Origin of the sequence: Paenibacillus durus (assembly GCF_000756615.1) — a bacterium.
GTDB lineage: Bacteria > Bacillota > Bacilli > Paenibacillales > Paenibacillaceae > Paenibacillus_AQ > Paenibacillus_AQ durus.
Genome location: NZ_CP009288.1, coordinates 4205859 through 4263529, shown reverse-complemented (window position 1 = coordinate 4263529; position 57671 = coordinate 4205859). Strand labels below are relative to the sequence as shown.

At 46.0% G+C, this 57671-nt stretch carries 50 protein-coding genes (1 of these 50 only partly in view); 30 read left to right on the top strand and 20 right to left on the bottom strand.

Annotated features, from left to right (window positions below; translation table 11 throughout):
• On the bottom strand, positions 1 to 219 hold the start of the coding sequence (mobP3, locus tag PDUR_RS18450) for a MobP3 family relaxase (RefSeq protein ID WP_042207598.1). 1017 nt of this gene lie to the left of the window's left edge; 219 of the gene's 1236 nt are visible here — the first part of the coding sequence; its start codon is at positions 217 to 219; its stop codon lies beyond the left edge, outside the window.
• Positions 200 to 682 carry a hypothetical protein gene (locus tag PDUR_RS18445; protein WP_052410295.1) on the bottom strand — a complete coding sequence of 161 codons (483 nt, stop codon included), beginning with the start codon at positions 680 to 682 and terminating at the stop codon, positions 200 to 202. Before PDUR_RS18445 ends, mobP3 begins: the two co-directional genes overlap by 20 nt.
• A 416-nt stretch (positions 683 to 1098) precedes the next feature.
• Between PDUR_RS18445 and PDUR_RS18440 the strand changes: the two genes are divergently transcribed.
• The 5 genes from PDUR_RS18440 (at position 1099) to PDUR_RS27435 (ending at position 8402) form a co-directional block, all read left to right on the top strand.
• Positions 1099 to 2151: a nucleoid-associated protein gene (locus PDUR_RS18440; protein WP_042207596.1), complete on the top strand. Its 1053-nt coding sequence runs from the start codon at positions 1099 to 1101 to the stop codon at positions 2149 to 2151.
• Between the two features lie 11 nt (positions 2152 to 2162).
• Entirely contained in the window at positions 2163 to 3083 is a 921-nt protein-coding gene (gapS4a, locus tag PDUR_RS18435; RefSeq protein WP_042207594.1) for a GapS4a family protein, read from the top strand.
• Positions 3084 to 3086: 3 nt separating this feature from the next.
• Entirely contained in the window at positions 3087 to 4235 is a 1149-nt protein-coding gene (gapS4b, locus tag PDUR_RS18430) for a GapS4b family protein (protein WP_042207593.1), read from the top strand.
• A 160-nt stretch (positions 4236 to 4395) separates the two neighbouring features.
• Complete coding sequence (locus tag PDUR_RS18425; protein ID WP_169744921.1) at positions 4396 to 6465, top strand: ATP-dependent nuclease; 2070 nt, start codon at positions 4396 to 4398, stop codon at positions 6463 to 6465.
• The gene (locus tag PDUR_RS27435; RefSeq protein WP_052410294.1) at positions 6450 to 8402 is read left to right on the top strand and encodes an ATP-dependent helicase; all 1953 of its coding nucleotides are present in this window, start codon (positions 6450 to 6452) and stop codon (positions 8400 to 8402) included. Before PDUR_RS18425 ends, PDUR_RS27435 begins: the two co-directional genes overlap by 16 nt.
• Positions 8403 to 8479: 77 nt before the next feature.
• Here the strand turns inward: PDUR_RS27435 and PDUR_RS18415 are convergent, their stop codons facing one another.
• The 7 genes from PDUR_RS18415 to PDUR_RS18385 all read right to left on the bottom strand — a co-directional run bounded on the left by PDUR_RS18415 (position 8480) and on the right by PDUR_RS18385 (position 22341).
• On the bottom strand, positions 8480 to 11620 hold the full coding sequence (locus tag PDUR_RS18415) for an Eco57I restriction-modification methylase domain-containing protein (protein WP_042207591.1): 3141 nt from the start codon (positions 11618 to 11620) through the stop codon (positions 8480 to 8482).
• The gene (locus PDUR_RS27430) at positions 11620 to 12447 is read right to left on the bottom strand and encodes a DNA adenine methylase (protein ID WP_052410293.1); all 828 of its coding nucleotides are present in this window, start codon (positions 12445 to 12447) and stop codon (positions 11620 to 11622) included. Before PDUR_RS27430 ends, PDUR_RS18415 begins: the two co-directional genes overlap by 1 nt.
• Positions 12448 to 13072: 625 nt before the next feature.
• A complete protein-coding gene (locus tag PDUR_RS18405) occupies positions 13073 to 13408 on the bottom strand; it encodes a hypothetical protein (protein ID WP_042207590.1) in 336 nt (111 codons plus the stop codon).
• A gap of 3 nt (positions 13409 to 13411) precedes the next feature.
• Complete coding sequence (locus tag PDUR_RS30400; protein ID WP_042207589.1) at positions 13412 to 20002, bottom strand: SNF2-related protein; 6591 nt, start codon at positions 20000 to 20002, stop codon at positions 13412 to 13414.
• A 48-nt stretch (positions 20003 to 20050) separates the two neighbouring features.
• Complete coding sequence (locus tag PDUR_RS18395) at positions 20051 to 20503, bottom strand: DUF6075 family protein (protein WP_042207588.1); 453 nt, start codon at positions 20501 to 20503, stop codon at positions 20051 to 20053.
• Positions 20487 to 21560 carry a ParB N-terminal domain-containing protein gene (locus PDUR_RS18390; RefSeq protein ID WP_042207587.1) on the bottom strand — a complete coding sequence of 358 codons (1074 nt, stop codon included), beginning with the start codon at positions 21558 to 21560 and terminating at the stop codon, positions 20487 to 20489. The genes PDUR_RS18395 and PDUR_RS18390 overlap by 17 nt, the downstream gene beginning before the upstream one ends.
• Entirely contained in the window at positions 21547 to 22341 is a 795-nt protein-coding gene (locus tag PDUR_RS18385) for a ParA family protein (protein WP_042207586.1), read from the bottom strand. Before PDUR_RS18385 ends, PDUR_RS18390 begins: the two co-directional genes overlap by 14 nt.
• A gap of 875 nt (positions 22342 to 23216) precedes the next feature.
• On the opposite strand from PDUR_RS18385, the gene PDUR_RS18380 reads away from it, so the two are divergent.
• The 16 genes from PDUR_RS18380 to PDUR_RS28850 all read left to right on the top strand — a co-directional run bounded on the left by PDUR_RS18380 (position 23217) and on the right by PDUR_RS28850 (position 44954).
• Positions 23217 to 23855, top strand: a complete 639-nt coding sequence (locus PDUR_RS18380; RefSeq protein WP_042209496.1) for a hypothetical protein — start codon at positions 23217 to 23219, stop codon at positions 23853 to 23855.
• The gene (locus PDUR_RS18375; protein ID WP_042207585.1) at positions 23855 to 25345 is read left to right on the top strand and encodes a contractile injection system protein, VgrG/Pvc8 family; all 1491 of its coding nucleotides are present in this window, start codon (positions 23855 to 23857) and stop codon (positions 25343 to 25345) included. The genes PDUR_RS18380 and PDUR_RS18375 overlap by 1 nt, the downstream gene beginning before the upstream one ends.
• Before the next feature lie 14 nt (positions 25346 to 25359).
• Positions 25360 to 26490: a pentapeptide repeat-containing protein gene (locus PDUR_RS18370; RefSeq protein WP_042207584.1), complete on the top strand. Its 1131-nt coding sequence runs from the start codon at positions 25360 to 25362 to the stop codon at positions 26488 to 26490.
• A 28-nt stretch (positions 26491 to 26518) separates the two neighbouring features.
• Entirely contained in the window at positions 26519 to 27010 is a 492-nt protein-coding gene (locus PDUR_RS18365) for an imm11 family protein (protein WP_042207582.1), read from the top strand.
• Between the two features lie 69 nt (positions 27011 to 27079).
• Positions 27080 to 27481: a DUF4280 domain-containing protein gene (locus tag PDUR_RS18360; protein ID WP_052410290.1), complete on the top strand. Its 402-nt coding sequence runs from the start codon at positions 27080 to 27082 to the stop codon at positions 27479 to 27481.
• 29 nt (positions 27482 to 27510) lie between these two features.
• A complete protein-coding gene (locus PDUR_RS27420; protein WP_052410289.1) occupies positions 27511 to 33159 on the top strand; it encodes a DUF6531 domain-containing protein in 5649 nt (1882 codons plus the stop codon).
• Between the two features lie 4 nt (positions 33160 to 33163).
• Positions 33164 to 33697, top strand: a complete 534-nt coding sequence (locus PDUR_RS18345) for an SMI1/KNR4 family protein (RefSeq protein WP_042207581.1) — start codon at positions 33164 to 33166, stop codon at positions 33695 to 33697.
• A 200-nt stretch (positions 33698 to 33897) separates the two neighbouring features.
• Positions 33898 to 34452, top strand: a complete 555-nt coding sequence (locus tag PDUR_RS29530; protein WP_042207580.1) for an RHS repeat domain-containing protein — start codon at positions 33898 to 33900, stop codon at positions 34450 to 34452.
• A 105-nt stretch (positions 34453 to 34557) separates the two neighbouring features.
• Complete coding sequence (locus PDUR_RS18335) at positions 34558 to 35094, top strand: DUF6431 domain-containing protein (protein ID WP_052410173.1); 537 nt, start codon at positions 34558 to 34560, stop codon at positions 35092 to 35094.
• 40 nt (positions 35095 to 35134) lie between these two features.
• Positions 35135 to 36487 (top strand): DDE-type integrase/transposase/recombinase, encoded by a 1353-nt coding sequence (locus PDUR_RS18330; RefSeq protein WP_042205201.1) that lies wholly within the window; start codon positions 35135 to 35137, stop codon positions 36485 to 36487.
• Entirely contained in the window at positions 36480 to 37280 is an 801-nt protein-coding gene (locus PDUR_RS18325) for an ExeA family protein (RefSeq protein ID WP_042205200.1), read from the top strand. The genes PDUR_RS18330 and PDUR_RS18325 overlap by 8 nt, the downstream gene beginning before the upstream one ends.
• Positions 37281 to 37493: 213 nt before the next feature.
• Positions 37494 to 38153 carry an Imm43 family immunity protein gene (locus PDUR_RS18320; protein ID WP_042207579.1) on the top strand — a complete coding sequence of 220 codons (660 nt, stop codon included), beginning with the start codon at positions 37494 to 37496 and terminating at the stop codon, positions 38151 to 38153.
• 227 nt (positions 38154 to 38380) lie between these two features.
• Positions 38381 to 39829, top strand: coding sequence for a hypothetical protein (locus PDUR_RS29885; RefSeq protein WP_052410288.1), 1449 nt, complete (start codon positions 38381 to 38383; stop codon positions 39827 to 39829).
• The gene (locus tag PDUR_RS18315) at positions 39789 to 43283 is read left to right on the top strand and encodes a DUF6531 domain-containing protein (protein WP_330217267.1); all 3495 of its coding nucleotides are present in this window, start codon (positions 39789 to 39791) and stop codon (positions 43281 to 43283) included. The genes PDUR_RS29885 and PDUR_RS18315 overlap by 41 nt, the downstream gene beginning before the upstream one ends.
• 223 nt (positions 43284 to 43506) lie before the next feature.
• Positions 43507 to 44400, top strand: a complete 894-nt coding sequence (locus PDUR_RS18310) for a hypothetical protein (protein ID WP_042207578.1) — start codon at positions 43507 to 43509, stop codon at positions 44398 to 44400.
• 170 nt (positions 44401 to 44570) lie between these two features.
• Positions 44571 to 44954 carry a hypothetical protein gene (locus PDUR_RS28850; protein WP_156130500.1) on the top strand — a complete coding sequence of 128 codons (384 nt, stop codon included), beginning with the start codon at positions 44571 to 44573 and terminating at the stop codon, positions 44952 to 44954.
• 132 nt (positions 44955 to 45086) lie between these two features.
• Here PDUR_RS28850 and PDUR_RS18305 read toward each other — a convergent pair whose 3' ends face one another.
• On the bottom strand, positions 45087 to 45881 hold the full coding sequence (locus PDUR_RS18305; protein WP_042207576.1) for an SDR family NAD(P)-dependent oxidoreductase: 795 nt from the start codon (positions 45879 to 45881) through the stop codon (positions 45087 to 45089).
• Positions 45882 to 46104: 223 nt separating this feature from the next.
• Here PDUR_RS18305 and PDUR_RS18300 point away from each other — a divergent pair, with 223 nt between their 5' ends.
• The 5 genes from PDUR_RS18300 (at position 46105) to PDUR_RS18285 (ending at position 50038) form a co-directional block, all read left to right on the top strand.
• Complete coding sequence (locus PDUR_RS18300) at positions 46105 to 46965, top strand: helix-turn-helix transcriptional regulator (RefSeq protein WP_042207574.1); 861 nt, start codon at positions 46105 to 46107, stop codon at positions 46963 to 46965.
• A 138-nt stretch (positions 46966 to 47103) separates the two neighbouring features.
• Positions 47104 to 47232 carry a hypothetical protein gene (locus PDUR_RS30115; RefSeq protein ID WP_269079190.1) on the top strand — a complete coding sequence of 43 codons (129 nt, stop codon included), beginning with the start codon at positions 47104 to 47106 and terminating at the stop codon, positions 47230 to 47232.
• Positions 47223 to 47858: a hypothetical protein gene (locus PDUR_RS18295; protein WP_042207573.1), complete on the top strand. Its 636-nt coding sequence runs from the start codon at positions 47223 to 47225 to the stop codon at positions 47856 to 47858. The genes PDUR_RS30115 and PDUR_RS18295 overlap by 10 nt, the downstream gene beginning before the upstream one ends.
• 197 nt (positions 47859 to 48055) lie before the next feature.
• Positions 48056 to 49651, top strand: a complete 1596-nt coding sequence (locus PDUR_RS18290) for an IS1634 family transposase (protein ID WP_042207572.1) — start codon at positions 48056 to 48058, stop codon at positions 49649 to 49651.
• 123 nt (positions 49652 to 49774) lie between these two features.
• Positions 49775 to 50038, top strand: a complete 264-nt coding sequence (locus PDUR_RS18285; RefSeq protein WP_042207571.1) for a hypothetical protein — start codon at positions 49775 to 49777, stop codon at positions 50036 to 50038.
• On the opposite strand, the gene PDUR_RS18280 is transcribed toward PDUR_RS18285, so the two are convergent.
• Positions 50023 to 50592, bottom strand: a complete 570-nt coding sequence (locus PDUR_RS18280) for a cupin domain-containing protein (RefSeq protein WP_042209491.1) — start codon at positions 50590 to 50592, stop codon at positions 50023 to 50025. The genes PDUR_RS18285 and PDUR_RS18280 overlap by 16 nt on opposite strands.
• Positions 50593 to 51021: 429 nt before the next feature.
• On the opposite strand from PDUR_RS18280, the gene PDUR_RS18275 reads away from it, so the two are divergent.
• From PDUR_RS18275 to PDUR_RS18265, 3 genes are all read left to right on the top strand, one after another.
• Positions 51022 to 52014, top strand: coding sequence for a cell wall-binding repeat-containing protein (locus PDUR_RS18275; RefSeq protein ID WP_081949581.1), 993 nt, complete (start codon positions 51022 to 51024; stop codon positions 52012 to 52014).
• A 94-nt stretch (positions 52015 to 52108) separates the two neighbouring features.
• The gene (locus tag PDUR_RS18270; RefSeq protein ID WP_052410286.1) at positions 52109 to 52384 is read left to right on the top strand and encodes a hypothetical protein; all 276 of its coding nucleotides are present in this window, start codon (positions 52109 to 52111) and stop codon (positions 52382 to 52384) included.
• A gap of 222 nt (positions 52385 to 52606) precedes the next feature.
• Entirely contained in the window at positions 52607 to 53668 is a 1062-nt protein-coding gene (locus PDUR_RS18265; protein WP_233277393.1) for a sulfite oxidase, read from the top strand.
• Positions 53669 to 53726: 58 nt separating this feature from the next.
• On the opposite strand, the gene PDUR_RS18260 is transcribed toward PDUR_RS18265, so the two are convergent.
• From PDUR_RS18260 to PDUR_RS30350, 9 genes are all read right to left on the bottom strand, one after another.
• On the bottom strand, positions 53727 to 53930 hold the full coding sequence (locus PDUR_RS18260) for a DUF1657 domain-containing protein (protein WP_042207567.1): 204 nt from the start codon (positions 53928 to 53930) through the stop codon (positions 53727 to 53729).
• A 12-nt stretch (positions 53931 to 53942) separates the two neighbouring features.
• Positions 53943 to 54143, bottom strand: coding sequence for a hypothetical protein (locus PDUR_RS18255; protein WP_042207566.1), 201 nt, complete (start codon positions 54141 to 54143; stop codon positions 53943 to 53945).
• A gap of 32 nt (positions 54144 to 54175) precedes the next feature.
• Positions 54176 to 54355 carry a hypothetical protein gene (locus PDUR_RS18250; protein WP_042207565.1) on the bottom strand — a complete coding sequence of 60 codons (180 nt, stop codon included), beginning with the start codon at positions 54353 to 54355 and terminating at the stop codon, positions 54176 to 54178.
• A 50-nt stretch (positions 54356 to 54405) separates the two neighbouring features.
• Positions 54406 to 54606 carry a ferritin family protein gene (locus tag PDUR_RS18245; RefSeq protein ID WP_042207564.1) on the bottom strand — a complete coding sequence of 67 codons (201 nt, stop codon included), beginning with the start codon at positions 54604 to 54606 and terminating at the stop codon, positions 54406 to 54408.
• Positions 54607 to 54621: 15 nt separating this feature from the next.
• Positions 54622 to 54822, bottom strand: coding sequence for a hypothetical protein (locus PDUR_RS18240; RefSeq protein WP_042207563.1), 201 nt, complete (start codon positions 54820 to 54822; stop codon positions 54622 to 54624).
• 30 nt (positions 54823 to 54852) lie between these two features.
• A complete protein-coding gene (locus PDUR_RS18235) occupies positions 54853 to 55563 on the bottom strand; it encodes a DUF421 domain-containing protein (RefSeq protein WP_042207562.1) in 711 nt (236 codons plus the stop codon).
• An 11-nt stretch (positions 55564 to 55574) separates the two neighbouring features.
• On the bottom strand, positions 55575 to 56081 hold the full coding sequence (locus tag PDUR_RS18230; RefSeq protein WP_042207561.1) for a DUF4149 domain-containing protein: 507 nt from the start codon (positions 56079 to 56081) through the stop codon (positions 55575 to 55577).
• 18 nt (positions 56082 to 56099) lie between these two features.
• Complete coding sequence (locus PDUR_RS18225) at positions 56100 to 56819, bottom strand: YetF domain-containing protein (RefSeq protein WP_042207560.1); 720 nt, start codon at positions 56817 to 56819, stop codon at positions 56100 to 56102.
• 225 nt (positions 56820 to 57044) lie between these two features.
• Positions 57045 to 57224, bottom strand: a complete 180-nt coding sequence (locus PDUR_RS30350; protein WP_407944238.1) for a four-helix bundle copper-binding protein — start codon at positions 57222 to 57224, stop codon at positions 57045 to 57047.
• 119 nt (positions 57225 to 57343) lie between these two features.
• On the opposite strand from PDUR_RS30350, the gene PDUR_RS18220 reads away from it, so the two are divergent.
• On the top strand, positions 57344 to 57586 hold the full coding sequence (locus tag PDUR_RS18220; protein WP_233277392.1) for an SHOCT domain-containing protein: 243 nt from the start codon (positions 57344 to 57346) through the stop codon (positions 57584 to 57586).
• Positions 57587 to 57671: the final 85 nt, after the last annotated feature.

Below are 57671 nucleotides of genomic sequence, written 5' to 3'. Positions count from 1 at the left end.
TTGCTGCGAGATTTGACGGGCTATGCGGGCGACTTCTTGCCAGGAATCGAAAGCCTGTAATTCGCCGGGCTGTAGCTTACCAAATAGGCCATGGGATAGGTTCTCATGCCGAACCGCACCGGGGCGGGTAGCGATATACCCGATATGCACATAATTGCTGACGGCCGTTTTAGGGCGGTTGGGATGGAAGAAGCGCTGCTTATAGATCAGGGCCGACATCGGCATCGCCTCCGCGCAAGCGTTCCAGATTTTGCTCGAAAGCATCGCCAGAGAGGAACAGCTTCTCCGCATCAGTGAGCTTCATCTTGGTGTACTCAACGGCCAACAGCCGGGCTTTCTTTTCAATCTCCCGAAAGGTTGTATAGCGGTTCGTGTCGATCAAGTCGGCAATGATGGCAATAGTGGAGTAATACGCCGCGGCGGACATGATGAGGTCTTTGCTGGCGAGCCCGGCCAGTCGATTGCTTAGACCGTTAATGGCGATGGTGATCTCCTGCCGGATAATGGCGGTTATGAAGTCGATTTCCTCAGTATAGGCTTCGACAGACATTCCTTTCTGAATATAGGCTCGTACAATATCCGCCATGCTAAGATGCTTGGAAGCAGCGTATTTTTTCAGGGCTTCATATTGCTTCTTGGGCAGTTTGACGGTAATCTGCACCGTCTTTTCGGCTTGGGCCAATGGCATCGCCTCACTAATGGGGGCGTTTCGCCCGCGACATTCGATTGCCGGGGGAATCCTCCAAAAAATGTCGGTGGAAGCTCTGCTTCCACGCGGTTTCTTTTGCAAAATGACATTTTGCTATTCCTGCCTTTAGATCACTCCCAAGAGGCCAAAGGCGGGCCTCTTGGAGAGTGGAAAAGAAAAGGAAGGATCTGATTAGAAAAAGAGGGGGATTCCATTATTTAGTCCTTTCTTGGTAGGTTGGATTTTTTATGGCTAAAAATGTTTCAAACTGGATTGAATTGTAGAAAGATAGAGGATTTCCCGTAAAAGTGTCGAATGAATTATTTACCATAAAAAATGAGATTATTGAACTATCAAATTGGTTCTTTATACTTGTGATCTAAACTGACTAGGATAGAAGGTGGGTTACTGTGATTGATTTTGAAGAACTAGATTTAGAACAATTAGTTGTCCATAAAATTGGAAATAAAATGAGGGACGAAGGAATCGAAGTATCTGAACAGTCTCATGATTTAATCGAGCCTGGAATGAAAGAAGTTTTGCTTAAATTCTTTTTGAGACCATTTAGAGAAGATAATTATTACCAATTCACGCATGAAGGCGAATTAGATCTAAATGAGGTTTACTTCTATACTAAAAAAGTATTCTCCGATAATCGAGAGTTCTACAATGAATCGATTCGTATTCTGAAACATTTATATGAAAAATCCAATCATCCAAATATTAAATCTGGCGAGTTTTATATGGCTTATTTTAGAGATCACTCGTTGAGTGGAAAGAAGAGGGATGTGATTGGGGTTTTCAAAACCGAGAATAGAGATACTTATCTTAAAGTAAATCGTTCTGATGCCAACTTTATTATCCAGCAAGAAAAGGGAATTAATATTGATAAACTGGATAAAGGCTGTTTAATAATTAATGACGAGATTCAAGATGGTTTTAAGGTTCTAATCGTAGATGCATCCGCAAAATCTCAAAACAAAGAAGCTCATTATTGGAAAAATAGCTTTCTTAATCTAAAGGAAATTGTAGATGAACAATATACAACGAATGCTTTCCTTAAGATTTGTAATTCGTTTTCAGCAAGTTTAAAAGCTAATCAGCCACAAGATGCTGAAATTAACGAAACAATAAGATTCAATCACTCAACACTTGAGTATTTCGAACAAAATGATAGTTGCTCGGTGAATGATTTTCTTGATCGAGTTTTTGATAACGAGGAAATGAAAGATAATTTCGTGGATTACAAAGCAAGGTATGAAGAAAAAAATCACATCTTACCAATAGAGAATTTTAATATAGAACCAGCGACTGTGGTTAAATTAAAGAAAAAATTTATGAATACGATAAAATTGGATACTGGTTTTGAACTGAAAGTTACCGACAATAGGTATCTTGAAAAAGGCTACGATAGCGAAAAAGGGATGTCATTCTATAAGATTTTCTTTCACGAGGAAAGCTAGGAGGTTACGATATGTCAGGAGAAGACTCAAAAAGTTCAGGAGAATTTGGTGAAAAAATTGTTCTAAATTTGCTTAAATTAATTGGGTGGGGAAATGCTGACCGTAACCCTTCTATTGTTTGTTTGAATGAAGAACATGAAAGAAAAAGTGAGAAGCATGGGCTTGATTATGTTTTCTCATTCGAAAGCCCGTTATTTAATCACCGTCAAGAGGATGTTCTTATATCGAGTAAACATAACAAAGAGAATTACCCTGAGTATCCGACATCAATTTTTAAAAAGTATTTATACGAACTGGCTGAAGCTATGGATTGTTTTCCTGGTGACCCGAAGTATTCTGAGTCAAGGATAAGCAGGACTATTAAAGAACGGAAAACAAGTGGAGTGATTTTTTGGATTTCCAGTAAAGAAGATTCAGAAAGAGATCTTCTAAATGAAATAAAAACATTCAGAAATACTGACAAGAAGGTAGAGTATGGGCCGATTTATTTAGTGGATAACATCAGGGCTAATTTTCTATTTAGAGCAATATCCTATGCTAAAAACCTGTACGGCGAGTACAATTTTTTCTACCCCCCAACGGGATACAATAATACTGATCCATACGTCAAAAGTGATTATGGAAATAAATTACCAGTTCAATGGATTAATACAAATATCCTCCCTATTCGTGTTGAAATAAATAAATCTGGACCAGCGCTTTTGCTATTTGTTAACGAGCAATTTAGCGAGAATTCATTAAGAAGAATTATGGGATTTACTCAAAGGCTAACTCACAGTTGGGTTAAGGTCATAATACTATACTACGATTATTTAGAGCTTGAGCATAGAAATGCAGTCCAGACAACTAAACGATTGTTTGAAGAAAAATTTATTGATACTGTCGATGTTCGATCATTTAGAGACACCATTTCAATTTTAGGGGAGGAATAACATATGGATAATTCTTCTAAACTTAATGTTGATACTATCCTTCCTTTTGGAGACAATTTGCGACCATTGGTAGCTTCGACACAAATATTGTCTGATAATGATTTAAAGAGTTTTCTTTCATCAAAAGGGATTTACACTAGCCATAGCGATAGAGATGAAACTGTCCCGCTGATAACCATGTCACTGTTAAGTCCTCTTGAGTTTGAAAATCTTTTGGAAAAGCAGAAAGAAAAAGAATCCCATGCAAAGAGAAGAAATCGGTATTTAGAGTGGACTTCAGATAAAACATTATTTGAAGTACTAAAAGGTATCAATATTTCGCTGAATGATTTTATACCACAATATTCAAGCAACTTTGATCTAATTGGACAAAGTGCTTTGACACCTGTAAATGGCGATCTTAATCATCTAGTATTGAATTACGAAATTGAACGAACTGATCATTCTAAAGACATGTACTTACAACATAGTTCACATAATGGATCTATTGAATTAAAGCTTTCTGATGATAAGAAGACACTTAATATTGCTATGGAGCATACGGCTGATGAGACACATGATTTAAATGAAAAATGTACAAATTTCATTAGAGACTTTCTTTATACTAGGAATTCTGTGGCTAACAATAAGACACAGAAAATAGTATTTGCTGACTTTGATAATGCAACTAGAGTAAAGTTTTTCCTTAATCTTTTAAATACTCCTCTCGATAAATCTGGTACATTTGAATTCCTCAAACTCACAAATATAGAGATTTCAGTGGATGCTGAAGCCTCCCTTCCTGACAATATAAAGTGGATGGAACGTAAGATCGAAAATATGAAATTTAAAGGAAGGGCTATTCATGAAACGGAATTGCTGCAAGACCCTCAGTACCATAGTTCATTAATCTTATCAGCAGTTAGGGCTAGCTACAATTTCGAAAGCTTGTACTCAAAAGGAGATTGTATCTTTGAATTTGGTTTTCCAGGAAGAGGAACGATTCCTCCATCGGATTCAGAGTTCGTATACAAATTAATAAATTTCAATTTTAAGTCAAAGACTAAAGCGAGAAATAAAGTTCAAGGCTTTCTTTATGGGAAGTTTGATGAATTCAAAACAATTGCATATAACGTTACTAAAGGAAATAAGGAATATATTAACAAATCTTAGCTTCTGTGGAGAAAGGTGCTTCATTGCCTTTCTCTATTGTCATATGGAACAATTAATTTTAGAGCATGTACAGTTTTCTGCAATTTATTGAGAGTGTCAAAGGGATACTTTCATTCTTGGGAGTGTAATAAAATAAAGTAATGAGGTGAACGCTTTGTACTTGAAAAAGTTGCACATTAAACGATTTCGAAATTTCGATGATACGGAGATAGCATTTCAAGATGGGATAAATATAATTATCGGTCCCAATAATTCAGGTAAATCAAATTTGTTGAAGGTTATTAATTTGCTTGATAATATATCTGAAAATGAAGGGTCTGTCCATGACTTCAATAAAAATGACCTTCATAAAGATTTACAAAAGTATAAAACAGAGCCTCCTTCTGTGGAGATTTACTATTACATTCAACATTCGCTTGATTTAAATGGATTTGATGATGGAATTCTGCGATTTAAAAATTTTATTGTCTATAATGAGGATGGAAATGTGTTAACTGATGATGGAAATTATTTAATCAGTGCGATAGTTTTGCTTAAATACGAGCTTGATCCAAAGTTTCTAAATGACTATAGAGAAGAAATGAAAAACAAGGATAACCTAAAAGATTTTCTTCTCTCACTAGAGAAACTTATCTCGAAATTCTCCTGGAACTACTATAATACAACTTCTCATCAAAGCATTAAGAAAAATGAGGTTCAAAGCATATTTAATATCGACTACATACCTGCTGATAGAAATACTGACGGGCTACTTCCTCATACCCAAAAATATGTTAAGAAGCGCTTAGATAAATATGAGGGAAAGATCGATTTAAGATCTAATATAACTCAATTATTGGGAGTAAACTTTGCGGAGATTACTGATGAAATGAAAACATTAATAGAAATTGATCAAGGCAGAGTGGGAATTAAAAATGGGAATAACTCTTTGACTCCAAGCTTCGTATATGACTCATCATTTGAACGATACTTTCAATACATTTTTCAAGATACCACGTTAGGATATGAAATGCCGATGAAAAATAATGGACTTGGTTATAACAACCTTGTTCAAATTTATAATATTATTGCCTTCAAAATTAATAACGATTACAATTTGTTGTTAATAGAGGAGCCGGAAGCACATTTACATCCAGCTATGCAGTATAAACTCTTCAGGTATTTAAGTGATTTAAAGCAGGCCGATGAAATATCAAAGCAACAAGAGAGTGGTGAAAAGCAAGATAGCACAAATATTGATAATGGAAGAGTCATTAAAAATCAAATTTTTGTAACTACTCATTCACCTAATATAACTGCGGCTGCCAATATTGACGACATGATATCATTGAAATATTATCGTAATTTTAAAGTCAATGAACACAAGGTTGTTTCAGATAATTTAAAAAATAAATATGCTAAAGAGAAATACGTTAATAGTAAAGCGCATCTAGCAAAATTTTTAGATGTTACAAGATCTGACATGCTGTTTGCGTACAAGGTAATCTTGGTGGAAGGACTGGCAGAGAAAATGCTGATGTCCGCATTTGCAAGCAAATGTGGAATTGATTATGAAATTGAGGCAAATCACATCTCAGTAGTAGAAGTTGGTGGCATTAATTTCAAACACTTTCTCCCATTGTTCTTGGAAACAAATATTCGAGTGTTATGTTTTAGAGATTGTGATTTTAAGTATTTTAATGATGAAGATAAATTTAATGAATTATCGATGTATCAGAAACATTTAATTTCAATGAAACCGGTGGCAGAAGAGTTCTTGAACAGTGAGAATATATTAGTTAAAACTCAGAAGCATCTGGGTTCAACATTTGAAAACGAATTATTTTTGGATAATTTTACAAACTTTGATGTTGTAAAAACCTTGCTTAAGTATGTTACTCCAGAAAGTCTACATCCATTTATCCAAGCACTTGAAATGTCGATAGAAGAGTGGAATGAGAATCTGGATCAAATCTCTAATGCAAAGACTAGGAAGAAAATTAGTAGTTTTATTGAGCCATACATTAATCACTATAATAGTACAGATGATGAAGAGACAAAAGTAAATATAGAAAAGCTCTTTTTTGCTAATCTATTTCTAAGTTATGCGGAAAATAAAAAGGGCGATCTTGCATTAAATATTCTTTCTAAGAATACCTTGGAGGACTCAGATGCAGATCCACACTATATCATTGACGATTTAATCGTTCCTGAGTATATAAGGGAGGGATTAGAATGGCTCAAGAAATAAGTTCATCAGAAGATCTAAAAATCTATAATAATAACAGACACTTAAAAATATATGCCGGACCAGGGGCTGGGAAAACTCATTTACTGGTTGAAAATATTAAACAGTTAGTTCAGCACAGCAGCAAATTAAAAAGTAGCTTCAGGAAAATTCTTTGTATTACATATACAAATGTTGCCGTCGAACAAATACAAAACAGATTAGGTTCATTTAACACAAATGTAGTTGTCTCTACTATACATTCATTTATTAATGAATACGTTATAAAGCCTAATCAAATACAACTCAAGAGAATTATTAAAGAAGAATTTGGCTTATTGATTAATGCTAATAAAGTAATCTCTTCGGTACAGGAAGGATTTTCTGTGTTGAGTGGTCATAAAAAAGAGGACATTTATGATTATCTAGGAAAAAGATATCCACTAATACCGTCCAGTTTATACACTCAATTATCCCGAACCAAGATGGCAGATGTTCAGGTTGATATTACTAAATTAAATTCTAGAAATGATATTGGAAATTCGAAAAGTGATTTAAAATATGCTGAAAGTATGACCCCAGAAGTAGCTTTAGCTGTGAAAAGCTATATTTGGGGTGAAGCAGGAAGACTGTCGTTTGACGAAATACTATATTTCGGTTATAGAATCCTAACTCAATACAAACTTGCTACACATCTTATTAGATGTGAGTTTCCTTATATTTTGATTGATGAATATCAGGATACGAATCCTATTCAAAATAAGATTGTTAAAGTTCTTTCAGAGAAAGAGTGCATTGTGGCTGTTATAGGAGATGTGGCACAATCAATATACTCTTTTCAAGGAGCTGATTATAAAGAATTTCATAATTTTACTTTAGATTCAACTCTGCCTGTCCAGGATTTTGTGATTAAAGGAAACAGAAGAAGTACACAAAATATTATTGATTTAATTAACTATTTGCGTCAGGAAGATGAAGCATTAAATGAACAGACTTGTGAATTGAATTTTGAAAATAAGCATAAAGTTACGTTTTTGATGCAAGAGAACAAAACTACTTTTTCCAAGCCTTTAAACGAAATTCTTGAAAAGGACTCAGTAATTTTATGCAGAAAATGGTCTGAGGTATTAAAATATATCAGTAATGTTACAGAGGAACAAAGGAAATTAATCACCGACATTATAAATGCTTACTCCTTTCAACTTCGAAGAAATTTAGAAAATGAGCTCCAGGCTAAGAGAGAAGCATGGATAGAGTCGATGATTGCAATTAATGAGCTTGAAGATGCTTTTAATAGAAAATGTATCCCAAGTGCATTCAAAATTTTCGAAAAATACTTCGACATAGAGCCTTCGCTTCGCAGCTTTAACAAAAAGAATGAGCAGTTACTGAAGAAGGTGTTTATTTTTTGGGAGAAGGTAACTGGTTATATTGATGAAACAATATTGTTAAAAGATTTGATAATTAAGATAAATAACTTAATTAATGAATTAGACATTCCTACAAAAGGTCTTTCTTTTAGATATCCTGTAGTAGGGGATGACGATTACTTTGAGGGTATTTATAGACATATTGATAAATTACAATACTCAACATCCAAAAAGATTACAAACGAAATTTTTTCTTCAAATAGTAACTTCATGACAATACACAAAGCTAAAGGAGCAGAGTTTGATAACGTACTCATTAATATTGAACCTGCTGCTAGGTTAGATTCTAAAGAATGTACACCCTTGAACATTCTATGCAACCCTTTGATATTTGGAAAATCTTCCGATGAATCTAAAAATTCATATGAAGAGTTTACTAGAATTGTTTATGTTGCTGCGAGCAGAGCTAAAAATAAATTATATATTCATTTGAACGGTGACGAACAAACTGCTAGTGTTATTGATCAAGCTCTCGGGGAATACTGTAAAACGAAAGGGAAAGAAAAGTTCTTCGATTTTGTGTATTGTTAATTTTTAGGGGAAACGATTGAGGAAAGTTTATAAAGTAGCTGGACGAGTTTATCCAGCTACTTTATAAAGAATCAATTTTAATTTAGTATCTGAGGTAATAGAGTAGCAATCTTTTCTCGTGTGATTTGCACAAGATTATTATTGTGATGAGCATTTAAAGATAATTCAGCTAATTTTTGATGAAAGTTATTTGACTCATCGAAATCTGGTAACTTAAGATATTCTGTAACGTGCGTTCCAATTTGTGTAGTTTCAGCGTATCCTAAAACAAAACCTTCCACTTGAGGGGCATTTAATAAGGCGCAAAGATAATGGGCTTCTATTTCAGAAAAAAGAGGTACAAAATATAATTTGTGATCCGGTATTACAATTCTCTGATGATCCCAGTAAGAACTTTTGATACTAGATAATACACATGCTCTAAAGCTTCCCGATATTTCGGACCAAGCTACTTTATACGGTGCAAACGTATACTCCCCAACGTTCCAGGATGAGTAAAATGGCGCATTACGCATTGCTTGGTAGCGTCGAAAGCTGCCACGTGTTGTTAAATGATGGACATTGTTATTTTCAAATTCTCTAAAGAAACGTAATGTTTTATTATATTTTAATCTCATAATATCTTCTGGAAAGCCATCCATTTTCTCTTGAGGAACTACTCCGTAAATATTCCCAAACTCCCAAGAAAATGCCGATACTTCTCTTCCTCTAGCAATAGGGTACACTAAATCCTTTTCCAAAACTGAACGTATAATGGGAATACCAGCAGTTCTGCCAAGTGAAGGATTATTCTCGAATACTACGTCATGTTGCCCTCTCTTTTCAAGAACAGTTCCATAATAAATACCATTTCTATCTGTACAAATTCCTTTTCTAGCCGGATAATTATGTTCCCCCTCACTATTAATCAATTGTACACATTGATTAATATGCTCAGGAGTTACTGTTAGCCATGGACCACCATCTGCATATATAGGGTATGCGGACATTTCAGTTCTACGTGTAGCTTCAAGGGCCATTTGGAGTGAATAATCATCTGTGATGCGATTTTTATTTTTTTTGTTCCAAACAATCCAGGGAAGGGGATACTTTGTATAACTATTTCCTTTTTCAAGCAGAATCAATGTTGGTTTGTTAGTTGCTCCTTCGAAAGGTTTTATACTTGTAAAATCCTCTACTTTTATAACCTTGAACTTTGTTTTACGATCAGAAGGAATCTCGAATTTACGGAATCCTTCTGATGATTCTGTTTTGAAGACAGTCCTTGTTATTAAAAAAGCTAATTTCCCATTTTGTTTTAGCCATTTCTCTGCAGTAGCATATAAAATAACTGTTGAGATATCGGTCTCAATACCACCAACAAATCTATCTTTAGAAAAAAGACCAAAATTTACACAAAATTCCTTAATAGAGTTTCTATATATCTCAGGTAGATTGGTCCAGCGTAACCAAGGAGGGTTCCCTACAATAACATCGAAATTGTTTAAGGTGGCGGAACTAAAGTGATTTTTAATTATTCTACACCAAATTCTATTCCAATTCTTTTTTTCCAGTTCCATAATATCATCATATAATTTTACAATGTCAGATATGCTCTCGGATAGTCCAAGCCCTATTAAAACTTCTCGAAGATGCTTTCTAGCTTGTGCTTGTGTGCAAAACTGCTCAGCTGTTTGAATAATTAGCTCTTCTATTTGAATAAGTATTGTTCCTAAGAAGCCATTTGAAACAACTTGATCTGGGATAGCCAATTCAATTGGTCCCATAGAAGTTTCAATTCGGTAGGTATACCCTTTATCTTGTCTTTGGGGTGAAAGAATTGCGTCACTAAGATAGACCGGAATTTCAATATCGCCATTTGCATATTCTAATAAGTCTCCCAGCGCAAGTAAGTAATTAGTTCTGCTTGCGATTACAGCTAGTGGATTTAAGTCAAATCCGTAAACATGGGATAAAATATGATTTAAAAGATCCTCTGGGGTCATTGAATTTTGCAATTGATTTATTTTTTCTTTAATGCAAAGAACTAAAAAAGTTCCCGAACCACATGTGGGATCAAGTATTTTATCAGAAGATTGAAATCCTGAAGAATTGATAGTGTATTGTGCGAGCCAATCTGGGGTGTAAAACTCCCCTAAGTCATGCCGAATTTGTTTTGGTAACAACCGTTCATACAATGTTTTTAATAAATCGCGCACAGATTCAGGCATAAGAGATGGAGTAGACGGTTCATAGTCACAGAGGCATTCTTGCATCTCTAATATTGCCGCGGCAGAGCTTTCATCCCATTCATTAAGATACCATGCAAAAAAATCTCCCTCTAAGAAATTTGTAATTCCCAATCTTCTAAAAATAGTTCCGTCTTCCATCGATTTAATCATAGATCTTTTATCCTCTAGCGATGAGGTTTTAAATAAATTATATATCCCGTTTTTTTCTTTAACGTTCTCCATAATAAAGACAGCAATTAATTTAATTAATATAGAGTAGTAAGTATGGAGTACAAAGATGAACTCAGCGGGTTTATTTTTAATATCTATCCCTAGTTGCTTGGCAATAGTATTAACCTCTTGTTCGGGGCCAGCAGAATGACCGAAACCTGATACTTGTCCAAATAATCTGCGCCACTCAGTGAAGTACATAGAGGTACGTGTATCCTGATGTGCCTGAAAACGCGCCCATAAAGCATTTATAACTTTACTGGTTATTTTGCTTTGAGGTCCAAAATCAGTTAACACATTAGGTGTTGTTAAAGCCTTATAGTTGAGAGATCGTAAATATTTTAGTAGTAAACGAACTGATTCAAAGTTAATAGGTAGCATAGGGGATATAACTTTATTGTTTAACTCATTGAATCTTACGAAACCAATATTTCTTCCATCTAATAATACTGCAATATATTTAAATGCTGGTTCCAAGTTTTCTATAGCAAGATTCTCAATATATTGTAAAGCCTGCTCTACTGCTCGATCATATCCATTTCTCGTTGCTAGTTTTCCTGGCTCCTTGTATTCAGTGATTAAATGATGAAACATTGCATCTATGCGGCCATTGCTTACTGTAACTTCATATCTGGCATCGTAGTGGATTCCTATATAAGGTAAGCGATTTTTAAGAATACTTTCACACCCAAGCCGAACATCTTCTTCAGTTTTGGCTGTTCTTCCTACTTCTTTGATTTCTTGCTCAATAAGATCAATTAAATTGGATAAATCCATTAGTTTTCTCTCCCCATGCCAAAGTCACATACGATCTGCTCAGGAATTCTAAAGTTAGAAATAAATAACTCTTTACCAACTTCTCTAGCTTTTTTATTAGAACTACTATAGAACCAAGATGCAGGATATAAATAAGCCCATTCTTCGTAAAGGTCCCTAATCTCCGGACAATCATCATATGTTATAAAAAAATTATGCTCTGTATCCCGTAGTAAATTGGATAGTCTCACATGATCGTCTGGTGTCATTACCTGACGATATAGTAAATTCCCTTTATGATAATACGGAGGGTCAAGATAGAGTAGGACATCTTCACCAGGTTCTTGAATGATATCGGAAAAGTCCAAGGCGGTTATTTTAACCCCCTGTAGCATTTCACTACATAAATGAATTTGTTTACATAGTGAAGTTGGGTTCCAACGACAGTCAATGGTGTAAATACTTTTTTGCTCTATCCCGCCAATAGGATTTCCTTTCAGGATTCCACTAAACGAGGTTCGATTCAAAAACAAAGTTCTAAATCCTTTTTCAAGAACTGTTGTAATTTCCTCTTCCTTTATTTGTCTCCATAATTCTACTGTTGGTTTTGTAGACATAACTAAGTTACACAGCTCGTTGGGATAGTCTCTCATCGATATGAAAAAGGCTGCAATTTCTTCATCATAGTCATTTAACCAGTTATTTTGGCAACTTGGTTTCCCAAAAAAGGTAGACCCTCCTCCAACGAAAACATCTCTATATTGTATATGTGGAATTTCCCAAAATTGAGTAAACCGATTCAAAACTTTTTTCTTAGCACCAGGATATCGAAGTGGAGACTTAATCATATTGCAATCATCACCTTTAAGCTCATTAATTCCGCTAATATTGAAGCGAACATTCGTTTGCATGTAAATACTATAACAAAAAATATAGGGAATATGAAGTTTAATCGTAGTCACATAATTATAACTATAGCATACAATTTTAGACTTCGACATTTCCTTATTTATTTCACTTCTTTAAGAGGACGTTCTATTATATAGAACCAACTGCGTTGCCTATATTAAATGCATAGACACCGAAAACACTTTCTATTCTTACAGTTGATCTAACTCCAGTTTTTGAGATGAAGTAGTCTAATTAGATCAGGTTGACTTGGTTGGATTTTACAATTTGAGGGGATTGAATCTCAGCATCATCATAGTAACAGTAGAGGACTATATTTCAGCTTCCAAGTCCTTTTCCGGCTCTCGCCCTATTGCCTTTGCTTGTTGCTCCATTAAAATCTCCTGTCCTTGCAGTTCATTAAACTCCAACGCCGAATTAAATTCAGACTGTGTTGTGACCAGTTGTTGTAACTTTTGCTCCTCCTCAAATGGCTTACCTAATTCTTTTTTGCGGCTACAATCTGCTCCTGTATGTCTTCCCGATCTTGTATTATTGCTTGAAGCAGTGAAGGAGGCCTCTCGATTAGATTTTCAAGCCGAGAGATAATTCATAACGCCGAGCAACCGCGCTCTGCGGTGTACGAGTCCGCTCCCCAAGTTTCATTATAGACTGAATCAAAGGAAGAACGGCAGGAGAGCTGCGAAACTGGCCGATAGTTTTGGTGGTTTGCTCCATCTCAGTCACTTTGGTCAATAAGAGCAGCACTTCCCCAGCCTGCGCTCGTTCCTTATAGCGGACCCCACCCAGTTGGATTGAGAAATTTGTCTGCCGATTCATGATCCGGTAGTCGGCCTGAAGCTTTTCCAGTTTTTCTGCGCATAAAGCTAGCATTATCGGAGCGATTTTTCTTTTTGTCATGGGCTATTGTTCTATTCCTTTTTGTTCTCTTAAACCAACATTCTGTTCTTCATCCTCTGATTCATCCATTACGGCTTGCTCCTGCAACTCCTTAAACTCCAGCGCCGAGTTAATCTCAGACTGCCTCACTACAAATTGACTCAGCCGATCTTCAAATTCAAAAGGCTTCCCAACCTCTTTCTTCGCTGTTTCGATTTGGTGGAGGGTATCTTGCTGCTGCTGTTTGGTTCCCTCGATCCTGATGGGTATTTTCTCCAACAGATTCTCCAACCTGCTAATATTGCCCAAAGCTGAATCCCCAAGCTCGACCGTGTAAGTCGCCGTTCCTCGCAGATGAAGATTTACATGTTCAAAGCCGGAGCGGGATAGCAGAATATCGAATCCTTTGAATTGCCCCACCTTTACAGCCTGATGTTCCAGTTCAGTGACTTTGGATAAAAGCAGCAGCACTTCTCCTGCTTGGGGACGCTCGGCATAAACCGTACCATCCAAGGTGATGGAGAACTCCTGAAGCCGGTGCTGTTCAGCAAGCTTCCAATCTGCCTGATACTGCTCCAGCTTTTCCGCACAGGAAGTCAACACTTGCGGGTAATGCTGACTTAGCTGCCGTTCCAGCATGACTTGCTCGTTATGCCAGTTTGTTTTGAGCAGCTTGAGACGGATAACTTCATTGTCCACTTCCATCTTCTCCGCCAGCATCGGATTGCCTACCGCAACAGCCTTCACCTCAGCCGCAGATAGTACCGTTTCGTCGGCATCCTGACAAGAGCGGGAAATGCTTCTTCCCGTCATAACTTGCGAAATGTAGCGCAGCTTTTGCTCCTGGATTTGCCACAAATACGAGTCAAAGGTTCCTTTGGTCACATAGCGGAAAATCCTCACCGTTTCATTTTGATTGCCTTGCCGTAGAATGCGGCCATCCCGTTGAATGATATCGGAAGGGCGCCATGGGCAGTCGATATGATGGGCAGCGATGAGCTTTGTCTGAATATTCGTCCCGGTTCCCATTTTTTGTGTGGAGCCTAACAGGATGCGGACTTCGCCGCGGCGAACCTGCTCAAACAATGCTTCACGCGCAGCGTCCGTATTTACATCATGAATAAAGGCGATTTCCTGCTCCGGGATACCGCGAAGAACCAATTGGGATTTCATTTCATCATAGACATTGAACTGCCCTGGTTTTGGTGTGCCGCTGTCGCTGAAAATAACTTGGGCACGCCGATTCACCTGCGTCTCCTGCCAAATATCAAATACGTTGTTAATGCAAAGATTCAGCTTGGACATCGGATCAATGGGGGCATCCTCATGCACCAGGCGCGGGTCAATGGACATGAGCTTGGCTTCATGAGTCAGCTTAAGCATGTTGTCTTCTTTGGCATCAACCTCATTGTTCCGAATTTTTTCGGCCCGTTCGACAAACTCATCCATCATCTGCTCTTGATAGGGAGAGCACTCACTGACGACGACGCTGGCTTTATCGCCTTCCAACCGTGGAACAGGGAGCTTGAGCATATCGGCGGTTTGAATATCGGCAACGAGACGAAACATGCTCATCAACTCCGGCAAATTATGAAACTTGGCAAAACGGGATTTCATGCGGTAGCCGCTGCCTTCGGGTGTAATCTCCAAGGAAGAAACGACCTCGCCAAACGTAGCTGCCCAATTATCGAAAAAGTTCAATCCCAGCTTTTGAAGCAAATGAGGTTGTAGAAAACGTTGCATGACATACATCTCGGACATGCTGTTGCTAATCGGTGTTCCGGTAGCAAATACGACCCCGCGCCCTTGGTTCATCTCCTGCAAGTATTGGCATTTGAGCAACATATCGGTAGCCCGTTGACTGCTGGATTTACCGATCCCAGCTACATTGCGCATTTTGGTGAAAGTGAAGCAGTTTTTGTAGGCATGGGCTTCATCGACAAATAGCATATCCACGCCAAGCTGTTCAAAGGTGAGCAGATCGTCCTTTTTACTTTCATTCATCAGGCGTTCCAGGCGGGATTTCAGGTTGTTTTCAAACACCACCATTTGCTTGATGCTCCAGTTGTCGCCTCTTTCTTTTTTCATCTGGTTAATCATGCGGGAGACGTTGCGGATTTCATCTTGAAGGAGCTGCTCCTGCCGTTCACGGGAGATGGGGATTTTCTCAAACTGCGAATGACCGATGATGACGGCATCATAATTGCCCATGGCAATTTTGGAAACGAAGCGTTGACGGTTAGCCAAGCTAAAATCCTTTTTCGTGGTTACTAACACATTGGCAGAAGGGAAAAAGCGCAAAAATTCGTTGGCCCACTGTTCGGTCAAGTGATTGGGGACGCAGTATAAAGGCTTGTGAACTGCGCCAATCCGCTTTAAATACATGCCTGCAGCGATCATCGCCGCCGTTTTGCCAGCTCCGACTTCATGAGCCATAAGCGCTGTACCGGAGTAAATAATACGAGCTGCTACATCACGTTGGTGCTTGCGCAGGCTCATTTCCTGATTCATGCCCTGAAACACCAGATGATCGCCGTCATAGGTGCGGGGACGAATCGTGTTGAATTTATCATTGTAAATGGAGAGCAGCGCATCAGCCCGTTCCTTGTCCCGAAAGAGCCAGGAGGCAAATGCTTCTTTCATCTGCTGCTGCTTGGCACGGGCAATCATCGTTTCTTTGGCATTGACCACATACTTGATTTGCTCATTGCCGTTCGCATCCAGATACGTGACCGGATCACGCACGGTAATGCTTTGCAGGTTGAGGCTGCTTTCAAAAATCTCATAAGCGTTGGCTCGCCCTGTACCGAAGGTTTGGTTAACTTTTATCGAGCCTCTTTCCAAGGATTTGCCGGATACGCGCCATGTGTTGGTGTATTCAAGATAGTCTACATCAATGGTCTGCGAATCCTGCATGATTCGAGCTGTGCCAAACGTTTCATACATAAAGGCCCGATATACCTTAACCGGAATCCAGGGACTGCCTATACGGAAGTCAATATCTCCTGGCAGCAGCGGAGCAGGTTGGACGCGAGTGAGCGCGGCGACATTGCGCTGGAATACATCCGGGTACTCCTGCGCTTTGAGCGTGGCATAGGCCAGTTTGTCTTTGACATTGCCGGACAAGTATTCTTCGTCCAACTCCCAGCCTTCATCTGTATCTCCTTTATAGTCTTGCGGATTTTGAAAAATGTGTTCGCCTAGCGCTTCTCGTACTTCATCGGTTGTTTTGCCACAGAGATGGGCGATATACGGCAGGTCGATACGTAATCGGTGATTCAGGCAAATTTGCAATGCTTCCAGCGGATCATCTGTATGCTCCGGCAAGGAGTTGACTCGGATGGTCGGACGACTAAAAATAGCGGCTTTTGTCCAGGTTTTATCTGCTGTGAGATCTTCAATGGAGCGCAAAAGCGGCAGTTGGTCATCGTCGGCAAAAGCAGAAGTATTGGCCCGTTCGTTAATGGCTCCATGCTGATGAACAAAACGGTCATAGATGTGATTCAGCCTGGATTGAGCTTGCTCCAGTTCGTCTGTTTCATAGCCGTATTCACGGGATTGAATTTCGATTACATCCAAGAGCGCCGCGCGAACGGCACATAAGCCTTTGATGCGTTCTGCCTTCTTGCCTTTGATGTCTTGGGGGAGAAGATTGCCGTTTTCACAGTAATAGATGCATTCCTGATCGACGATAAACGTAAAGTTTTTCGTGCCAGGCGGCGCTTTTCGGATGGGCTCCTCTTCCTCATCCGGCACGAGGGGAGAGCGGTTGTTTTTTGTTTGTGCTACTTCATCCGGCAAGTGAGGAAAACGAGCTTCCAATGTGCCGAGTGCTTTCTCTAGGGCAGGTAGCAGAGGCTGTCCTTCGCGTGGAATACAGGCACTGGTTTTCTCCGCACCGTACATGCCCCGATCCCATTGCATTTGGCCGAGCAGCATTTCCGAGTGCGACAGGTAATAGCGATTGACAGGAACACCTTCTGGCGTTTCGCCAATTTCAATCCATTCCGGCATGTCTGCTTGGGTGAGAGGGAGTGGGGACTCCCGCTTTTGCAGAAATACAATATCTGTAGTGACTGTAGCTCCAGCGAGTGATTGAAAGGTAGTGTTCGGCAGGCGAGCCATCCCGATTAATTCGGCTTTCTGCGCCAGGATCTGCCGCAACCTGGAGTCCTGTTTGTCCATTGTGCCTTTGCTGACGATAAAGGCGAGAATTCCTCCAGGCTTGAGCAAGTCCAGCGAACGGATAAAAAAGTAATCATGAATGTAGTGGCTGCTGCTGTAGCGGCGATCATGGATGCGAATGTTATGAAAGGGAATGTTGGAGAACATTGCGTCAAAGCGCTGTTCGCGCCAGTTAATGGTTTCAAATCCTTGGATGTGGATGTTCGCTTTGGGATAGAGTTGTCGAGAAATTCGTCCCGTCAACGAATCTAGTTCCACGCCGTGAAGCTCAGCATTTTCCCACTCCGGCGGCAAAACAGAAAAGAAGTTTCCACTGCCCATAGAAGGCTCCAGCAAGCGGCGTCCAGCACCAGAGGTTAAGCCAAAACGCTGCAATGTTGCATGGATGGTCTGAATTAAGGACTGCTCTGTATAGAAGGCAGTAATGGTGGAGTTACGGGCTGCCGCATATTCGTCTTCATCCAGGAGTTGCTTTAACTCGGCATATTCGGTTTCCCAGCCATTCGCGTTAGGGTGGAACGCATTCGCTAATCCGCCCCAGCCCACATAACCGGCTAAAATATGTTGTTCCTCTGCAGTCGCTTGCCGCTGCTCTGATTCCAATTGCTTGAGCAGGCGAATGGCCTCTACGTTCCGTTTATATTTGTTCTTTGCACCGGTTACATAAGGCGATTGCTCAGCTTGAAAACGATAGTTCACCGCAGCAGGGAGCTTGGGTTGAGCATCCGGACAAAGATTACTGTTTTCCTCGATGTTTTTGGCGTCTGCTAAAAGAGAAGGCGTGTCTTCATGCTTATCTTCAGTATCTTCGGGTGAATCGTTCTGGTCTTCGTATTCATCAGAAACATCTTCAATCTCTGCTAGCTCGTTGGCATAATCAAATAACGTCCATTCCTGCTCTACAGGCGGAAAAGAAGCAAATTGTTCATCGTATTGTCCCTTGGAGATCAGTTGCAGTAACGTATCGCTGACTTTTTTCCATTTGAAAAGCTCTTCGTGTGACCCGGTAGCATCCTGCCAGGAAAGCTGAACGCCTTTGCTATCCGTCATATAGCCGACAAGACCATTGCCTAAATCTCCTCTGGCACCCCCGATGCCGTATAGCGGCTTTAGAAAAGCAATCAGGTCAGGAGCTTTCACTGGATGATGCTCCACTACAAATTCATAGATACGCTGTTTGCCGGACATAGAACCTCTGCCGCTGATTAGCATATAAGCCAGCATGTCTTCTCCACTTCGCGTCCCTGAAGGAACAGAGCCTTTATCGGGCATAAAAAAAGAACCGCTTGATGGCGGCTCAGATGAGGAAGTCGGCAGGTTCGCTTCAGTTATCGTGGTTTCAGGATGATGTCGTTCATGACCAGTTCCTCGGCTGTCGATTTGATCTGATTCAGATGCTGCGTTCTTTTCAAGGTATCGTCCGTCGGTGGCATGGGATGAAGGCGGAGTAGTTGATCGGTCAATTGCTCCATCCGTTCCAGCGCCTCCTGTTCGACCTGCTGCATTTTCGTCATCAGGTTGCCTTCCATTTGAAGAATCTGAAAGCGTTGCGGGTGATGATTCCGTAGATGATTCAGCGCCAGCCGACCGAATTTGCCCAAGGGCTGTTGATCGGTTGTCGCTTCGTTCGAGATTTGCAGGTTTGGATACAGCAATCCGTCCATTTCGTGGTACGTCAACTTCGGTTTGTCGGGATGATTCATGAGCTAGGCTCCTTTCCTGTTCCATAATTTTTACGTAACGGGCAATGTCCGTAAGCAAGCTACGGGCGTGAGTGTTCACCTGATAGCCCAAACGTGCGGCAAGCGGTAAAGTATCAAAATGGGTAATCGTTGAAAGGTCGGCATGATTCGGTTCAGGCAACTGACAGCGACGATGGATGAGATAGCGAACACTGTCTTCAATTAAGTCGCCCATATGCTGTTCTAATCCAAGCAAGGGGATGTTGCCCAAGAAATGGTTGTGAATGTCATGCTCAATGTCTTGCAGCCATTCTTCCCACGATGAAAAGACAGTGTCATGCACGAGCTGCGAGATGGCTTCAGCGAGGTTTAGTGTATCGTAGGAAGTCAGCCGCCCGGCCAGTTCATCGGTATCAAGCTGTTCCAGACTCCAGAGAGTAGGGGCTTGTTTGCCTGTCGTTTGGGTAACGTCGAACAAATGGCTTAATGTCAAACTGCCTTGCTGGAAATCACAGACGGCAATGCTCTTTTCGCCTCTTTTCACATAACGGCCTAACTGATTCCATAGTTGGAGGGGAGCCAGCATGATCGCGTCCGGGCGTTGGGCGTAAATGAGCAGGCTGTTGTCAAATGAGTATTTGTAGATGGATGCAGCAAAGTGCAAATATTGTTGCCAGGTGTCCCCACTGGATGTGATGTCGCTAATAGCGGATGCGTATAGGTGGCGCAAGGGCTGAATACGGCTCATGTCAGGCTCTCCTTTCTGAATAGAATCGCGAGGCTTGCGTTACGTCTCTCAGGCTTCGTGTTCATATGAAGCATAGGGTTCTGTCTCTGTTGTTGGAAATGCAAAGTACGGTAGCTCCAAGGAGCGGGCATATTCCGCATAACGAAGCTTGATCGCTTCAAAGAAGTAAGGCATAAGCCCAGTGTCGAATAGATGATACGGACTGTAATGGCGTGGATGATCCCGGCCCGTTTCAACGTCCCCGGTGTAGCCGTTAAACAAGTTGAAGGCCAACCGGGTCAGTTTCAGGGTGCTGCTGGTTTGCCAGCCTTGCTCCAAGCCCTCCAGTCGGATGCAGCTTTCCTCATAGTCGTAGATATCCCGGATATGCTGGCGGGTTTGTGGAGTAAGACCAAGCAGGTAAAACAGCGCTTTGCGGTACGGGTCCTGCTGGCTGCGGGTCATGCGAATGTTGCCTTCATAAAACTGTTCATGGTCAATGTCCTTAAAAGTCGGGTACATGGCCGGTGTCCTCCGCTTCTTCATGGGATTGGGGGTGCTGCTGACGCTGGTGGGCGAAATACATCTCGAGCGCTTTGTCGATGATCTCCTCCACTTCGGCAGCTTTGCTTTGTGGAGAAAAATATTTGGCATATACCTTGTGCTTGAGTTTGAAGGGAGCGGGGGGTTGTCCGCGTGGCTTACGTATGGCTTCGCCGGACAGAATTTTGCTCACTTGATCGACGGTTAGCTTGCCGGAGTAATCTTGCAAACGCTCCGATTTTTTCATATCCAATTTATAACCCTGCTCTGAAATAGCCGTCTCCACCATTTTCTGTTCTTCTTCTGTAAGGTAGGAGAGATGCACAGCAGAGCGCAGGGGCAGTTCAGCATGATCTGTTCGTTGCTTCAATTCTGGGATCAGCTTGTCAATTCGCAGCAACCGAGAAACGGAGTTTTGGGAAAGACCGTATTCATAGGCCACTTTTTCCCGACTGGTCAACTTCTGACCCAATGGAGCAGAAGTTGAATTTTCCTTGTCATACTGCGGGTTTTCTAGCTTCTTAAGCTCCAAAATAATATCGTTGCGCTTGCCCTGCGAAAACATATCCGAGTAGCGAAGAGAGAGTACCTTGGCCTTTTCTGAGGGCAGCATATCGGCAAAGGAGCGTTGCAGCACATTGGTTTCTACCACGTACATGAGCGCTTCTTCGTCGGTGAGCTTTTCCTTGACGATGGAAGGCAGTTGCTCCAAGCCGATCAGCAGGGCGGCATTCATCCGGTTATGACCGGCCAGCATTTCATATTCGCAGCCGTTTTCGTCCGTTTCGATCTTCCGGACGATAACCGGCACAAGCACACCGTTATTTACGATGCTGTCCGCCATGTCCGAAAGCCGTTCTCCTTCATAAAGGTGGAAGGGATGATCTTGGAAAAACCTGATCTTACATATCGGAATGGACTGGATACCTCCTTTTGCTGGTTCCATGGCATCCGGCTCTTTGAAGGACTGCTCCGAGAGCTTTAGTAGTTCGTCGATGCTGCCAAGCTTTGGAACCATGCGCTTAGTTGTCGCCATGCTGCATCAGCTCCTTTGCCAGATTTTGATAAGCTGCTGTCACCTTGGATTTCGGCTGGTAGCTCATCAGGCTCTGGCTGTAAAAGTTGGCTTCTCCCACCCTAACGGACAGGGGGATTTGCGATTCAAAGATGCGAATGATCTCCCCGTAATGGTCCTGTACCAGTTTGAAGGCGTCCTTGTACAAATTGGTGCGGGTATCGCACATGGTCATCAGGATGCCTTCGATGGTAATCTGCGGGTTAATCCGTTTTTTTACTTTCACGATGATGTTGAGCAGTTGTGTTAATCCGGTGGCGGACCATAGCTGCGGGTTAACGGGAATCAGCACGCTGTCGCTGGCCGCGAGAGCGTTGATGGTGAGCAAGCCCAACGACGGATTGGTGTCGATCAGGATATAGTCGTATTGCTCCTTCATCGGCTTCAAGAGTGCGGCCAACGTCTTTTCGCTGCCCATCTCGTCTCGCAGGTTAATCTCCGACACAGACAATTCGATGTTACTGGGAATCAGGTCGATGTTGTCCTGACGATGCAGGTACTCCTCTGCCGCGGGGAGCGAATGATCGCTCATAATGGCATCCAAAATGTTGCACATGCTGATCGGTAGCTGGTCCGGCTGTTCGATCCCGAAGCATAAAGTCAGATTGCCTTGCGGATCGAAATCCACTAGCAGCACCTTTTTATTTGCATGGGATAAGGCATGGGCCAGATTATAGGTGGACGTTGTTTTTCCTGTTCCACCTTTCTGGTTGGCGATAGTGATGGTCTTGGCTTTGGTCATAGAAAACCCTCCCTGGAGCATTTGCTCCGTTCATTCGTCAATGGCAGGGAGCGGGCTGGTTCTTGTTTGGTTCTCTCCAAGTTCTTCCCAACGTCCCAAATTGGCCGCTTTTTAGGTCATCGCCGGGAAGCCTTGCGGGGCTTGAAAAAAAGCGAAAAACCCGTGTAAAACCCTGATGTATCAAGGTTTTACATGGGTTTTATTTTCTCTTCCAGGGCTGCAAATTCCGTCATGGACAGAATTGCGATCAGGACTTAAAATCCTGCGGTAGGTGACTACCGTACCGGTTCGATCCCGGTCCTCGGCATCTTAGTAACCCCAAGGGTTTTAGCCCTTGGGGTTATGTTTGTTAAACCAGAACAAAGGTGAATCCTGTGTGCTTCAAACAAGCTTTTGCAGACGCACAGGATTTCCTCGAGAGGTCCTCTTTTGAGCTATCTGTTCTTCACAAAAACAGGTAGAGGCAAAGGAGGATTTTTTTTATGGCGTCACGCGCAACTAAAATTAAGGAGATCCACGTGATAATGGAGAGGCTATGGATCGGTTTATTACCTGGAAGAAGGCAAACGGTGTTGCTTAACAGGAAAAATATCATAAAATTAAAGCTTCATTACAATTTATGACTGTAATTTCTAAATCCCCCTAAAAATCTCGTGACGTACCTCCGATATTAAGAGACAAAGGATAAGATGAGAATCTTTTCCTTGAATTCCTGTTTTTCCAACAGGCCCGATGGATTTGAGTTGCTGCTTATATTCCTGCTTATGAGAAATCAAACAGACCGTCCTGCGGGGGAACGGTCCCTTCGTTTTTTTGCAGCTATGAATAGACAAGACGTATTCCAATCGGAATCGGAAACGGAAAGAGGGATGCCTATGGAACATATGGACGAGCAATGGCTTGAGCTGATTGGCAAGCAGGAACAGATGGAGAAGCAAGAGGCGTTGAAAGCCGCATTATCCCCTGAAAACGTCAGCCAAGCGATTCAAGCGGGAGAGCTTACACTAGGCGATGAGGTTATTACGTTTCAAAAGACGGAGGTAGTGCCCGATCAAGTCTTCATGTTTGTGCCGGATTCCTTCGAGCCCATGCCGGAGGAGTACGCCAGGATCAAATATCCCGCCGAACGGCGTCCCCAAATCATCTACACCGATGAGACGCTGGAGATTAATCTGACCGTAAATCCCACGAACAACAGAATGGTTAACAATGAAATGGAACAGTTTGTGCAAGACCTCAGCTTCCTGATCAAACGGATGCAGCCGAATGCGAAGTGGCTGGGAGAAGGGGTGCGCGAGGTCGGAGGCCGCAAGATGGGCTTTTATGAATTTACCGTGCCTGTGCTGGATGGTGTGATGTATAATGGCATATTTTTCATTGAACTAGAGGGGAAAGGGCTCTTCTTCGGTCTCAATTGCATGGAGCGATATCAGGAGCAGTGGCGTCCGATTGCGCTTGGCATCATGGATTCCCTGCAAATCAACCCGATGGAACGGGAAGAGGGGGATTCATAATGGAACGATCATATGCGACTTATCAGGACATTGAAGTCACGCCGTTTGCGTTAGAGTCGATCCGGGAGCTGACGATTGTACAGCAAATCAACGAGCACGCTACGCTTCGTCTGAAGGGCATCGTGCCGGAAGAACAGAAGGCCGGTTATGCCGGGATGGATTATGCCCGAATGAATGTGGCTGTTACGCAAAGGCTGGAACAAGGCGGGAAGAGAACCCTGTTTCAAGGCATGGTCACGAATATACAAATCTATCACGTTCGGGACGTATACCATATCGAAATGGAGGCGGTATCGCTATCGTATCAGTTCGATGTGACGCGTAAGGAACGTACATTTCAAGATACGGGACTTGCGTATGCGCAGTTGGTGGATCAGATCGTACAGGATTACGACGACGCGGACGTTATGGATGAAGCTTCGAATGGTGCTGCTATTGGCCGCATGATTTTACAGTACCGGGAGACCGACTGGGAATTATTGAAACGGTTGGCATCCCACTTTAACACCGGACTTGTGCCGGCGATCGGCTTTGATTCCCCGAAGGTGCACTTTGGCATTCCGGAGCCTGGTTTTAAGGGGGAAGTTAACGCTTACCATTACCGGATACATAAACGGATGGAGCTGTATCAGCTGTCCGTGCAGGGACAAGTGCCGGAATTGAGCGAGAGCGATTGCATCTTCTATGAAGTGGAGACCGATCAAGTATTCGACATCGGCATGGAGGTTGCGTTCGACAACCAGCAGCTTGTCGTAAGCGAAGTCAGAACGGATCTGAAGGACGGGCTGTTAAAGCATACGTACTTCTTAGGCACGCGGCTGGGCTTGAGCCGGCGAAAGCAATATAACATGGCCATCGTCGGGGTCTCACTGCAGGGCAAAGTGATTGCGGTAGCCAAAGATCGGATTCAAGCGCACCTGAACATCGATCCCGAGCAAGACGCGGGCACAGCGTTCTGGTTTCCGTACTCGACCATCTACGCTTCGGAAGACAATGCGGGCTGGTATTGCATGCCGGAGATCGGCGACGATGTGCGCGTCTATTTTCCAACGCATAAAGAAGAGGATGTCATTGCAATCAGCTCCGTGCCGAAACCGAAAGCGGAACCGGCATCGCCAAGCGGAGGGCAAAGCGTCGGCATGGCAGGAGCATCGAGCGGCGGCACGGCATCAGCAAGCGGCGGTGGAAGCGATCCGATGGAAGATCCGAGTATCAAAACCATCAAGACCAAGAACGGCAAGATGATCGTGCTCGCTCCTGATCATATCCTGATCACGGGCGATGGCGTGTCCATTATGCTCAGCGATGCAGACGGCATTTCCATTGTCAGCAGCAAAAACGTGACGGTGAAAGCGACGGAAGAAGTGATGTTGGCCTCGAAAAAAATCACGATCACCGCCCAGGAAAAATTAGAGATGACGTGCAAGGGCAGCTCCGTGGTGCTCGAAGACCGCGTCGATGTGAAGGGAACGCAAGTCCATAACAATTAAGGAGAGAAAAACCATTGCAGCAGGATGCGTTGAAACAATGGCTTACGCAAGATGTCGCGCAGCAGCGGGAAGCGATGATCCGGCAAATCGGCGCAGAGGTTCGCGCGCAAGCTCATGCGCATACCAAGGAGTGGATCGAGCCCTTTCGCAAGCTGTGTCTTCGCATTCACGCGATGCAGGAAGCCGGACACAAGCGGCCCATCGCCTACCTACACGTTTCGTATTTGCGTTCCTGGTTAGGGCAGGGAAAACTCATGTGCAGCCTGGAAGCGTATGACGACACCTGGTATCTGGACCGGGCGGCCTGCATCGAACTGCACGAAGCGTCGTGGCTGTACACCCACCTGGAAACCTACCGAAACGCTATCGAGGCGTCGCGCAAAAGCTATGGAAGCGAAATCTTGCCGCTGGAAACCGATCGCGTCTGGTTGGAAGACATTTCCATAGCCGGACACTATGTGATCAGTCTCGTTCGTGCGGCGGCTCCGCGCATCGTGGGGCTTCCGGAGTTTCAACAGGTCCGGCGCGCCGAGATCTTCCGCATTCGTGCAGGCGAATATATGGATCTAAGCGAGGACGTCTGGGTAGAAGAACGGCGAGACAAAGACGCTGCGGCCATCCGTGCCCGGCTGGAGCAGCGGGACGGTTCGCTTCACCGCTACCAGGACTGGCGCAACCTGGATTTGAGCGGCGGCAACTACGAAAGCGCCGATTTGGGCTATAGTCACTTAACAGGCGCTAACCTGGCGGGAAGCCGCCTCAACAAAAGCATATGCGCAGGGGTCGATTTTTCCCGCAGCAACATGCAGGGCGTCGATCTGAGCCAAAGCGTGCTCTATGATGCCAATTTCAGCCATTGCGACCTGCAAGGAGCGAATTTCTGGCATGCGGCAGGCGGACAGCCGCTGATCCTGGAAGGGCAAATCCTGGGGACCTTCGGCGTGAATTTTACGCAAGCGAATTTGCAAGGGGCGAACCTGCTGTTTGCGGACCTAGAGGGTGCCAACTTTCAGGGCGCCAATCTGCAGGGAGCCAAGATCATCTTGCAGGATGCCGCGCAATTTGCGTTAAGCGAAGAGCAGAAACGGCAGGTCATCTGGATGGAAGAGGATGAGACGGGGCAATTGGCGGAAGTTCGCCCATAGACCACGCACAGGGGGAAGGAGCAGGCAGGTGTATTACTTTCGATTGCAGCAGGACAAGCGGTTTTTCGATAGTTTGCGTTTGGAACAAGTCAGCCGGGACATGGAGATTGACGAGCGAAATATTGTATTTGTGAAGGACGACGGGGAACAACCGGTCTATCTCGACTTCATCGACCATCCCCGTTGGCTCGTATCGGATCGGATGAAAGGCTTGCTGGAGAAGTACGATCGCTTCCTCCGTTTTTATTCCGCCGTCCTAACAGGACGCAGCACCCAGCGTCAGGACATCTACTGGTTTATGGAGCCAGGCGTAGCGGACTGCTTATCCGAAAGAACGCAAGTGGATGCAAGCGGAGCCTTGAGACCGCTGGTGCTGGCGGAAACCAAAGTGAGGCGGGAGCGCATCTTTCGCGTGGCGGGAGTGAAGGAAGATATCCTGATCGTCCGTCTGGATGTAGCGGAAAGTCTGCAAAGACGGGGATTTACAGGGCTTCACTTCACCCCGGTAGAGCTTGCCTGAAGCAAAGCGCGAAGTAAAAGACGATAAACCGGCAACGCTTGCGAAGAAAGCATGAAGGAGGGATAACAAATGGCAAGCTTTATAGCGTTCAGAAAACCTAGCCCCCCCAGCGTGGAGGCGGCGGCGGGAGCGGAAGCCAGCTATGTGGTGAGGGGAGCGATACTGGAATGCCAGTGCGGCAGCAATCCCAATCTGCTTAATTTGCCGACCTGTCATGGCGCCTATATTCAGGGGCAGCCGCTGATGAACGTGGCGGACAGCAAAGCCGTCGTCAACATCCCGGCCACCTTCGGCGTATGCGAAGCGCTGGACAAGCCGTGCGAACCGCAAGTGAACATGGAGTGGATGAACGGGAAAGCGGATGCGCTCATTGACGGAAAAGCCGTGTTAACCAGCGATTCGTATATCATGTGTACGAAGCATGCAGAGGGAGTCATCTACATCGCCGATGACGGGCAGAAAAAAGCGTAGCATCATCCGGCGATCGAGGGGGGAAAGACGTGTTAGGAAATGAATGGGGGCGCCTGTCAGGCTTGACCGTGCAGGACATCGCGCTCAAGTGGCCGTATGGAAAGCTGCGGCTTGAGGAAGTGAAGCTGAAGCGATTCCCCGGCATGCATGCGGTCTTGCAGCTTCAGGGCGTCATGGGCGAGGAGGACAGCCATGAGCTGGTACGGCAAGGCAGCAGCCGCGACCGAGCCGGGCTGTATGCGGTTCGGGAAGGGCAGGCGGATTACCCGCTGTTTTTAGGCCAGCTGCACGACATTCAGGCGGATCGCTTCAACGATGTATGGACTGTCCGGGTGGACATCATTTCGCATTCCTATCAGATGGATGTCAAGCGGATAAGCCGTTCCTTCCAGCATGCGGATATGGCGTATACCGATGTGCTGAAAGAAGTGATCCATGCGTATCCGGGCGGCGATTTTCTGGAAATCGATGCCTTTGAGCACGGAGCTTCGATTGGCGATCTGCTGCTCCAGTACGAAGAGACCGACTGGGATTTTATTCAGCGGGTGGCTTCCCATGCGGGGGCCGTGGTGACGCCGGATGTCAGCACCCATGAGCCGAGGGTATGGATCGGCACGCCGACGGTAAAGCAGCAGGTGAAGCTGGAAGAAGGATTGTACCGGATTGAGCATGACGTAGAGTCGTTCCTGACCGCTGTGCAAACGGGGGTCGAGGGCTTCCAGGAGCAGGACTTTACCCGCTTTACGGTGCGAATGGATCAGTGGCTCGAGCTTGGGTCCGAAGTAGAAGCGGCCGGACGCCGGTTTGTGGTCGCGGGGGTAGAAGGCCAACTGAACAAAGGGATGTTGGAGTTTACATACTTGTGTACGACGCCCGCAGGACTTCGCCAAAATAAGCGCTACAACGAAAACCTGGCAGGATTGGCCATGGAGGGGCGCATCCTCGCCATCGGAGTCAAGAAAGCGAAGGTGCATCTGGATATCGACGAAGACCAACCGGAGCAGGAAGCGGTCTGGTTTCCATATTCCTCCCCAACGAGCCACATCTTTCACGCCATGCCGCCAATCGGCTCGAGGATCAAGCTGTATTTCCCGAGCAATGAGGAAGCGGACGCGATGCTGATCCAGTCGGTCCGCACCCCGTTCTCCCCACAAGGGGAGGCGGCGGAGAAAGCAAACAAGAAAATGGCCGACTCCACCGTCAAATCGTTTGCTACCGGCGGGGGGAAGGAATTTGAGCTGGGAACGACAGATATTTCGTTTACGGCGAAGGAAGGCGCGCTATTCGTCACCATCGGGGAAGAAGGCGGCATCACGCTGCAAAGCGACAAAGACATCGTGTTGACGGCGGAACAGGAGCTGGCCTTTAGCGAGCTGAAGACGTTTCGGGCGGAAGCGGAAGAAGAGCTGTGGATCGCCGGCGGACAAAGCAGCCTGATCTTAAACGACACGACCGATGTGACAGGGCCGGAGGTGACGATGGAGGGAAGCGAGCGGCAATCCTTCGAGCCCTTAAGCAATCCGGAGGCGGAGCAAGCCAAAAGCGACAAGGAGCGGGACGGCTTCCTGGAGAAGCTGGGCACCGCGCTGGATGTACTGAGCATGGTGCCGGGACTTGGCGTCATCGCGGGAGCGGCAAGCGCGATCGTGAGCCTCTGCCGGGGCGACTTTTTCGGGGCGGCGTTATCCATCGGCACGATGCTGCCTTTCGGGGGCGCGGCGTTTGGCGCAGCGAAGCTGGCGGCGAAGGGTGCGGCGAAGGTAGCGGCCAAGGCGGCGGTGAAAGCAGGAGGTAAGCTTGCGGGGAAAATGGCCGGGAAAATCGGCCGGGCCGCAGCAAAAAGGGCTGTTCTGTTCGGCAAAAACTCACTGAACAAAGTGCTGACTGGAGCGCGGAAGCTGAAGGGCCAGGCCGATGCCTTGAAGGACCTGCTGGCCAAGAAACTGACCGCGATGCAGCAGAAGCTGGCGGAGAAGAGCAAGGCGCTGCTTGACAAGGCGCTGGAGAAATCTGGCGCGAAGAAGGCGCTTACCAAGTTCAACCATAAAGTGTTGAAGAAATTCGAGTGTACCAAGGGCCTTGGGGACCGTTTCTGTAAATGGGGCTTCGAACCGGTCGATCTGATCACCGGACGGATGATGAGCGAGGCGACCGATTTTGCCTTTCCGGGTCCGCTGCCGCTCCAATGGGATCGGCGCTGGATCAGCGACAGCGGTCACCGGGGCTTGCTCGGTCATGGCGTGCATCACAGCTTCGATATGCGGCTGGAGGTGCTGGACGACTGCATCGGCGTGCTGTTAGCGGATGGGCGAGCAGCCGGATTTGAGCGCTTGCACCGGGGCTTGATGGAAACGCGGAACCCGAAAGAACGGCTCACCCTGCGCCGCAAGGGAACCGGATATGCGATGGTGGAGGAAGAAAGCCGCCTGACGTATGTCTTCGAGTCTGTGATCGCAGCGAATCGCCCGTCAGCAGCGCTGAAGAGGGCAGAGGTCCAGCACAGGATAGCAGAGGAGTCGCAGGAGATACGGGGCCTTGGGTATCGTATAAACAAACCGCTTCCGCAGAAAGGTGATGTTCAGCAGGCTTCGCCGCAGGAGGAAGCAGCCAGGCCGTACCGTCTGACCCGCATCGAGGATGAGTTCGGCCGTCGGATCGTCTTAAACTATGATGCGCGCGGCTACTTGCAGCAGGTGACCGACAGCGTAGGTCGGGTGCTGGACATCAAGACCGATGAAGCCGGACGGATCACGAAAGTCATCCATGTGTACCACCCCCATCCAAACAACACCTTCAGTGAACAGCGCGAGGTATTGGTGCAGTACCGGTACAACGAGGCCGGCGATCTCGTCGCGGTGACGGATGCGCTGGGACAGATAACCGAGATGTATTACGACCAGCACCTGATGCTCAGGAAGAAAGACCGCAACGGGTACAGCTTCCACTGGCGCTATGACGGCCCGACAACAGGAGCGCGCTGCGTCCATACGTATGGGGACGACGGACTCTTGGAAGGGAGAATTGCGTACCATGACGGATGGAATGAAACGACGAACAGCCAAGGACATGCGACGCGTTATGATTATAATCCTGAGCATTATTGTATCCGGATCGTCGATCCGCTGGGCGGTGTCGTGGAATATGCGTACAGCGAGCTGGGGGAAGTGGTGAGCGAAACGGATGCGGATGGCCGGTTGACGCGGTATACGTATGACGAACACGGCCACATGATGAGTGTGATCGACCCTGACGGCAGCGAATGGGCATTGGAGTACGACGAAGCTGGACGGATCGTGAAGATGACTGACCCCGAGGGCGGCATCCGAATCTGGCAGTACGACGAACAGGGCCGAGTTAGCAAAATAACGGAGGCCGACCAAACGGCGACCCTCTTAGCTTATGACGAGCGTCATCGGATCAGCGAAGTGAAGAGCCCGCAGGGTACGGTAACGAAGCTTGCCTACGACGGGCAAGACAACCTGATTCAAGTAACCTTGCCGGATGGTACAAGCGGGAAGTGGACGTATAACCACCGGGGGGAATGTGTGCAGGAGACGAATCCGCTGGGTGCGAAGCAAATGTTTGTGTACGATGCGCTGGGTCGGGTCGTGCGCGCCGAGCTGCCGGACGGCAATGTGATCCGGCTGCAATACAATGCGTATGAGGAAGTCGTTCTGGCGGAAGACAACCAGCACCGTGTAGCATTTGGCTATACCCCGCTTGGGAAATTGACATGGCGCGAAGAAAAAGGTAAACGAATCGAGCTTGCCTACAACAACGAAGAAGAACTGACCGAAGTGATCAATGAGCGCGGCGAGCGCTATGTGCTGAAGCATGATGCGAATGGAAACATCGTTGGCGAAACGGGGTTTGACGGGATCGAAAGACGGTACATTCGCAGTGTGAGCGGACGATTAGAGAAAGTAGAGCGGCCAAGCGGAAGATGGACGGCCTACGGCCATGACATCATGGGCCGCGTGACCAAAGTGGAATACAGCGACGGCCTTGTGGAGACGTTTGGGTATAACGGCATCGGGGAACTGCTGGAGACTGCCAACCCTTATACGACCGTCAAACTGGAGCGTGACCCGGCGGGTCGCGTGCTGAAGGAATGGCGCGATCCGTATTGGGTAGCCAGCCAATACGATGAAGTTGGCAACCGGACGGAAGTAACCAGCAGCCTGGGCGCTCATATCACCATGGAGCGTGATCTATTGGGGCAAGTGAGCCGGATGCAGGCCCAGCGGGACGGCGGGAGCAACGCATCCCCAGCGACTGCTGCGCCTTGGGCCGCGCAGATGACCTACAATGCGCTGGGACAGGAAATCGAGCGGCTGCTGCCCGGCGGCGTGGTCAGCGAGTGGCAATATGATGTGGCGGGACGGCCTGAACAGCACAGCGTCAAGACAGGCGGACGGGAAACCCGTAAGAGAAGGTACGAATGGAACGCCAACTATCGTCTGAAGTCGATGGTAAATGATCTGACAGGACACAAAACCCAGTACAACTATGATGATTTCGGCAATCTGATCGGGGCAACGAATCCCTTCGACAAGATCTTTCGCATGGCCGATGATGTGGGCAACTTGTACAGCAGCGGTCATAAGACAGACCGGAAGTACAGTCCCGGCGGGCGTCTGCTGGAATTCGAAGGAACGCATTACAGCTATGACGAAGAAGGCAATCTGGTTGAAAAAATCGAACCGGACGGCACGCATTGGCGCTACGAATACTACGGCAACGGCATGATGAGCAAGGTCGTTCGGCCGGACGGCAAAGAAGTGACGTTCTCGTACGATCCGCTAGGAAGACGAATTGAAAAAGTGTATGATGGGGTCAAGACAAGCTTTGTGTGGGATGGGAATAATATCCTGCATGAGTGGAAAGAAGCCGCCCCTGACAACTTAACTACATGGGTGTTTGAGGACGGCACGTTTAGCCCGGCAGCGAAATTAACAGCCGAAGGGCAGTACAGTATTGTTACCGACCATATCGGTACGCCTGTGGAGATGTATAACGAGACAGGCGAACGAGTCTGGGCGTGCGAGTTGGACATCTATGGGAGGGTTCAGAATTTTGACCTTCAAGGAGCACGCGGCGCATGTCCGTTCCGTTATCCGGGTCAGTATGAGGATGAGGAAACAGGACTTTACTACAACCGTTTCCGGTACTATTCGCCGCATGAGGGCATGTATACGCAGCAGGACCCGATTGGGTTGGCTGGGGGGATTCGGCTATATGGGTATGTAGACGATCCGAATGTTTGGGTGGATGAATTTGGACTAGCCAAAACTTCAACGTCTAAACTTCAAAAATGGTGGAAAATGTTTACTGGAAAAAATGCAACCGGAGATATACATCATGGCTTTCCAGAACAATTTAAAGATATGTTTGATGATATGGCTGGTATTAACGTTAATGACCCTAAATATTTTTTTGATCTAAGCAAGAAACAACATACTAAAAAGCCGGGAATTCACACCAATAGTAGTAAATTAGGAAAAAATTGGAATTCTGTGTGGAAGAACATCCTTAATGAAGCTAAAGTTGAGTTTCCTAATGCTTCAAAACAAGAAATGAAAGTCTACTTTGAAATGGTTTTAGACAATATGGCAAAGAAAAGCAAGATAAATTCTAGAAGTGCTACTTCGATTAAAAATGTTCCTTGTAGGAGGTGAGGATATGTTTAAAAAGAGAAACTATGAGGAAATAGCAAATGGCTTGCAAAAAAGAGAAAAACCAGTCTCTGTAAATGAACAATTTCCAGAAGATTATTTGTGGGTTTGTAAAAATTTTTCTGAAAACAAAATATCTGCAGACTATGTTCTTCTGTCGTATGAAAAAGCAAAGCAGTATAATAAAGACTATCACAAAGATTTTGCAGAATTCGACGAGAACATGTGGATATTTGCGGAGACTGGACAAGGTGATTTTTGGTTAATTAATTTAAGTAACACTTTTGATAGTACTGTTTATTTTTATGATCATGATGCAGAAGACTTTCAATCTACAAATATATTAAATATGTCTGTAGATTTAAAAGAATGGTTTATATTGGCTGATCTTGTATCGCAAATGGAAGAATTATTAGACACACAAGCCGATATTTACTTTGATGAAAATTTGAATCTTAAAAACGAGTACAGACAAGAATTGCTTGGTGAAGTTGAAAAAATCAAAGAAGGGCTGTCGGATATTTATCCATTTGAACTATAAAGGAGTAAGATAACAAATAAGTTTTGATGTAAATCTTGTATGAATCATTTTAAGGCCTATTTTATGCAAAATGCATGAAGATAGGCCTTTTTTAACGCACCTGTTGAGATGTACAGCGAGATTGGCGAACGGGTCTGGGCGTGCGAGTTGGACATCTATGGGAGGGTTCAGAATTTTGACCTTCAAGGAGCACGCGGCGCATGTCCGTTACGTTATCCGGGCAGTACGAGGATGAAGAAATGGGGCTGTATTACAACCGTTTCCGGTACTATTCACCGCATGAAGGAATGTATACGCAGCAGGACCCGATAGGGTTAGCTGGAAATAACCCGACATTGTACGGGTATGTGCATGATCCGTTAACGTGGATTGATCCTTTTGGGTTAAGCAGCACTTTATTAAACAAAGCACTTCAAGGGATAGTTGGAGATAAAATGCAAGCCCATCATATTATCCCTGAAGAAATATGGAAAGCTAATAGTGGTTTCTTTAAACAGATAGGTTTAGGCGGTAAGATGGACGAAGCATTTAATGGCATTCTTTTACCAGACAGTTACAAGTCAGCTAAGGCGAAAGGTATGGATATCATTCATAGTGGGTCACATCCACAATACAGTGATATTGTTAGAAGCAGAGCTTTAAGGATTAGACAGCAATTCAATATGGGTATAATAGTGTTTCTGCTAAAGCATAACGCCGCGAAGCTGGCGGGATTGCCTGTCCGGAAGTTGCCAGATATAATGACCGTATTCTAGCAAAGGAAAAAGGATACTTCCATCGCGTGTATGCCTGCTAGCACAGGCCGCACCGGAAATATCCTTCATCATTAGACATGGTCATTGTAACAGAGTATGCGCTGGTTGAAAAGATCCCTGGTGTTTTTCGTCAGGGGTGCGGAGGAGGTGCCCTGCCCGTGCTGCACAGAGAACCTGGAGATTATCGGTAGCCGGGAGCGGAAGGTCCGGGGTGGGGGTGGTGAGCTGCGCCAACTGGTGATTCGCAGACTCCGGTGTGCGGGATGCCGCAGGATTCACCATGAGCTCCCGGATCTACTCATTCCCTATAAACGGTACGATTCCCGTTGTATCGAACAGGCGGTCACGGAGCCGGAGGCGTCCGTGACCGCCTGCGCGGAAACCTCTACGTTACGGCGTTGGAAGGTCTGGTTTCGCGTGCTCTCTATCTACTTCATCCTCGTTCTGCAGGCGCTGGAGGCTCGGATGTCCGGCCTCGCTCCCGGGTCCCCCGAAGCTTCGGATCACCTGCGTATGACCTCCGCCCCCGCCTTTCGTCAGCAAGGACCCGGCTGGCTGGCCAGACTTGTCCGCCCCGTCGCAAACGCTCATTTGTGGGTACATACCCGTTTTGCCTATCTGTCCGCCCCGGCTCTACGGTAGACTCTCCTTGAGTTCATTTCAGGAAGGAGTTTACCGACCCATGAAAGACCAAAAGAAAGCCGAAGCCCTCGCCGCAGAGCGGATGCAGCTTCTCGCTCCCCTGCTTGCCGAAGGGCTGGACCCGGCCAAAGCCCGGGAGATGAAAGCGCAGATTTGTAAGCAAACCGGACTCTCCGAACGTACCTTGCGCCGGTATTTGGCGAGTTACCGGAGCGAAGGATTTACCGGCCTGAAGCCCAAAGGCAAAGGGCGGCAGCCCTCCGAAGAGATTCTTCCTACCGCCGTGCTCGAGCAAGCGATTCTCTTGCGCCGGGAGGTCCCCGGCCGCAGCGTCGCACAGCTCATTCAGATTTTAGAATGGGAAGGGCGGATTTCGCCGGGCCAAATTAAGCGTAGTACCCTGCAGGAGAGACTGACTGCCTGTGGCTACAGCTCGCGCCATCTGCGGATGTACGCCGAATCCGGGGTTGCCGCCAGACGCTTCCAGCAGCGCCACCGGAACCAGCTGTGGCAGTCAGACCTCAAATACGGACCGTATTTGCCCCTTGGCGAAAGCGGGACGATGAAACAGGTGTATCTGGTCGTGTTCATTGACGACGCTACAAGGTTTATTCTGCATGGGGAGTTTGTGCCGGTCATGGACCAGCGGCTGGTCGAATCGGCGTTTCGCCAAGCGATCCAGAAGTATGGGGTACCAGAAGCGGTCTATTTTGACAACGGCAAGCAGTACCGTACCCAAGCCATGACCCGGATATGTTCCAAGCTCGGAACCCGGCTGCTCTATGCGAAGCCCTACTCGCCTGAATCCAAAGGCAAGGTCGAACGGTTTAACCAAATCGTCGATTCGTTTCTGAGCGAAGTCGCCTTGGAGAAGCCGAAGACACTCGAGCAGTTGAATGAGCGCTTCGAGGTATGGCTCTCGGAGTGCTACCAGCACAAGCCCCACTCCGCCCTGCCGGACAAGCAAAGCCCGGAAACGGCGTTTCGGAGTGACAAGAAAGCACTGCGGTTCATGGACCCGGATACCTTGGCGGACGCGTTCTTGCATAGTGAAAAGCGGAAGGTCGACAAGTCGGGCTGCATTAGCTTCATGAACCGAAAGTACGAAGTGGGCCTGACGGTCATTGGCTGTACGGTCGAGGTGGTTTATGACCCGGCAGACCCCACGGAACTGACGATTGAGTATGAGGGACGAGCGCCGTGGCGGGTGCGCGAGATGGAAATCGGTCAGCGGGCGGGAACCCGTCCGGCGTTGCCGGAGCACCTGGGCGCATCTATGACCGACACGTCGAGACTGCTGGAGGCGGCAGAGCAGCGACACCAGCAGCGCAAACAGCGGGAAGCACCTGCGGTGACGTACCGCAGAGTGCAGGCGGAGGATGGCCATGTTTGAGTCCTTCTACGAGTTGCACCGTGCTCCGTTCTCCAGAGATCTTGCGGTAGACGAGTTATATGCGTCTGCGTCGCAGGAAGAAATGCTCGGGCGTCTGGCCTATGTCGCGGAACGCCAGTGGTTTGCCGTGCTCACAGGGGACTGCGGGACCGGGAAAACGACTACGATCCGGCGGTTAGCCAAGGAACTGGACGAGGCGCGCTTTAAGCTACTCTACCTGTCCGATTCGAAACTGACCCCGCGCCACTTCTACAAAGGGCTGCTGGAGCAGCTCGGCTGTGAGTCGAAATTTTACCGGGGGGATGCAAAACGGCAGTTACACCGGGAGATTGAACTCATGCGTGGGATTCACCGGCTACAGCCCGTGGTCGTGGTCGATGAAGCCCATCTGCTGGACCGGGAGATGCTGGAGGAACTGCGATTTCTACTAAATCTGAAAATGGATTCACAGAGTCCGATGGCCCTGATTCTGGTGGGGCAAAGCGAACTGTGGGACCGGCTGGGGCTGCAAGCCTATGCGGCGATCCGCCAGCGAATTGATATGCAGTGTTATCTTCCGCATATGGACCGGGCGGAAGTGGGGGCCTATATGAAGAGGCATCTGAGTGCAGCAGGTGCCGAGCATGAACTGTTTACGGAGGCGGCGATGGATGAAATCTACCGTTTTTCCAGCGGAGCCGCCCGGCTGGTGAACAAGCTCTGTACCCACGCGTTGATCTACGGCGCACAGAACAAGCACCGGATTGTGGACGACCATATGGTAAAGCGCGTGATCCAGGGAGAATTGTCATGATTCTCCCTGCTTTTCTATCCTACTGCGGACAGCATGGCCGTCAATAGCAGGACAGCTTACACCGTCAACCTCCGGTCATTATGGGTTAGCAGTAACAATAATAGACACAAAGCAGGCTAGAATATCTATACGAAAGCTGCAAATGGAACTAAAAAATAAAATCTGGCGTGGGGATATACCATTTAAACTGGTAGAGGGGTGCAAAAAATTATCATGACGGTACAGTCATTTTATGCGATGGAAAAAAAAAGTGGTAGAGGCGTCCCCATTTTTTTGAATGCAGTATTAGCAGAGGAATATAATCAAAAAAATCCAATGCCTGACATGGACTATGAGTGGAATTTTAGTTCTGGAATACGCAAAGTAAATTTTCCGGATCATTTGTTCTTAATATGCAATGAAAGATTATTGATTTTTGATTATTATCCTCATTTTGATGGTTTTATCGTTTCCAATGAGTTTCTAAAGGTATTTCGTGGTTATTCGTCCATGGAGGGATATCAATTAGTTCCATTAGAAACGTTGTCATGGAAAGGTAAAAAGATTACAGAAAAAAAGTATTATTATTTATTTCCTTATAAAGAAGAAGATTGGGTAGATTTTCAGGCTTCTAAATACGTTGTAGAGAAAGGAGAGACTGTAGAAGATATTATTAGTACTGGTGGTTTGTTTATAAAAAAAATTGAAAAAATTATATTAAAAGAACCAGAAATAGACAAAGAAGTTTTTACTCTAAGAGGTTCAACACTGACTAACTATCTATTTTGCAGTGAAATCTTCAAGAAGGAAATTGAAAAAGAAAAACTAGTCAGTATTGATTTTATACCGCTAGAGCAGTTTCCTGACTACTACAATAAGAAAAATTTATTATGAACCAATAAATCTGTGGATTAGATAAATTTTGTGAAAAGCTATCTTGATAAACAGATACGCACAGGTCTATTTTATGCGGATAGCATGAGATAGGCCTGTTTTTTATCTTTTTTAAATTATTGTATCCCGGCGGCCAATTCCTTTAAATCGATGCCTTTGAGCACGGAGCTTCGATTGGCGATCTGCTGCTCCAGTACGAAGAGACCGACTGGGATTTTATTCAGCGGGTGGCTTCCCATGCGGGGGCCGTGGTGACGCCGGATGTCAGCACCCATGAGCCGAGGGTATGGATCGGCACGCCGACGGTAAAGCAGCAGGTGAAGCTGGAAGAAGGATTGTACCGGATTGAGCATGACGTAGAGTCGTTCCTGACCGCTGTGCAAACGGGGGTCGAGGGCTTCCAGGAGCAGGACTTTACCCGCTTTACGGTGCGAATGGATCAGTGGCTCGAGCTTGGGTCCGAAGTAGAAGCGGCCGGACGCCGGTTTGTGGTCGCGGGGGTAGAAGGCCAACTGAACAAAGGGATGTTGGAGTTTACATACTTGTGTACGACGCCCGCAGGACTTCGCCAAAATAAGCGCTACAACGAAAACCTGGCAGGATTGGCCATGGAGGGGCGCATCCTCGCCATCGGAGTCAAGAAAGCGAAGGTGCATCTGGATATCGACGAAGACCAACCGGAGCAGGAAGCGGTCTGGTTTCCATATTCCTCCCCAACGAGCCACATCTTTCACGCCATGCCGCCAATCGGCTCGAGGATCAAGCTGTATTTCCCGAGCAATGAGGAAGCGGACGCGATGCTGATCCAGTCGGTCCGCACCCCGTTCTCCCCACAAGGGGAGGCGGCGGAGAAAGCAAACAAGAAAATGGCCGACTCCACCGTCAAATCGTTTGCTACCGGCGGGGGGAAGGAATTTGAGCTGGGAACGACAGATATTTCGTTTACGGCGAAGGAAGGCGCGCTATTCGTCACCATCGGGGAAGAAGGCGGCATCACGCTGCAAAGCGACAAAGACATCGTGTTGACGGCGGAACAGGAGCTGGCCTTTAGCGAGCTGAAGACGTTTCGGGCGGAAGCGGAAGAAGAGCTGTGGATCGCCGGCGGACAAAGCAGCCTGATCTTAAACGACACGACCGATGTGACAGGGCCGGAGGTGACGATGGAGGGAAGCGAGCGGCAATCCTTCGAGCCCTTAAGCAATCCGGAGGCGGAGCAAGCCAAAAGCGACAAGGAGCGGGACGGCTTCCTGGAGAAGCTGGGCACCGCGCTGGATGTACTGAGCATGGTGCCGGGACTTGGCGTCATCGCGGGAGCGGCAAGCGCGATCGTGAGCCTCTGCCGGGGCGACTTTTTCGGGGCGGCGTTATCCATCGGCACGATGCTGCCTTTCGGGGGCGCGGCGTTTGGCGCAGCGAAGCTGGCGGCGAAGGGTGCGGCGAAGGTAGCGGCCAAGGCGGCGGTGAAAGCAGGAGGTAAGCTTGCGGGGAAAATGGCCGGGAAAATCGGCCGGGCCGCAGCAAAAAAGGGCTGTTCTGTTCGGCAAAAACTCACTGAACAAAGTGCTGACTGGAGCGCGGAAGCTGAAGGGCCAGGCCGATGCCTTGAAGGACCTGCTGGCCAAGAAACTGACCGCGATGCAGCAGAAGCTGGCGGAGAAGAGCAAGGCGCTGCTTGACAAGGCGCTGGAGAAATCTGGCGCGAAGAAGGCGCTTACCAAGTTCAACCATAAAGTGTTGAAGAAATTCGAGTGTACCAAGGGCCTTGGGGACCGTTTCTGTAAATGGGGCTTCGAACCGGTCGATCTGATCACCGGACGGATGATGAGCGAGGCGACCGATTTTGCCTTTCCGGGTCCGCTGCCGCTCCAATGGGATCGGCGCTGGATCAGCGACAGCGGTCACCGGGGCTTGCTCGGTCATGGCGTGCATCACAGCTTCGATATGCGGCTGGAGGTGCTGGACGACTGCATCGGCGTGCTGTTAGCGGATGGGCGAGCAGCCGGATTTGAGCGCTTGCACCGGGGCTTGATGGAAACGCGGAACCCGAAAGAACGGCTCACCCTGCGCCGCGAGGGAACCGGATATGCGATGGTGGAAGAAGAAAGCCGCCTGACGTATGTCTTCGAGTCTGTGATCGCAGTCAATCGTCCAACGGGAGCGATGAAGACGGCAGAGGTCCAGCGCAGGACAGCAGAAGAGTCGCAGGAGATACGGGGCCTTGGGTATCGCATAAACAAACCGCTTCCGCAGAAAGGTGATGTTCAGCAGGCTTCACCGCAGGAGGAAGCAGCCAGGCCGTACCGTCTGACCCGCATCGAGGATGAGTTTGGCCGTCGGATTGTCTTCACCTATGATGCGCGCGGCTACTTGCAGCAGGTAACCGACAGCGTAGGCCGGGTGCTGGAGATTAAGACCGACGAAGCCGGACGGATCGTGAAAGTCATCCATGTGTACCACCCCCATCCAAACAACGCCTCCAGTGAACAGCGCGAGGTATTGGTGCAGTACCGGTACAACGAAGCCGGCGATCTTGCTGCGGTGACGGATGCGCTAGGACAGACGACCGAGATGTTCTATGACGGGCACCTGATGCTCAGGAAGAAAGACCGCAACGGATACAGCTTCCACTGGCGCTATGACGGCCCGACAACAGGAGCGCGCTGTGTCCATACGTATGGGGACGACGGACTCTTGGAAGGACGAATCGCCTACCATGACGGATGGAATGAAACGACCAACAGCCAAGGGTATGTGACAAGGTATGACTATACCCCGGAGTATTATTGTACCCGGGTCGTCGATCCGCTAGGCGGTGTCGTGGAATATGCGTACAGTGAGCTGGGGGAAGTGGTGAGCGAAACAGATGCGGATGGCCGAGTGACGCGGTATGGGTATGACGAGTTCGGACGGCTGGTTGAGGACATACAGCCGGATGAAGGCATATGGCGCTTTACCTACGACCCAGCCGGACGGCTGGCGCAAGTGACCGACCCCGAGGGCGGCATCCGAACTTGGAAATACGACGAACAGGGCCGGGTTAGCAAAATAACGGGGGCCGACCAAACGGCGACCCTCTTTGCCTATGACGAGCGTCATCGGATCAGCGAAGTGAAGAGCCCGCAGGGCGCGGTAACGAAGCTCGCCTATGATGAGCAAGAGAACCTGATTCAGGTCACTCTGCCCGATGGTACAAGCGGGAAGTGGACGTACAACCATCGAGGGGAATGTGTGCAGGAGACGAATCCGCTCGGAGCGAAGCAAACGTTTGTGTACGATGCGCTGGGGCGGGTCGTGCGCGCCGAGCTGCCGGACGACAATGTGATCCGGCTGCAATACAATGCGTATGAGGAAGTTGTGTTGGCAGAAGATAACCAGCACCGCGTAGCGTTTGGCTATACCCCGCTTGGGAAATTGACGTGGCGCGAAGAAAAGGGTAAACGCATCGAGCTTGCCTATAACAGCGAAGAAGAACTGACCGAAGTGATCAATGAGCGCGGCGAGCGCTATGTGCTGGATCACGATGCAAATGGAAACATCGTTCGCGAAACGGGATTCGACGGAATCCAAAGACAATATGTACGAAGTCCAGGCGGTTTATTGCAGAAGGTGGAACGACCAGGCGGCAGATGGACGGCTTACAACCATGACCTCATGGGCCGCGTGACCAAAGCGGAATACAGTGACGGCCTGGTGGAGATGTTCGGGTATAACCGCATCGGGGAACTAATGGAGACCAACAACCCTTTCACGACCGTCAAGCTGGAGCGTGATACGGCGGGTCGTGTGGCCAGGGAATGGCGCGATCAGCATTGGATAGCCAGCCAATATGATGAAGTGGGTAACCGGACGGTAGTAAGCAGCAGCCTGGGCGCTCATATCACCATGGATCGTGATCTATTGGGGCAAGTAAGTCGGATGCAGGCCCAGCGGGACGGCGGGAGCAACGCTTCTTCGGGAATGGATTCCCCATGGACCGCCCACATGACCTACAATGCGCTGGGACAGGAAATCGAGCGGCTGCTGCCCGGCGGCGTGGTCAGTGAGTGGCGGTATGATGAAGCCGGACGGCCTGAGCAGCACAGCGTCAAGATAGGCGGACGAGAAAGCCGCAAGAGAAGATACGAATGGAACGTCAACTACCGTCTGAAGTCGATGGTGAACGAACTGACCGGACACAAAACCCAGTATAACTATGATGATTTCGGCAACCTGATCGGCGCAACGAATCCCTTCGGCAAGATCTTCCGCATGGCCGATGATGTGGGCAACTTGTACAGCAGCGGCCACAAAACCGACCGGGCATACGGTCCGGGCGGACGTCTGCTGGAATTTGAAGGAACGCATTACAGTTACGACGAAGAAGGCAATCTGGTTGAGAAAATCGAGCCAGACGGCACGCATTGGCGCTACGAATACTACGGCAACGGCATGATGAGCAAAGTCGTGCGGCCCGATGGCAAAGAAGTGACGTTCACGTATGACCCGCTAGGAAGACGGATCGAAAAAGTGTATGATGGGGTCAAGACATTCTTTGTGTGGGATGGGAATAATATCCTGCATGAGTGGAAAGAAGAACAACCGGAAGAGCTTACCACATGGGTGTTCGAAGACGGCACGTTCAGCCCAGCAGCGAAACTAACAGCCGAAGGTCAGTACAGCATCGTCACGGACCATTTAGGAACACCTGTGGAGATGTACAGCGAGACAGGCGAACGGGTCTGGGCGTGTGAGATGGACATCTACGGGAAGGTTCAGAATTTTGAACTCCAAGGTCAGCGTGGCGCATGTCCATTCCGTTATCCCGGACAGTATGAGGATGACGAAACGGGGCTGTACTATAACCGTTTCCGCTACTATTCGCCGCATGAGGGCATGTATACTCAGAAGGACCCGATTGGGCTCAATGGCGGGATGGTGTTGTATGGGTATGTACATGATCTGAATAGCTGGATTGATCCATTTGGTTGGATAAAAGCGCCTGCCTCATTACCAAAAAAATCAGGTATATATATTTTAGTAAGTGAATTATTAGGTCAATCATATGTTGGAAGTAGTATTAACATGTTTGAGAGGATTTCTAATATCGGCCATGGCAAAGCTCAAAAACTTTTAGCCATGAAGACGTTATAGTTGAATTTGTTGAGGTTGATTTGGGTACTGCGAATAAATGGAAGAATATTAATCGTATTTTAAGGCACTTTGAACAAATCGAATACGAGAAACAACTTCGTGGGGGATTCGATATGTTAAACGATGAAAAGAGGCCTCCTGAAAGTAAAAGAAAAAAACAAAGAAATATTGATGAAATTAAAAAGCACGGAGCTTCATCAAAACCTAGAGTGAGGTGTAAAACATGATAGATTACTTCGGAAAATTACGTAACAACTATCTGTTGCCTAAGGGTTCGAAAATTTTGCTCGGGGACAAAGAATTGCTTCGAGATGGTTTTATTCACTTAAATGAGGAAGAGCTTATAGAGAGATTAGATGAATTAAAGCCATCTGCACTCTGGGTGTGGGAAGAGAACAGTGAAGCTGTTCGAGGCTACTTGACTAAATTTCTATCGAATGTATATTCTCTTCAATCTATACGGCTTTGCAACGATTATTTACCTCTAGAGGTTTTGCTTTCTGCAAATGTTAAAGCGATAAGTATTCTGGATTTTTTTAACAAGGAACTTCTGAATAGATATAAAGAATTTACATGGAGTTCAGATCATATTCTACCAAATATTGAATTTTTTAGTTTTCTTGATTTTGATGAGAGGTATGATTTAGGAGGGATTTCGCCAATTACGTTTCCAGCATTGCAATGGATTGAGTGCTATATAGATAAGAAAGGGAAAACGCTGGATACCTTGCGAGGTTTTGCTCACTTAACAACGGCTCATTTACATTATGTCCGAAAGCATGATGTGTTTTCCGCCCTGCAGGACTTAGATCTAAAGATGCTAAAGCTGGGGGGATTTGATCAAGGGTTTTCGTTTGAAAAAATAGGTGAAATCTCTAGTTTGGAAGTACTGCACATTAATGGTTATCGTGAATACTTGGATCTACAGTTAATTGTAGATTTACCATTGAAAGAAGTTTATTTTGTGAATTGTACAAGAATGGAGCATTCGGAAGTCTTACTTCAAATTCCGACTCTTGAGAGCATTCATATCATTGATTGTAAAAAACCTTTATCGGAAGAAGTGAAAGAAGGTTTAAAAGAGAAGTTTCCGTTAGCAGATATTGATTTCCAATAAGCTACAATTATTTTGATAATCTTATAAAACAGGTCTATTTTATGCATGCTCGCATGGGGTAGACCTGTTTTTTTATACAGCAAACTGCTCACCTATATAGAATCAATAATAATGTATGACTTAAAGGCAATTCCAAAGCTTTCCTTTCCGGTATCCAGGTCAGTAAAAGGTTGAAAAGAAACAGAACTGTATTACAATCTTCACCGCACGAGGGAATGCACACGCAGACGGACCTGATTGTATTTCACAGCGGAATGGTACTATTCGGTTATGTGCACGATCCGAATGTGTGGGTTGATGTGTTTGGGCTATTAAAAGAATTTGAAATAGCCCCTTATGGTAGTTCGCTGCATTTAAAGGATGGATATTCAGCTTATGAACTTTTGCAAAATGCCTGGTTGAAGCATAATTCAGGTGTTACTCGTGGTACTGGACAATTGTCAAGAAAAAATCCAGCAATAGCGTTAGTTGAAAAGCCACTTCATAAACGAATATATTCATTACAAAGTAAATATGGTCTTTTAAAGGGGTATTCGGATTTTGTGGTGGAATGAGCGAAAGCCGAAATCCAGTATTTTAAGAAAATGGTTACGGGAAAAATGGTTTACTAAAAAAAAGCCCTACATCCATTTTGAGGACATAGGGCTGTGTGGTTCTTATGGGATTAACATTGTAGATCCATAGGATCACGCCCTTGCACCACCGTCAACCGGTAGTACGACTCCTGTCACATAGGAGGCACGATCGCTCAGGAGCCAAGCAGCCGCCTGCGCCACCTCATTCGGATCGGCGGCGCGTCGAAGAGGTGTAATGGAGTTAAGTTTTTCGAGAATTGTAGGATCTTGAGAAACCCATCTCTGGATCATCTCGGTCATGGTGGTGCCAGGTGCAACAGCATTTACGCGAATGCCCATAGGTCCGTACTCAATAGCGGCAGTTTCGGTGAGACTATTGACCGCCCGTTTGGCTGCTCCGTACGCAGCCAGACCCGGATTGCCTCTAAAGCTACCGACGCTGCTGTTATTGACAATAGCTCCGGAACCGGCAGTGCTGAGAATGGCCTTGATTTCGGCAATCATCGATAACCAGACTCCCTTGTAGTTCACGGAGTGGTTAAGGTCGAAGTTTTCTTCCTTTTCATCAATCATCGGTGATAAGCCGATGGCAATACCAGCGTTATTGAATGCGATATCGAGGCGGCCATGCCGCTCGACCGTCGTCTGGACCGCCTGTTCGATACTTTTCGCGTCTGCAAGATCGGCTATAACGTAGTCGGCACTTCCGCCTTCCGCTGTAATTTCATCCACTACTTTGCGCAGATCCGATTCCGTTCTCGCGACAAGCGTCACTGTGGCACCCTCCAGCGCGAACTGCTTGGCCGCGGCGGCGCCGATTCCCCGGCTGGCACCTGTAATCAGTGCCACCTTATTGGCCAGCAATTGTCCCGTGGCGTTTGAGTTATTGGGATGTATTGTTGTCATATGAATTCTCCTTTTTGCCGTATTGTTAGATTGTATCAGAGTTACCGCAGTATTGATGTTTTATTTGTCATTTTTGAAGGAAATGTCGGTCCGTCCATTTATCCCCCCAAGCTTCTTGTTAGATTGATTCACTTGCTATGCATGAGTATACTTATTAAAAAACCTTAAGACTAGAGGTTGCTTAATCATAGGTTTCTGAGTACTAGGATGAGGAGGGGTTGAGATGAACGATAGCGAGCGTCGCTCTGCTCTCGGTGATTTTTTACGTAAACGGAGGGCTTGCCTTTCTCCTGATGATGTTGGATTACCACATGGCACTCGCCGCCGAACACATGGGTTACGCCGCGAAGAAGTAGCACAGCTTGCAAATATCGGCACCTCTTGGTACATGTGGTTGGAGCAAGGACGTGATGTACATCCCTCGGTGCAAGTGCTGGAAAGTCTTGCTTTGGCTCTCAGACTCAGTCCCAATGAACGCCGTCATCTTTTTCTTCTCGCCGGAGAATCGCTGCCTCCTCACTTGTTTCCTCCCGAAGAAATTATCGAACCAGCACTCCAAAGGATGTTAGATGACCTCAATCTGACTCCTGCATATGTCTTAGGAAGACGGTGGGACTTTCTGGCATGGAATAAAGCTGCAAATGAGGTTTTCTCTATTTCCCAACCGTCGCCGCCTCATGATTTCAATTTAATCTGGCGTCTTTTCACCAGCCCAGCAAGGAAGGAACGCTTTCGAGATTGGGAACAGCTCGCACGGGGGGTAGTAGCGGAGTTCCATACTGCAAGAGCTCGCTATGTTGAAAACTCGTCGTTCGAGGGATTAATCGAAGATCTTAAACGGGAAAATCCTGAGTTTAACCAGTTATGGCCGCTTCACGAAGTTCCCAGTTCTCTTGAAGGACATAAAGAAATGGAACATCCTATAATGGGACACTTGGAGTTTGAGCATATTACCCTCCAAGCCCCCAATGATCCCGATATAAGAGTGATGATTTACACGCCTCTCACAGTAACAAGGGTAAAACTGGAAAGATATCTGTCAACGGTTACAGGAACCACTTTTCTCGATCTCCATAATTGTTAGGGTTGGGTACAATACTGGAAATTATAATCCTAATTCCCACCATAAAATCCGAATAACCTTTTAAAGAAAGATGTATTAACTAAGCAAAGCGCTCTAAAAAATATTAATCGTAATGCCGCAATTGCAAGGCGCGCAATTATGGAAGGATTAATAGAGAGGGGAATGGATCCTTTGGAAGCAAAAGCATTTGCTACTGATAAAGTAATGGATTTAAGAAATCAAGCAATTGCACATGCAAAAGCACATGGATTCATAAAATGTCCATGACTAATTTCAAGAAAGTTTTCGAAGAAAGAACCCAGTGTATGGTTTTTCAAGCAAGCCTGCCTATTGAAACTTGCACAAGTTGGATAGGCGGAAGAGCGCCATTGTTCTTTGACGACAAGTCTGAAATAGTAAACAAAAATGGAAACAAACATTATTTTTATTTAAGTTTGGTTAATCCATTTGAAAGTAGCCGAATGTTTTCCGTTTTCATCCCCTCTGATTTTGAGGAGTATCTAGAAAACAATATTTATCCCAATTGTTCGATTCAGGTTATTGAGCATCCAACGACAACAGAAAGCACCAAAGATTTTTTTAATCACCCAGGACTTATAAAACATTCCATTACAGATGGTGAACTAATCAACGACAAAGAATCTAGGGATCAATCTTTTCTCATTAAATTTGGTGGAGCCCCGAGACTTATTCAAGATAAGGAGTACTATTTTTCGAAAATAAGGGAAGACTCATTTGATTTTTTGTTCCAAGTAGATGAAGATGGTTATCCGGATGCTCTGCTTAAAGGGAACTACAATTATCCTTTTGGTTTTGGAGCTTTGTATATATTCGCCCAAATAATAAGTGATGAGATCCAAAATCCAGTTGCAGGTTTTTGGCAATTTTCGTGACTCTTCAGCATAATCCAGAAATATCAATGTACCTGTATTAGTTAAAATTTATGAAGGTCTACTTTGTACCTGCATTCCCGCGAAATTATAACGAGGAATCTGTGAAAACCTTGTAGCCTCGGGCTTTTTTATCGAAAAACCTTGGCAAATCTCCCCATTCCACGTTATAATTATAACGTGGAATGGGGAGATTACACATGGCATTGGTCTATCTGAAGAATAAAAAGAACGGCATTACATACGTCTACGAGTCCGAGAACTACTGGGATAAAGCCAAACAACAATCCCGCAGTCGCCGCGTTTGCATTGGCAAACTGGACCCGCATACCGGTGAACTGCTTCCATCCAAAAGACTTGCGGAGCCAGAACCCGCACGCAAGCCCGGCCCTGTTCCTGCAACCGAGACGAAACGTCTCTACGCTGGGGCTACCTATTTGCTCGACGCCATCGGGGATAAGCTCGGCATTACGGCAGACTTGAAACAATGTTTTCCTGAATGCGATAAACAGCTTCTATCCATTGCCTTCTACTTGATTTTGGAAGATCATAACCCGCTGATGCGATTTTCCAAATGGGCATTGACCCATTGTCATCCGTATGGGAAAGAGATTCCGTCCCAGCGCAGCAGCGATTTCTTTGCCTCGATTACCGAAGAAGCCCGTGAACGCTTCTTTCGTTTACAGAGCCGCCGCCGAGCCGAGCAGGAATATTGGGCATACGATACCACGACGTTATCCAGCTACTCCGAAAGCTTGAAGCAAGTCAAATATGGGAAGAACAAGGAACACGATCTTTTGCCTCAATTGAATTTGGCTTTGTTATTCGGGGAACAGTCTAATTTGCCTTTCTATTACCGCAAGCTCCCGGGCAACATTACGGATGTCCAGACGATGAAAAAGCTGCTGGCAGACTTGGATTTCTTTACGTACAAGAAGATCAAGCTGGTCATGGATCGCGGATTTTACAGTGAGGCGAACGTCAACGCGATGTACCAGCATCATCTTAAATTCCTCATTGGGGTACGTGTCACACTGAAATACGTGCAGCAGGAACTGGAAGCCGCGAAGCCGCAGTTGCACAAATGGGAAACCTTCCATCCCGATCATAATTTGCATGCCTACTCGACTACGATCACCTGGCAGTATGAGCAGAGTCGGCCTTACAAAAAGGATGTGGTGAAAGAAGAGCGCAGGGCGTATCTGCACCTGTACTTCAACAAAGAAAAAGAAGCGGATGAGGCAAACAAGCTCAATCGGTTGCTGACCAAGTTGAAGCAAGAATTGGAGAGTGGAAAACGCGATCCTGCCCATGAAAAGATGTATGCCAAATACTTTGAAGTGAAGGCCACGCCCAAACGTGGAGTGAGCATCAAGCCCAAACAGGAAGCGATCGATGCAGCGGCGAGCAACAATGGGTATTTCGCGCTTCTCAGCAATGAGATCAAAGATCCGATCCAAGCGTTGTCTACCTACCGTAATAAAGATGTGATTGAGAAAGCATTTGGAAATTTGAAAGATCGCCTCAACTTTCGCCGGATGGAGGTTTCTTCCGAGCGGAGCTTGGACGGAAAACTGTTTGTCGAGTTTGTGGCCCTGATTTATTTGTCTTACATCAAGAAAGTCATGCAAGAGAAGCAATTGTTCCAGCGATATACCCTGCAGGGACTGCTGGATGAACTCGATGTCATTGAATGTTATGAACGGCCGGGATGTGAGGTGCAATTTGGCGAGATCACCAAACGGCAAATGGAACTTTATGAAGCCTTAGAAGTGCCGCCCCCAACCTCGTTATAATTTTGGCGGGAATCCAGGTTTGTAGAGAGCGTACAAAGATAGACCTTTTTCTTTGAGCACGGAGCTTCGATTGGCGATCTGCTGCTCCAGTACGAAGAGACCGACTGGGATTTTATTCAGCGGGTGGCTTCCCATGCGGGGGCCGTGGTGACGCCGGATGTCAGCACCCATGAGCCGAGGGTATGGATCGGCACGCCGACGGTAAAGCAGCAGGTGAAGCTGGAAGAAGGATTGTACCAAATTGAGCATGACGTACAATCGTTCCTGACCGCTGTGCAAACGGGGGCTGAAGACTTCCAGGAGCAGGACTTTACCCGCTTTCCGGTGCGTATGGATCAGTGGCTCAAGCTTTCATCCCCATCAATTATTTCTCACTCGGTTAAATAGTAATGTCGGTTTTCTTCCGCAGACATGGCAATTGCTTTTGTTTCATGAACCGTACCATATGGATGCTGAGGCGGCGCATAGATAACGTAAATTTTTAGTGGAGTATTACCCGTATTAGTTACGTTATGCCATTTTCCGGCAGGTATCATAATAGCATAGTCATCATAGGCCATTTCTTGAAAATCTAATCTATCTTTGCTATCACCCATTTGAACAAATCCCTGACCTTCTTCAATACGTATGAATTGATCAGTTGTCGGATGAACTTCTAATCCAATGTCATCTCCAACATTAATACTCATCAGAGTGACTTGAAGGTGTTTCCCTGTCCATAAAGCGGTGCGGTAAGTATTGTTTTGCTTAGTGGCTTGATCAATATTCACCACAAACGGCCTTGATCCATAATCTCCTAATTTAATGTTTCCATAATAAGGACTCCAGTTGCTATTGTACCGATTGTAATGTTGAGGATTCCAATCATAATTCCAGTAATTTCCATTCCACTTGTTATGCATTAGATGCCATGGATTATGATAGCATGCTTTAAGGTACATATTCATTCCTCGCCTCTCATGATTTCATTGTTTACCTTGTATCCTATGCAGTTGCCTATTCAAAGGAATGTTAAATAGGCAATAATGGGCAAGAGCCTAAAAAAGACGACAAGTGAAATACAAACAATTGATCCTGAATTGCGATATTAGCGATTAGGTATCATGGCAACTGCACATTATTCAGAACTGTTCTCTGTGACCATCCGCTGGCGGAAAACTGTACATACAAAGTGAACCTATACAATTTATTTTTCCATATAGTCTACTGTCATGCGTTAGTAAGTGTGCGCCCATATTTGATTACTTTTGACTTGCCCATGGGAGGCTGTTAAAGTTTTGGAACCATGCCCATAAAAAAAGCATAGGCTATGGATGAGGTGAACCTAATGTTTAGCGGAAATACAGTGGATACTACACGAATTTGGGGAGATGATTAATTCTCTACAGATGGCATATCCCGGGTTTCCCAGGAGTACTGTTCCTTGGAGTCCCAATTCGCTTGTTATCGCTCCAGTTCATTCATTCCCATTTGCATTTACTGCGTCTTCACTTGTTCACCATCCGAATAACGCACCTGTAATTCTCGTTCCCGAGAGACTGACGGAGGAACTACGCAAAGAGATTATCCGACTGTCACCACCAGGAAAAGGTGTCCATGCACAAACATTGTTAATCGGACCGGTTAGTGAAATCGTTGAACAACAGCTTAAAGCGACAGGGTTGACTACTTTGCGCATTGGAAATGCAAACCCGTATGAAACTTCTGCAGCCGTATCAAAGTATCGTTTGACCTATCCGCCTATGTCAGAGCAAGGCAGGAAAAATGTATTTCTTTTGTCGGGAGAAGTATTTGCGGAAGGTATGGCTGCGGTGGGTTATGCGATGCATGAAGGGCTTCCCATCTTATTATCCAAGAGGATGGAGTTACCGTATGAAGTGGAGCGGTTTTTTATGGAACACCCTACCCTGAACGTCTATATATTCGGTTCAGAATCGGTTATTTCTCGAGAGGTGGAAACCCAAATCCGTACTAATATGAAGGGAAATGTCGTACGGATACCCGGGGCTTCTCCATATGAGATTTCTGTCAACTTTTCCCGTTTTTTTGATCCGCATACGGGGGTGGGATGGAATCGAGATCAACCGGGGAGGGGAGATGCGTTTTCAATCGTTCCGACGACTGACTGGCAGCTTGGCGTCATCTCCGGTTTATTTTCTCATCTCGGCAAGCATGCTCCTTTGCTTCTCATTGATCGGAATAAAATTCCTCAAGCGGTGCAGAATTATTTACGATATTTGAATCCCGCAAAGAAATCTACTCAGCCGCCCTATATGCACGCTTACGTATATGGGAACTTCGATTCAATCGGATATGAAACCCAAGTTCAAATTGAAGAAGAAATCATTTTACGGGAACACTAATGCATTCCGAGCATTAGATAAATTAAAAGCCGATTCCCTTCTGGAACAAGGATTATCGGCTTTTAATTGTGCCTAGTGGAAGGGCCGCAGGAAAGTGAGTCCGTCGGACCGCTCCAAGCGCCAAGTCAAAATCTCCAGATTTATGGATTCTTTGTTTGGAGGCGGCGGTGCGTTCAATTCACCTGCCTCAAACGCAGTCGGCGCTTTCAATCCGATCGCTGCCGGCGCGGATGGAGAGGGACAGCAAGATACTGGGTTCAGAGGGGGAGGCTTCTTCGGAATGTTAAGGCAAATGTGGCCGACCTTCAGCTTCGGACTCCAAATGATAAGAACGATTCTTACGGATACTAATAAGGAGGAGGTGACTTGAAATGGTAAAACGAAATGAAAACAAAGTGAAAAACGGAAGTGTCGCTCAGCATCAAAAGGAAACCAAGGAAGAGAAACGAGCAGGAGATGAAAATCGCGGTTGCGGTTGCGGGTGTTAAAGGAGGAGGCGCGAAATTTTTCGCGCCTTTGATCATGCACTATACATATCCATCATATAGATCTATGTAGATGAATGCCAAATATCGACCATAGGGTGGTAACATTGCGATTACCGGACATAAAGCCTTATCTTGTTACTCGAAGATTGATCCCGGAGAATCAAGAAGCTCCAATCCATTTTATTTCCGCGGCGATTACACCGGAACAGTACTTTTATAGAAGAAATCATTTTCCCTATCCAGTTATATCCGAGCAGTCGTTCTTGCTTTCAATAGGTGGAGAAGTGAAGAGACCTCTGACCTTCCATTATCAAGATTTACTCCGTATGCCGTCAAAAGAAATGACGGTTGTTTTAGAGTGCTCCGGAAACAACAGAGGACATTTTCGACCGAGAGTTTATGGTGAACAATGGGAAGGAGGAGCCATTAGCCAGGGCGTATGGAGAGGAGCCCCTTTAAGAGATTTGCTAAAGTTGACCGGATTGCATGCGGCCTCAAAGGAAATCGTGTTTGAGGGACACGATTACGGGAAACGTACCGATCTTGAAGGCGAGTTCATGTTTGCAAGAAGCCTACCTTTGGAGAAAGCCTTGCATCCGGATACGTTAATTGCTTATGCACTGAACGGGAAACCGATTCCATACAAGCAAGGTTATCCGCTTCGATTAATTGTTCCCCAGTGGTACGCGATGGCCTCCGTCAAATGGCTTCGAAGTATTACTGTCATTGAGACTCATTTTAACGGGCCTTACCAAGATATTGATTATGTATATTATCCGGCAAAAGACAGTGATGCGGGGAAAATGCCCGTTACGACGATCCATGTCAATTCCATCATTCAGCAGCCGTTAAACTGGAGTGTATTGACCACGGGGATGCATCAATTGTACGGAATAGCTTGGACGGGAACCGGATTCATTACAAATGTTGAAATTAGTATAGATGGTGGAGAACGATGGGAACAGGCCGCCATTCAAAAATACCCCGGAAATCCGTATAGTTGGACCTTTTGGAGCTATATATGGGCCGCCCCCAAAAAAGGGGAATACACGATCATGTCCAGGGCAACAGATTCGATCGGTTTTGTTCAACCGCCAGAAGCAAGATGGAACCGAAAGGGATACGGTTATAACGCCTATTCCACTGTGCATGTCAAGGTTGATTAAAAGAAATAAACAAAACAAGTGACACCGTGGGAAATCGGGTGCCACTTGTTTGTGCCCATTATTGCTTGTACTGGGGTTCCTGGCTTTGGACATATTGAAGCCGCGCATTCAGGGAGTCAACGATCGTTTTCTGCGATTGTGCCATGGATTGAAACATTTGTTTTGCATTTTGATCCTGAGTTTCCAATGCGAACGACTTCAGATTTGCCATAACCGATTCCGCACTTGCGACTGTTTGTTGCAATTTAGTTGATACCGTCATTTACGTCACCAGTCAAGCCATCGCGGGAGTTTGCAGTTCTTGCAGTGAATATTGGCACTCAACAAGACAAAGGTCGAGATGATGCGCCCCTTCATTCAACATCATCTTCACCATCGGATTCGTTTCCTGATTGGCCAAGCTGCGAAGTTGACCGGCAGTTTGTTGGCACTTCTGAATGCATTGCTGTATATCGTTAGCAGGATTAGCTGCCATATTCATACACCTCTCTATAAAGGAATTGGTTGTTACTGCGCATGCTCAGCGGCATGCTCGCATTGACGAATACACATTTCGATATGAACAGCCCCAAACGTCGTCATGTCTCTTATAGCAGCTTTAGGGATGGCATTTGTAGCTGTACGCAGCATATTGGCCGTGTTCGTGCAATCGGTGATGCATTGCTGAATTTCTTGTTTAGTCGCCAAGATTGTCACCTCCTTTTCGTCCTTGTTTAGAATTCCCAGTTGTGAAAAATTTATTGCAGGTTAGTCGGGTGTTTCAGAAATTCCTGAATTTGCTGCTGTATCTGGGTAACATGCTTCATATGTTCGTCCCGGAATTGGGTGAAGAGTTGTCTGGTCTCCGCATTCGTGATCTGCATCATGTATTTGTTGTACAGCATTTGATGTGCCATTTCGGTCTCCAGAATATCGTGCATTTTATCGAGTTTATTCATAGCTGATCCTCCAGGCTATACAATGCCAAATCCGCTCATTTTTTGCGTCAACATGTTTTGGCGGGTGCGTGCCGCCATCTCCATGCCCTGAAACAACTTCTGAATTTGAGGCTCCGTTATTTCTTGATGCAACTCGGCCAGCTTGTTAGCCAGTACCTGCTCATGAAAAAGCATGTCTTTAAACGCATTGTTCAAGATTTCCTGTTCTGAAAGCATGGTCATCCTCCTCGGTTCTCTTTTTCATGATTAATTTAAATTGTTTTGAACGCTTACATGGATATTGCCTGTCGATTCAAGTGTTGCCAATAACACTTGAGAAACAGAAAATCCTTTCTTGGCAATTTCCTTTTTCAGCCAGTGCTCCTTTAATCCCAGCGCATACAGATGCTGCCGTTCTACTTTGCCATCGTAGATGAGCACGGTCCCCATTCCAGTCGGTGTATCCGGAAGTTTCAACATACTTCTCGTTATCGGGGAGGATTCCGGGGTTTTGATTACACTAAGTTCTCCCATCGGTTCAAGCACGGCAGCAGCAACATCAGATAAGTTATGCACTTTTTTTAGGCGAAGCTGGGCCAATAAATCATCCATCGTTACTTGAGCCCTTTTTAAATTTTTCTGTAGAATCTGACCGTTTTGTACTAAGGGTACGGGGCTTGTGCCTACCCACGAAGGAAATCTATAGTCGATCATCGAAAGCAGCAGACTCAAGGAATAGGCCACAGCAATGATAACTAGCGCCGCGGTAAGTGAAGATTCCGGGTTGACCATTCGGGACGTCGCCACATGAGCCATACCCGCGTGTGTGATAAAATTGAATGCCGAAACAATTCCAACCTGCCGCGGACCCATCAATCGGGTCATAACGACAATGCTAAAGTAAAGAATCGTCACTCTTAAGAAAATCTCCAAGGGAGTTAACGACGGTCCGCCATTCCATAAAGTGTCCCAATTCATTGAATATCCCTCTAATCAAGCAGTTGAGATAAAATGACGCCGAAAATGACAATCGTAACGCCTATCCCCAAATGCCACCAGGACAGGGCTCCAGTTGTTTGTTCGAGCTTCTCCATCTCCAACTGATTTTCGTTTGTTTTTGGGGTGGAAGGCATAATCAATTGCTTCATCTTCGGTCCATACAGAAATACTTGCAGGAGAAATATAACGATCAGGGCAGCAACCAAAAGCAGCTTCAGGAGCAGCACAGCACCCGGTCCTGTTTGCAGCGTGTTAAACTGCTCCCTTTTATCGAAAACGATATAAATACCTGTCAGAACAACAATGATAAGGCTTGTCCAGGTGAGCGGAGCATAACTCTTCATCATTAAACCGCTTATGGCATGAAGCTTGTTATTTCCTAACGCTTTTTTCAGTGCGGGCATAACAGCGAACTGGCTGTAGATCATGCTGCCAATCCAGGTAATCACCGCTAAAATGTGCAGTCCGACTATAGAGCCGTGAATGATTTTTTCCATAACGACCAACCTCCGACATTAGCTGCTCTTTACTGAATAATACAATTTACCTTCGGGGCTGATGGTCGCCAAATAAACATCCTTGAAATGCATCACCCCATATTTGAATAATTGATTTTCTAACCATTCTTCCGTCAGATTTAAGGACATTAGATTTTCGCGCACCACTTTGCCGCGATTGATAAGAATGGTCGGCAATCCCCCTGGTGGAACGGGAATTTGGAATTCGGTTGAATTAGGCGGTAAATGTTCGTTTTTTTTCACAACGCTCAAATGTCCGCTGGTTTCCAAAATGACTTGTTCGACTTGTACTAAATCAGATGCATCAGCAAGCCTCATCTCGGACAGCAGCAAGTCATTGTTGAAGAATGAGCGGCGCATATTTTGCTCGTTTATGATCCCTTTTTCAACCAAAATAACCGGTTTTCTCGTCATGAATCTGGACCAAGATCGGCTTCTTACGGCTAACCATGAAATGAAAAAATGCCAAAAATATAAGGTGGACGTTGCGATGACTGTAGTGGTGAACAAAATTTTCCCATCAAGCAGCGGTGCGACAGCCAAAGCGCCCAGCATCCATAAAAAGACGAAGTCGAAAGCGGTGAATTGCCCAGCAGCCCTTTTCATGAGGAATTTGCTCATCAAATAAATGAGGACTATGGAAACGACCGCCCTGACTGCAAAGCCTGTATTGGACAGATGCTCTGTCGATTTAAATAATTCAAGTAACTGATTCATTTTGTTTTCACACTCTCAGCGATATTTTCGATTGATAAAAAGGGGTGCAAGGCCCCCTTCTTGCTACGCAGACATTTTCCGGCATTCATCGGCACACTTGCAGCATTCATCCGCGCACAATTTACAGTGCTCGTCCTTGAATTTGTCGCACTCTGCTTCGCATGCGTCGCAAATAGTAGCGCCGATGGAGCAGATTTGTTTGACATACATACTGTTTCTTGCCACTCATTGCGAAGCTAAAGCGCAAATATCGGCGCAATCATGCAGCAGTTGCATGCAATGAACCCTTGCTTGTACGTCAGGCTCTTTTAAACAAGCGGTCAAGCATTCTTCGCATGCTTGCATACAACGATTGCAAGCATCAATACAAGTTTGATTCACATTCTGGGCTTGAACAATAGACATTCCTTTTTCCTTCTTGTTTTGATATTCGTTCTGTAGTTTTTGCCTTACACGCCATTCCTATTCATACATTGGTGAACATATGGAAAAACTACTGTAAACAAAGGAGGGATCTTGTCTCAATGGATTGGATGATGGGCGGTACTTATATGATGGGGATGTGTTTGATGATGCTGATCGGTATTATCGTGATCATTGCAGTAACCGGATATACCGTATATATCGTGGTCAGGCAATTGATCAAGAAATGCAAGGTGGAAGATACACCGTTACGGCTGTTGAATGAACGGTACGTCCAAGGAGAAATCAATGAGGAAGAATACAACCAAAAGTATAGTTTCTTGACGAATCGCTCCAGGTCTTGAGAGAAGAAAATATGGAAAATGAAGGGCGGTATTATACCGTTGTATAATGCTACATAGAATCTAGACAGCAAAAAAGGAGATTCTT

Bases quoted from the DNA above. Each gene is read 5' to 3' on its own strand.
- gapS4a (WP_042207594.1), top strand. From the start codon at position 2,163: ATGTCAGGAGAAGACTCAAAAAGTTCAGGAGAATTTGGTGAAAAAATT.
- gapS4b (WP_042207593.1), top strand. From the start codon at position 3,087: ATGGATAATTCTTCTAAACTTAATGTTGATACTATCCTTCCTTTTGGA.
- PDUR_RS27435 (WP_052410294.1), top strand. From the start codon at position 6,450: ATGGCTCAAGAAATAAGTTCATCAGAAGATCTAAAAATCTATAATAAT.
- PDUR_RS18415 (WP_042207591.1), bottom strand. From the start codon at position 11,620: ATGGATTTATCCAATTTAATTGATCTTATTGAGCAAGAAATCAAAGAA.
- PDUR_RS27430 (WP_052410293.1), bottom strand. From the start codon at position 12,447: ATGATTAAGTCTCCACTTCGATATCCTGGTGCTAAGAAAAAAGTTTTG.
- PDUR_RS18405 (WP_042207590.1), bottom strand. From the start codon at position 13,408: ATGACAAAAAGAAAAATCGCTCCGATAATGCTAGCTTTATGCGCAGAA.
- PDUR_RS30400 (WP_042207589.1), bottom strand. From the start codon at position 20,002: ATGAGCCGTATTCAGCCCTTGCGCCACCTATACGCATCCGCTATTAGC.
- PDUR_RS18395 (WP_042207588.1), bottom strand. From the start codon at position 20,503: ATGTACCCGACTTTTAAGGACATTGACCATGAACAGTTTTATGAAGGC.
- PDUR_RS18390 (WP_042207587.1), bottom strand. From the start codon at position 21,560: ATGGCGACAACTAAGCGCATGGTTCCAAAGCTTGGCAGCATCGACGAA.
- PDUR_RS18385 (WP_042207586.1), bottom strand. From the start codon at position 22,341: ATGACCAAAGCCAAGACCATCACTATCGCCAACCAGAAAGGTGGAACA.
- PDUR_RS18380 (WP_042209496.1), top strand. From the start codon at position 23,217: ATGGAACATATGGACGAGCAATGGCTTGAGCTGATTGGCAAGCAGGAA.
- PDUR_RS18375 (WP_042207585.1), top strand. From the start codon at position 23,855: ATGGAACGATCATATGCGACTTATCAGGACATTGAAGTCACGCCGTTT.
- PDUR_RS18360 (WP_052410290.1), top strand. From the start codon at position 27,080: ATGGCAAGCTTTATAGCGTTCAGAAAACCTAGCCCCCCCAGCGTGGAG.
- PDUR_RS18345 (WP_042207581.1), top strand. From the start codon at position 33,164: ATGTTTAAAAAGAGAAACTATGAGGAAATAGCAAATGGCTTGCAAAAA.
- PDUR_RS29530 (WP_042207580.1), top strand. From the start codon at position 33,898: ATGTCCGTTACGTTATCCGGGCAGTACGAGGATGAAGAAATGGGGCTG.
- PDUR_RS18330 (WP_042205201.1), top strand. From the start codon at position 35,135: ATGAAAGACCAAAAGAAAGCCGAAGCCCTCGCCGCAGAGCGGATGCAG.
- PDUR_RS18325 (WP_042205200.1), top strand. From the start codon at position 36,480: ATGTTTGAGTCCTTCTACGAGTTGCACCGTGCTCCGTTCTCCAGAGAT.
- PDUR_RS18320 (WP_042207579.1), top strand. From the start codon at position 37,494: ATGACGGTACAGTCATTTTATGCGATGGAAAAAAAAAGTGGTAGAGGC.
- PDUR_RS18315 (WP_330217267.1), top strand. From the start codon at position 39,789: ATGCAGCAGAAGCTGGCGGAGAAGAGCAAGGCGCTGCTTGACAAGGCG.
- PDUR_RS18310 (WP_042207578.1), top strand. From the start codon at position 43,507: ATGATAGATTACTTCGGAAAATTACGTAACAACTATCTGTTGCCTAAG.
- PDUR_RS18305 (WP_042207576.1), bottom strand. From the start codon at position 45,881: ATGACAACAATACATCCCAATAACTCAAACGCCACGGGACAATTGCTG.
- PDUR_RS18300 (WP_042207574.1), top strand. From the start codon at position 46,105: ATGAACGATAGCGAGCGTCGCTCTGCTCTCGGTGATTTTTTACGTAAA.
- PDUR_RS30115 (WP_269079190.1), top strand. From the start codon at position 47,104: ATGGAAGGATTAATAGAGAGGGGAATGGATCCTTTGGAAGCAAAAGCA.
- PDUR_RS18295 (WP_042207573.1), top strand. From the start codon at position 47,223: ATGTCCATGACTAATTTCAAGAAAGTTTTCGAAGAAAGAACCCAGTGT.
- PDUR_RS18290 (WP_042207572.1), top strand. From the start codon at position 48,056: ATGGCATTGGTCTATCTGAAGAATAAAAAGAACGGCATTACATACGTC.
- PDUR_RS18280 (WP_042209491.1), bottom strand. From the start codon at position 50,592: ATGTACCTTAAAGCATGCTATCATAATCCATGGCATCTAATGCATAAC.
- PDUR_RS18275 (WP_081949581.1), top strand. From the start codon at position 51,022: ATGATTAATTCTCTACAGATGGCATATCCCGGGTTTCCCAGGAGTACT.
- PDUR_RS18260 (WP_042207567.1), bottom strand. From the start codon at position 53,930: ATGACGGTATCAACTAAATTGCAACAAACAGTCGCAAGTGCGGAATCG.
- PDUR_RS18255 (WP_042207566.1), bottom strand. From the start codon at position 54,143: ATGGCAGCTAATCCTGCTAACGATATACAGCAATGCATTCAGAAGTGC.
- PDUR_RS18245 (WP_042207564.1), bottom strand. From the start codon at position 54,606: ATGAATAAACTCGATAAAATGCACGATATTCTGGAGACCGAAATGGCA.
- PDUR_RS18240 (WP_042207563.1), bottom strand. From the start codon at position 54,822: ATGCTTTCAGAACAGGAAATCTTGAACAATGCGTTTAAAGACATGCTT.
- PDUR_RS18235 (WP_042207562.1), bottom strand. From the start codon at position 55,563: ATGAATTGGGACACTTTATGGAATGGCGGACCGTCGTTAACTCCCTTG.
- PDUR_RS18230 (WP_042207561.1), bottom strand. From the start codon at position 56,081: ATGGAAAAAATCATTCACGGCTCTATAGTCGGACTGCACATTTTAGCG.
- PDUR_RS18225 (WP_042207560.1), bottom strand. From the start codon at position 56,819: ATGAATCAGTTACTTGAATTATTTAAATCGACAGAGCATCTGTCCAAT.
- PDUR_RS30350 (WP_407944238.1), bottom strand. From the start codon at position 57,224: ATGTCTATTGTTCAAGCCCAGAATGTGAATCAAACTTGTATTGATGCT.
- PDUR_RS18220 (WP_233277392.1), top strand. From the start codon at position 57,344: ATGGATTGGATGATGGGCGGTACTTATATGATGGGGATGTGTTTGATG.